This window comes from Corynebacterium sp. HMSC036D02 (genome assembly GCF_001836165.1).
GTDB lineage: Bacteria > Actinomycetota > Actinomycetes > Mycobacteriales > Mycobacteriaceae > Corynebacterium.
Genome location: NZ_KV827696.1, coordinates 1 through 57,671 on the forward strand (window position 1 = coordinate 1; position 57,671 = coordinate 57,671).

Here is a 57,671-nt window from a genome sequence, read left to right on the forward strand (position 1 = left end):
AGGTGTCTACCAAACAGGGGTCAGGTCCGTATGACCGATAGTGGGGTCGGGAACGTCAACCAGCCACCACCAGCTAAAACGGCGTTTCATTGTGGAGGCGCTGACACCATTTCGTTCGGCCACTGCTTCCAGTGAGGTTGTGGTGGTGCAGTGCTCAATGAACTGGGTAAAAGTAGCAGCTTTGGTGACATCTGGCCGGCGTTTGTTGACCGAGGCTCCGCAGGCTTTTGAAGCGTCCTGGGTTTGGTTCCGCTTCTTTTACGGCCCTGTGTTGATGGGCTCGGTGAGATAATACTCGGTTTCTACTTCCTGTGGGGTGGCGTAGTCCAACGCCTCGTGAAGACGTTTGGTGTTCCACCAGTGCACCCACCGCAGGGTGGCGAGCTCAACTTCTCCTACTGATGTCCACGGGCCTTGAGGATGGATAAGTTCAGCCTTGTAGAGACCGTTAACAGTCTCGGCCAGCGCGTTGTCATAGGAATCTCCGACTGTGCCGACACTCGGCCGGATCTCGGCTTCGGCCAAAGCGGTGGAGTACTTCAGTGACACGTACTGACTTCCCCGGTCACTGTGGTGTATCAGCTGGTCGCCATGGATTCGACCGGCAGTCGTTAATGCATGTTCCAGTGCCTCCATCGGCAGCGCATCAGTGCGCATCGTAGAGCCGGGTGGCAACACCAACTATTTTGCGGCTGTAGACATCAATGACAAACGCGGTGTACGCAAATCCTGACAGGGTGCGAACATAGGTAATGTCGGCAACCCAAAGCCGCCCGGGGGCTGTTGCCCGGAAGTTTCGCTGCACAAGATCCGGACGATGATCCGGAACTTTAGGACTGATCGTGGTGACCGGGGTGCGTCCACGTCTGCGGCCGGAAACACCAGCTAGCTTCATCAGTCGTGCAGTCTTGTCGCGGCCGATATGAAAGCCCTCACGGTTCATGGTGTGCCACATCTTACGAATGCCGTAGACCGAGAAGTTTTCCGCATGGACGCGCTGAATCTCTGGGATAAGCAGGCTATCGCTTAAAGCCCTGGCGCTCGGGGCGCGGGTGATGGCTTTACGGTAGCCGCGAGAGGTGATGAATCCACGATCTGCCTGTTTCAAAACACGGCAGATGGCCCAGGCCCCAAATTGCTCCTTGTGCTCGTCAATGTAGGAGATCATCTGGTCGTGGGGCGGTCGAGCTCCGCTGCGAAAAAAGCCGAGGCAGTCTTGAGGATTCCGTTGGCTCGCTTCAGCTCGCGGTTTTCCCGGCGTAGCCGTTTGAGCTCTTCTTCCATGGTTTCGCCACCTGTTGGTGCGGCCTGCTCATGGGCGACGCTGTCGCGATACCAGGCGCGCAACGTGTGGTGGGACACGCCAAGGAGCTCTCCGACTTCCTCGTACGCACGTTGCCGTGAGCAAGACTCCAGACGGACCATCTCTAGGACTTGATGGACCGCCTTCTCCTTGAATTCGGCGGAATACTTTCTGGGCATAGTGCCAATCCTTCCTTAGCAGAGGTAGGAACTAAACCCAGGACGCTTCAGTGTGAGGCTCTGATCTAGAAGGAGTTTCACCGATAATGGCTACGGTGTCACCGAAGAAAAACCATGACCCGGCGAGGGTCAACGAGATCAGCGAGAAGCTGATGGAAAATCCTGAGCTCGCCAGCCTGATCAGCGAGCTGTCGACCACTGCTGATGATGCCAGCGAGCTGGTCAAAGGCTTGTTGCAGGCATCGATCAACGCTGGTCTTAAGGCAGAGATGGATGCGCATTTGGGCTATAGCCATTCCGACCGCAAGGCCAAAGCCCAGGTGGAAACCGCGCAGGAGAGCAATCACCGCAACGGGTCGTACACCAAGACCGTCAATTCTGGCTACGGCGCGGTGGAAGTGACCGTGCCCAGGGATCGTGCCGGCACGTTTACTCCCCGGATGGTGCCCAAGGGCGCACGCCGGCTCACAGAACTCGACGACATAATTATCTCGCTCTACGCCGGCGGGATGACAGTGCGCGATATCCAGCATCACCTCGCGACCACCCTTGGGGTGGATATGAGCCCGGATACGATCAGCACCATTACCGATGCGGTGTTAGACGAGGTCATGATCTGACAAAACCGCCAGCTCGACGAGTTTTACCCGGTGATCTTCCTCGACGCGCTACGCGTGAAAATCCGTGACGGCCACCGCGTGGTCAACAAAGCCTGCTATATGGCGGTTGGTGTCGACATGGACGGCATCAAGCACATCCTGGGATTGTGGATCGCCGACAATGAAGGCGCTGCATTCTGGGCATCGGTGTGTGCGGATCTGGCTAACCGCGGTGTCCAGGACGTGTTCATTGTGTGCTGCGACGGGCTCAAAGGCTTGCCGGAAGCCGTGGAGGCAACCTGGCCGAATTCCATGGTGCAGACCTGTATTGTGCACCTGATTCGGGCTACGAACCGGTGGGTGTCGTATCAGGACCGCAAAGGTGTCTCCCGGGCGCTGCGTGAGGTCTACACGGCCGCAAACGAGGACACCGCCCGTGCCGCCTTGGATGCGTTCGAAGCCAGTGAACTGGGCCGGAAATACCCACAGTCGGTCAAAGTCTGGCGCGACGCTTGGGAGCGGTTCGTGCCGTTTCTGCAGTTTCCGCCGGCGGCACGCCGGGTGCTCTACACCACCAATTCAATCGAGTCGCTGAATGCTGAACTGCGTAAAGCTACCCGCAACAGGGGCCAATTCCCGAACGATACCGCGGCGCAGAAAACGCTGTGGCTGATGATCTGCAACATCGAACAAGCGTGCCGCCCAGCGGGCGAAGAAAGCAAAGTGCAACATTGAGTGCAACGGCTATATTGAAGGAGCGAAAGCCACCGGGTGGAAACAAGCCATCAACCAACTAGCCGTGGCTTACCCCGACCGATTCGCGGACTACTTGTAAACCACCCCCCGCACACAAACAATCGGACACCCTCTGCCCGGTATGCGCCTGCTCGCGCGCGCAAGCCGCACACTTGGCGAATACCTAGGCCGCGCCGGATGGCCGCCCTCGGACCGCGACGCTGCGGCTGGCGAGGGAGCGGACCAGGGTCAGACCGAGGAGAGCGCCCTTGCCTTGATCTGGTCGAACTCCTGCTGGGTAATCGCTCCCGAGTCGAGAAGGGCCTTCGCCGAGGCGATCTCATCGGCCGGGCTCGATCCGGCGGAGCCGCCGGCGACGGACTTGATGTACTCATCCTGCCGCTGCTGGAGCTCCTGATGCGCCTCGACCGCGCGGTCGGTCATCCCCCGACCTCGAACAAGCAGGTACGCGAGCATTCCGATGAACGGCAGCGCGAGGATGAACACCACCCACAGCGCCTTCGCGAAGCCGCCGAGGTCCTTGCTGCGGAAGAGATCTCCGAAGATCCACCACAGGGACATTAACCATGCGAAGAAGATGAAGAACTCGAACATGGCGAGTAGGAATGAGCCGTTGTCGTCGAACATTTGCTGACTGCCTCCTGACTGGATGGACGCTGGCCGAGCGGTCCACGCGGACCCCAGCGCACGACGGTTAGGAACAAGGACGTGCCCGGGCCGTCGCCGAACCATGTTAGCAGCTTTTCCTCACCAAGCGTGGTAGCCGGGTTGCGACGCGCTGACCGGGTTGGGCTGGTGAAGACGGGCCTGGGACTCCACGATTCGTAGCGACCAAGCAACGGATCGAGAGGAGTCCCAGGTGAGTGTTGAGGCTACCGTCCTGCCCGCTGCGATGCTCGGCATCTCGGGGTTGGTGGTGCTTGCCGTCGGTGAGTACGGCGGTGAGCTGGAGCTGTTGGTGGAGACCTCCGAGTCGGTGACCGGGTGCCCGCGGTGCGGGGTGGTCGCGGTGGCCCACGGCCGGCGTGAGCATCTGGTGCGTGACATCCCCTCGGCGGGGCGGCCGGTGCTGCTGGTGTGGCGCAAGCGGCTGTGGCGGTGCGCCGAACCGGCGTGCCCGCAACGTACCCGGTCAGTACACCTAATAAAGCGACGTACATCGCCATCGGGTGGTGCCTTTGCTGGTCGTTCCATTGCGTTTGGTATCGCCGCCGCAGTGACAGCGTGGTCGATTCTTTGGCATTGGGCCACCACACCACCGCCGACTACCACAGGTAGGCAGCCACACCGTGGATTTAGCGTCCCAGGACCAGATATATGCTCCCAAAGCGTATATTCTGCGAGAACCTAAAGGTCAGACCTTAGAAATCCCCGATTCCAGACACACTTTCTGACCCTTAACCCCAAAATGTGTGTCTGGCTCGGCGTGTCACCGGGGCTAGATTTGGCCACTTCCAGGCCGGCTGACTGGGCGTAGACGGTGTTAGTGAAGTCCTAGTCGTTGAGATAGCCGGTACGGCCGACGGTGCGCTAGGAAACGCCGGACAGGCAGCAACTACTACGCCACCGTCCCAACGTGCGCGACACTAGAGCCATTTCATTGAGCCAGTTCCGTTCAGGTTCTCGGCGCAGCGCAGCAGGCGATGGGCTGGGCAAATGGTGCTGCATTGGTGACATCGGCGGGAATCTTGTTGGCCGAGAATCACCTGGTTTATACCGCCATCGGTCGAAGCCTCAGCTGTTCGATTCGTTGCTTTTTGTATCGCCGCCGCAGTGCTAGTGTGGTCGATTTCTAGCATTGAATCACCACACCACCGCCGACTACCACAGGTAGGCAGCCACACCGTGGATTTAGCGTCCCAAAGCCAGATATATGCTCCCCAAACGTATATTCTGCGAGAACCTAAAGGTCAGAACCTAGAAATCCCCGATCCCAGACACACTTTCTGACTCTTAACCCGTGTTTTTCACCTAGGCTGGACCGCATGAATTCCAGCTCAAGAGGCTCCGCCATCCTGGACCTTCACTCCTGCGCCACCGCCCGCGCCATGGAGCTCCCCAGCGCCACGCTGACGCATCCTTTTGGACCAGACTGGGACGTGTTTAAGGTGCGCGGCAAGGTTTTCCTTCTCCTCACCGCAGTCACTGGCAAGCACCAAGCCATCCTTAAAGCCGAGCCTCTGGATGCCGAGGCGCTGCGTAGCGAGCACTCCTTCATCACGCCCGGCTACCACATGAATAAGCGGCATTGGGTGTCGGTGCACCCAGATCCCCAGCTGACCTCGGAACTTCTGGCCGAACTCGTGACGGATTCCTACCGCCTCGTAGTAGAAAAACTCCCCCGTTCGCAACGCCCCATCGATCCGTCCACTTTTGGCTAGGATTTCCGCTGTAAACATTTGCGGACACCAGCCCGGAGCTCTTAGGCTTGAGCATGTGACGGATTTTGACCTCATCGATGAGACCATCGCGGAATACCGCCGCTTCGAGCGTGCCCGCGCGCGATTCGATACCGAAGCACGCCGCGAATACGGTATCACCGGTTCACATCTTTCGCTCCTCCGGCTCATTGATAAGAAGAGCCCCATTCCCATCCTGCAACTGCGCAAGGAGCTGGGATGGCAGCCCGCCACCATCGGGCAGGCGGTCAAGCGCCTAGTGCGTGACGAGCTCATTTCCATCGATGACGATCCGGAGGACCTGCGCCGCCGCCTGTGCAGCATCACAGAGGAAGGCCGTCGCTTCCTGCTCCACGTCCCCCTCACTGGCCCGGCGCGCCTGCGCACCTATGAGTTCAGCGAGGAAGAGTTAACCACCATGAAACGTGGGTTCGAGACCGCGCTGAAGGCCTTCGGGTATGTGCCGTGGAGCGATGAGGACTAGCGCGCCGGCCGCGCTAGGTACCTAGTCCTCCCCGCAACCGTTTTCCACGAGGCTCTGCGCCACGTGCGTTAGCACGTCCAGTCCAGCCACGCAGTCTTCCTCCGTGGTGAACTCCTTTTCGTTGTGTGAGATGCCGTCGACGGACGGGACGAAGAGCATGACCGTCGGCACCACCTCCTTGAGGTTGGTCGAATCGTGGCCGGCCACCGTGTAGATCTCCTGGTGCGAGTAGCCCAGCTCCTCCACGACCTCGCGGGCCAGCGCCACGCCGGCTGCCGGGTAGGGGTTGAGCGCCCACTCGTGCGTCGGGGACAACTCAACCGAGGTGCGAGACTCCTCCTCTGCTTCGGCGATGATCTCCTGCAGGCGCGCTTGGGCCTTGTCCAGCACCTGAGTGGAGGGCGAGCGCACATCCACGTTGAAGCGCACCTCGCGGGCGATGGTCACTGGCGAGTTTGGCTCCAGTGTTAACTGCGAAACCGAGGCCTGCAGCTGCCCTTCATCGAATTCGTGGGTGAGGCGCTCTACTGAGGCAATAATGAGGGAGGCACCAAAAAGCGCGTCCTTCCTATCGGCCATCAGCGTGGAGCCGGTATGGCCCTGCTCACCGGAGACTACCGCTTGGAATTTCTTCGCGCCCCACGTGGCGGTGACCAGGCCAATCGTGTTGCCGGCGGCTTCAAGTTCCTTACCTTGCTCGACGTGAATCTCCGCATAGGCCGCGAGCCTCGGAGCTTCACCGCGCGGGGACCAGCCAGCTTCCTCCTGGGCCTGCGCGACGGTGATACCGGCAAGGTCGGTGGCGGAGAGGGCGCGGTCAAGCGCCAGCGTTCCCACAAACACGGAGCTGCCCATCATGGAGGGCGCAAAGCGCGAGCCCTCCTCGTTGAACCAGTTGATGACCGCCAGGTTATAGCGTGCCTTGACCCTCGACTGCGCCACCCGTCCGGCAGCATGGGCCGCGGCCAGCACACCATAAGCACCGTCGAAACGGCCGGCCAAGGGTTGTGAATCCAGGTGCGAGCCCAGGCCCACGTACTCGGCGCCGGGGGCGAGCTCAAAGAGACCGTACTGGTTGCCAATCTCGTCGTAAATAACGCGTGCCCCGAGGGACTCCAGGACCTCATGGAACCAGGCGCGGTTAAGGTTATCGCCGGCACTGGCAGCCTGGCGCTCCACGCCGCCGCCCGCAGTGGCGCCGTTGGCGGACATGGCCTGGAAATCGGACAGGAATTGTTCGTTGGTGGTTGCTCGCATGTCTACTCCTTAAAAGCTTCCGTAGCGCAGCTCGCCGCCCACGATGGTGGCGGCCACGTCGATGGTGGAAAGGTCATCAGTCTGCAGCGGGTCCTGGGAAAGCAGCACGAAATCCGCCAGCTGTCCCGGCATCACCTGCCCCTTGCGCCCGGCCCAGCCCGTCGCCGCGGCCGAGCCAGCGGTATAGGCGTAGAGAGCCTCGGCGGGGGTCAGACGATCCTTAGGCCCATAGTCCCGGCCCGAGGCGGTGCGCCGATCCACGAAGGCCTGCATGACCTCCAGCGGCACGCCGGGGGCTACGGGTTGATCGGAGCTGCCGGGGAGGATGAGGGAGGCGTCGAGAAGCCGCTTGCCCGGGTAGCTCCACGCGGTGCGCTCCGGGCCGAGGGCATCCGCCATCGCGTCGCCGAAGGCCTTGATGAACAGCGGCTGTGGCACCACCACGATGGGCTTGCCGCGCAGGCGCTCGATCTGGTCTGGGCGCACCACGCCGCCGTGTTCGATGCGGTGCGGCATGGCGGGCACACCATGCTTGGCGACGGCCTCCTCCAGCGTCTCTATCGCAAAATCCACCGCCGCATCTCCGATGGCATGGATGGCCAGTGACCAGCCAGAATTCGCTGCCTGCAGCGCGCGGATACGCATCTGTTCCGGGTCGCCCTGGAAATAGCCGTGATGGGAGCAGCAGGCGTAATTCTCGCTCAGCGCGGCGGTGGTCCCCAGCAGGGAGCCATCGCTGAAGATCTTGACCGGGCCGATCTGCAGCCACTCATCGCCGAATCCAGTGCGCAGGCCACCATCCAGGCCCCAACCAGGGCCGTCGGAGGCGTGTCCGGGAATCTCGTGGAGCACATCCATAGTCACCATCACCTGCATGCGGGTATGCAGGGTGGCGTTCTGGTAGGCGGCGATCTCGCGCGGGCTGTGCCCGATCCAGCCGCCGGCCACCCCGGCATCCGTGACGGAGGTCAGACCGCGCTCCAGGTACCGGCGCGTGGCCAATTCCAAGGCACGGGCGATCTCCTCCCCGGATTCCGGCAGGGTTACCTCCTGGATGGCGCGCATGGCGTTTTCATCGAGCAGGCCGGTGCAGTGCCCGTCGGCATCGCGGACGAACTCGCCGCCTTCCACCTCGGGCGGGTTGGCGGGATCGACGCCCGCCGCGCGCAGGGCCGCAGTGTTGACCGTGTAGGCGTGGCCCGAATTGTGCTTGATCAGCAGCGGAGCACCGCCGGTCGCGCGGTCAAGTTCTGCGATCTCCACTGGGGCATCCAGCCCGGAGGGGCGGAATCCTGCGGCCACCACCCAACCGTCGGGGTTCGGCTCGGCCTCGCGCAAGGCGGAATAGACCTCCCCGGGCGTTGTGGCCTGAGAGAGGTCGACTTCCAACAGCGTCTGGCCGAACCACACGGTGTGGGAATGCACATCATTAAAGCCAGGGGTGAGCGTGCGCCCACCGGCATCCCATGTCTGTTCAGCAGGCAGGGCGCGGGCTGCCTCCCCCACCGCCAGGATGCGGCCGTTGGCAAAGGCCACCGCATCCGTGACCGGCCGCGCGGGATCCTGGGTCAGGATGTGGGCGTTGTCGATGCGCGTGATCATGCGTCCTCCTGTGTTCTCCTGTTTCTCCGACGAACTGCACGCGGCGCGTGCTGTGCTTGCCCCCACAGGTTAAACCGAGTAGTGATATACCTCTCCGCGGTGAGGGCAATTCACCAGTAGTCACCGTGTAGCGTTGTGCATATGCACGAACAACGCTGGCATGACATCGTCGCGGAGGTCCACGGCACCATCCCCCGGTTGGTGGAGGATTTCCTCGCTGCTTTTACTCGCTCGGGGCGCTATGGCGACTCGCTGGTGAGCGAGGACGAACTGCGCCTGACCGCTTTCGAGGTTTTTGCACGCATCACCGACGTGCTGGTCGGCGCGATGGATGAGGAAGAGCTGCGCGCCCACGCGCAGAGCCTGGGTCGGCGGCGCGCACACCAAGGCGTGGAGCTCGGCACGCTCATCGACGCCATCCAGCTCGACTTCACGGTCCTCTGGGAGCACCTGCGCCAGGCCGCCGGCACGGACCAGGAAGTACTCATAGACCACGTAGCGCAGGTGCATTCTATTGTGACGATGTACAACCTGGTGGTGCGCGATGCCTACCGCCTAGAAGAAGCACGCGGGCAGTATGACGTGCACCGCGCTCACGCCCGGCACTTGGAAAGGCTCTTTGCAGCTGAATCCCTGGGCACGCTCGGCATCGCGGAAATCACCCGCGCGCTCAACCTGGATGCGGAGTGCCACTTCGACGTCGTGGTTGCCCACCCCACCGCAGCAGTGGAGTTGCGCACGCTTCTCGGCGAACCCATCTCCTCCGGCGAAGCCTTCGGCCACGGCGTGCGCGGGATGTTCGTGGCCTTCTGGCCCAAGGAGCAATGCTCCAGCGAGCATGCCGCCGGCCTCCCAACAACAGAACTAACAGAGATCCCCGGAGTCCTCTTTCGGAACGTCATCAGCCTAGCCGGAGTGCGCGCAGCAGCACAGCAAGCGCCGCGTATCTTCAACGCCACCGGGCCACTGAGCCAACTCGCCGAAGCAGCCGATGCACTCTGGGCCGTCGCAGGAGATGCTCTCGCAGACTTCAGCGCCAGTGGCATTACGGAGCTCACGCAGACAATCGCCGAGTTGCGCCTGAAGAACATGCCGCTCTACCGGACCATCACCACCTACCTGGATTGCGGCTCCATCAAGGACTCCGCCGAAGCGCTGCACTGCCACCGCAATACGGTACTCAACCGACTACGCCACCTCACGGAGCTCACCGGTCTTGACATCACTCGCCCCAAGGACGCCGCGCGCGTTTTGCTGGCGCTACACCGCACGAACCGATAGCACTTGTGCACAGACACAACCCCGGACACCGTGTAGTGGGTCGTTGCATAGGAAAACCTACAGGCCATTCACCCGAAGGTGACGTGCGCCTAATGTTCCATGGAAAGGTAATGCACTTCACATAAGGAGCATCTCGATATGACTACCCATGCAGCGTCGGCCGCCGCGACCCAATCCGACGCCGAGGAAATCAAGGTCGAGTCAAAGGACGTCTTCCGCATCGCCAGTTCCGCATTCGTCGGCACGGCCCTCGAATGGTATGACTTCTTCCTCTTCGGCACCGCCGCAGCGCTCGTCTTCAACGAACTCTTCTTCTCCGGAATGTCGGGTACCGGCGCCACCCTAGCCTCCTTCGCCACGTTCGGCGTGGGCTTCCTTGCCCGCCCGCTCGGCGCGGTTATTTTCGGCCAAATCGGCGATAAGATGGGGCGCCGACCAGCCCTGATCATCTCCATCGTCGTCATCGGCGTGGCCACCGGCATCATTGGCTTACTGCCCACCTTTGACAGCATTGGCATGTGGGCGCCCATCGCTCTCGTCATCCTGCGCTTGCTTCAAGGAGTCGCCGTTGGCGGCGAATGGGGTGGCGCCACAACCATGGCCATTGAACACGCACCGGCTGAAAAGCGCGGCCGCTACGCAGCCTTCGTGCAGATCGGCTCCCCCGCCGGTACGCTGCTCTCCTCCGGCGCCTTCGCGCTTGTGCTCATGCTCGATGATGACGCGGTGAGCTCCTGGGCCTGGCGAGTTCCCTTCCTCATCGCTTTCCCCTTCCTTGGAGTAGCACTGTGGATTCGCACAAAGGCTGAAGAATCTCCTGTCTACAAAGCCCTCGAAGAGGAAGCAGAAGCCGACGAAGCCGCACACCAGGGCTCCTTGAAGGAGCTTTTCACGCAGCACTTCCCACAACTATGCCTGGCTTCCGCGGCGGCCTTCCTAGGCATTGGCGGCTTCTTCGTCATGAGCACCTATGTCCTCTCCTACGCCACAACCACGCTGGACTTCGACCGCCAGACCGTCGTGAACGCCACCCTCCTCGGCGCTGTGTGCCAGATCTTCATCAACATCATCTTCGGCCGCATCGGCGAAAAGATCGGCCCCGGTCGCGTTATCGGATACGGCGCGCTGGCCACCGCCATCATGGCGTGGCCGCTGTGGACGATGATCGATACCGGCAATGCCGTACTCCTCACGCTTGCCGTCTGTATTGGGCTGTCCCTGGTCACCATCACCTATTCCGTGTCAGGCGTCCTACTCTCAGAGGTCTTCCCCGCCAACGTCCGCTATTCCGGCGTGGCCATCTCCGCCAATATCGCGTCAGCAGTATCGGGGCTGCTCCCCTTCTTTGCCACCGCGTTGAACGCTTCCAACGAGACCCCCAGTTCCACACCGGGAATCATCATCCTGGCCGCGACCGCCCTCATCACAGCCTTCGGCGGCTTCGCTGGCGAGAAACACCGCCGAGAAGACGACGTCGCCATCGTCGACTAATCCGAAACGGTTCATAAGAAAAACAAATTGGGACACGGCACCTCAGCCCACTAAGCTCAGGTGCCGTGTCGCATGATCTCTCCGCCTCCACACTGAACGCTCGCGCCCGGCGCATTGTCGCCTGGGTAGCCGCGCTGAACCTCCTCGGATTCTTCGGCGAGTTCATCATCGCCTGCATCATTGGCTCAGCCTCGCTCTTCGCTGATGCCGCCGACTTCCTCGAGGACTTCCTCATCAATGCGCTCGTGTTGTTAGCGCTGCGTTGGTCGGTGGAGGGGCGTCGCAAAGCAAGCTATGGGCTAGCCGGGCTCATCCTGATCCCCGCGGTGGCGTCCTATGGCATGGCGATTTGGAAGATCATCAACGGCGCTGTCCCTGAACCACTCACGCTATCGGGTACGGCCGTGGCCGCCATGCTCATCAATCTGCTCTGCGCAGTGCTGTTGCTGCAGCTTCGCCACGGCAGCGCACTCACACGCGGGGCATGGTTGGCTGCACGCAACGATGTCGCCGCCAATATCCTCATCCTTGGCGCTGGCCTGCTCATGCTGGCATGGGCAAGTCCATGGCCGGATATCGTCGTCGGCCTCATCATCGGCACGATCAACTTGCGCGCAGCGGCGGAGGTCTTCGAACAGGCACGTTCAGAGGACCCAGAAATCGAAGAAGACTAACCCGGCCTTTATAAGAAACCTTTAAGCCTGCGTCGCGTCGCCGCGCGCCCATTCCCCCGCCCCCTGGTGGCCAGAATTACCCACTGACACCCCACCCAACAACCCCTATACGCCCCTATATGGGGTCATTCTTTAGTTTGTGAACGAACGGTCAAAGAGACGTTTTCGCAGAATACGGTCTAATTGGACAAAACCAAGGTCTTCGCAAATTTCTTAGCAAAATGTTCACCCTAGGGTCACCCAATCGACACTTACTTTCATGGGCAAAAATATGGACAATTCTAAGGGTGCGTGATCCTGAAAAGCGTCTTATCGTTGCAACACGTCACGCACTGGGCACTACAGCTCACCTACAGCGCCACCACAGTGCGTCACCACATTGCCCCATAATTTTTCATCCAGGAGAACAATAATGACCAAGCGTCGTCGCTCCGCCGGCCTTATCGCTGGCCTCGCGATTGCGGGCTCCGCCCTCATCGCACCGGCTGCATCCGCAGCAACCCACACCGAGTCCTACCCGGAGACCCCGGCCGTGAACGCCAAGCTGCCGATCGTTCACACCACCCACGGCTCCGACCACAAGAAGGCCAACGTGCTCAACCCGCGCCCGGTCTGCAACCCGTGGGAGGACCACCGCACCGTGGTGTACAAGGTGACCGATAACTTCATGCCGGCCGGCACCATCTCCACCACCAACCAGACCAAGAAGGACATCCCGCTGCAGCAGGACCTGTCCAAGTCCCAGTCCATCTCCCTGTCCGTCAACGGTGACCGCACTGAGACCACCTCCATGAACGCAGGCGGCAAGGGCTCCGGCAAGAACTCCGAGGGCTCCTTCGGCATCTCCCACGAGATCGCCACCAAGCTCGGCGCTTCTGCGTCCTACTCCCTGTCCTGGGAGGCTGGCCAGTCCATCGGCCCATACGATGTTCCGCCGAACCACACCGGTGAGGCCACCTACGGCTTCCGCGTTCTGAACATGACCGGCACCCAGCAGTACTGCAAGCCGAACGGCACCTGGTCCACCCCGACCTTCTGGTCCGCAATGCAGCCGATGAAGAACGAGGTTCGCGTCAAGCTCTACGACGACATCGCTGATTCCTACGCTCCGAACAAGGACGCTCAGAACACCACCGACGTCAACGATCCGAAGGTTGTTGAGGAGGAGAAGTCCCCGGAGGCTGACGCTGAGGTCATCAAGGACAACGAGGTCGCTCCGGAGGAGAAGGCCGTGTCCGAGGCTGAGGGCAATAAGGAAGAGGAAGCCGACAAGAAGGTCCAGGAGGACGTCGAGAACGGCAAGACCGATGAGGCTAAGCAGAAGCTGGACCTGAAGCCCGTTCTGACCACCTCCGGCGCTAAGCACGCAGGTTTCGCTGGCACCGTTGCTCTCCGCCTGGAGAACGTCGGCACCGAGCGCTACTACGGCGACTTCCCGGCTGTTCAGTACCGCGTTGACGTCAAGACCGCCGAGGGCCCGAAGGGCGTTGACCGCCTCATCACCCCGCGTTCCTCCAACGGCGCGCACATCCGCGACCTGGGCTTCGACGAGAAGACCTCCACCCGCTCCTTCGAGGTCACCCTGGCCAACCCGATTAACGCTGGCGAGTCCGCTCGCGTTGCCAACCTGGACTTCGGCGACGGCAACACCAAGGAAGGCCGCCTGAAGAACTACATCGAGGTCACCCAGATTTCCCGCCTCGACGGTGACAAGTCCACCGACAACGACCAGAACGTTGACTCCCGCGAGATCACCGTGAAGGACACCGGCAAGAAGGCTGAGGGCCTGTTCTAAGCAACACCCCTCGCCCACTGCAGAGAGTGCACAGCCCGCCGGTGCTTCATCCGGCAATGAGAGAGTGAGAGGACCCCGACCGCCACGCGCGGTCGGGGTTTCTTTATGCCCAGAGACTCTTTCACGAGGCTCTCATAACGCAGACGGCATTTCGCGGTACACAATTAGTTGGCTATTGTGAACAAATGCATTTCTCTCGCACCGCACTCGCGGTCCTTCTTTCTGTGGGGCTGGTCCTTTCCCCCACTCACACGCAGCCGGCACACGCACAAACACCGGATACGATGAGCAGCGATATCGCCAACATCGATCAACACTCCAGTGCCCTCGATCCCATAGCACTGGGCCCACTAGCCCCAGTACTCTTTGCCGACAATATCTTCGCTGCCTGGGGGCAGTTGCTTCAGCAATTGAGAATCCCGACGGTAGCACCGGACGCTACGCGCCCACCGGCGACCACCGCACCGGCACAACTGCGCGAGCTGCGACATATCCAAGACAACGTGTGGGAACTTAAGGCCTATTCACCGGCCATGGACCGCGTCATCACCAACGACATCATTCTTCCTCCGGGAGGATTAGACAATACTCAGCCTCGCCCGACCTATTACCTCCTGGGCGGCGCTGGTGGAGGCGAGGACGCACTGTGGTGGGACGGTGGAGGAGCTTCCGAGTTCTTCCGCGACAAGCACGTGAATGTCGTATCACCCCGCGGTGCTTATGGCTCGATGATGTCCGACTGGTCGCAGCCCCATAACACCCACGGAAAATACAAGTGGGCTACCTACCTGACCAAGGAGCTCCCGCAGCTTATCGACGCCGAGTTTCACGGCAACGGCCGCGACGGCATCGCGGGCGTGAGCAACTCGGGTGGCCCAGCCCTGGAGCTCGCCACATATGATCCGCGCTTTAAGGTGGCTGGTTCCTTCTCCGGCTGCCCTTCGACCACAGGTATCCTTGCGCAGTCTTTCGCATGGGTAAGCGCGGCTTTCTACGGTACGGACCCAGCGCGTTCTTTCGGCGCACCATGGGATCCGGCATGGGCACAGCATTCGCCGGTTCTCAATCTCGAACAACAAAAGGGGCGGAAGACCTTTGTCATCGTCTCCCGCGGTGGCCCAGCAGACTTTGACGTCGATATTGAGGACTCACCACTCCCAGCCTTGGGCCTCAACGAACGCTTGGATTACTGGTGCAGTTCCTTTTACGCCAAGCGAGCCACCGCCGCTGGCGTTGATCTTGACTACTACGAGCTTCCGGCCGGGCGCCACACGTGGGGGCTGTTCCGCCGGGAGCTAGCCATCAGTTGGGCCACGGTGGGCCCGGCACTCGGAGTGAACTAGCACCGGCGATCCCGCACACAACTGAAGCGTGTGAGCTCTAGATCACCACGCAGCGCACACGTAAAATCAGCATTCATGAATGTCATGGATACTTGGGAGCCCACGCTGGGCACCGGACCTCTACTTGGAATTGCGGTGGCGGCCATTGCCGTCATCCTCATCCTCGTCATCCACTTCAAGGTGCACGCCTTCGTCACCCTTGTCACGGTCTCCGCGCTCACCGCTTTGGCAGCGGGAATCCCGCTGGATGGCGTGGTTCCCACCATGACGAGCGGCTTCGGTTCGACCCTCGGTTCCGTGGCCTTGTTGGTGGGCCTGGGCGCCATGATCGGGCGCTTGGCAGAGACCTCCGGTGGCGCCAAAACGCTTGCCGACGCCCTCGTGAAACTCTTCGGCGAAAACAAAGCGCCCCTGGCGTTGGGCGTGGCTTCCCTCATTATGGGCTTCCCAATCTTCTTCGACGCAGGCCTCATGGTGATGCTGCCGGTCATCTTTGCCGTTGCCAGGCGCTTGGATGGCCCAGTCCTGGCCTATGGTATTCCCGCGGCCGGTGCTTTCTCCGTCATGCACGTCTTCGTGCCACCTCACCCAGGCCCCGTCGCAGCAGGTGAGTTCTTCAGCGCGAACATCGGCCTGATCCTTATCTTCGGTCTCCTCGTGGCTTTGCCCACGTGGTATCTCTCCGGCTACCGCTTCGGGCTCCACCTGGGCAAGAAGTACCCCTACCGTCTTGAGGAGGCCATAACCGGCGCGCTGGTCAGCGATGCCGAATTGCCGGATCGCCCCGCCTCCCCGGCTTCAGTAATCAGTATCCTACTCATCCCTATGGTCCTCATCTTCGGCAATACCGGGTTGAGCACGCTGGGAACGGCTGGCGTTGTCGATCCTTCTGCTACATGGGTGCGCTTCCTCATCTTCCTGGGGCAAACGCCGATCGCGCTCATCATCACCGCGCTTGCAGCGATGGCCGTGCTGGGGTTGCGCCGCGGGGAAGACAAGAGCGTCATTGAGAAAACCATGGAGTCCTCGCTCGGACCGATTTGTTCCGTCATCCTCATCACCGGTGCCGGCGGCATGTTCGGCGGGGTGCTGCGTACCAGCGGCATTGGTGATGCGCTCGCGGATTCTATGTCCAACCTCGGTGTCCCCGTTATCTTGGCCTGCTACCTCATCGCGGTAGCCCTGCGCCTGGCACAAGGCTCAGCCACCGTTGCGCTCACCACTGCCGCCGCGCTCATGGCACCCGCCGTCGAAGCTGGTGGCTTCAGCGAAATCCAGCTGGTCCTCATCACACTGGCCACCGCGGCTGGCTCCGTCTTTGGTAGCCACGTCAATGACTCGGGCTTCTGGCTCGTCGGCCGGCTCATGGGCATGGATGTGTCGACCACGCTGCGAACGTGGACTGTAAACCAGGCGCTCATTTCCTCTATTGGCTTCGGCATTGTCCTTATCTTCTACGGTGCCGCCGCGCTGCTTTAGCTAGCTCTGAAGGTACTTTGCCGCCGCGGCGGCCAGCTCCTCCGGCCTAGCGCTGACATCGAGCACTACTCCTGCTTCCTCTGGGCGCAGTTCCTCCAGCGTTTCGAACTGCGAATCAAGCAGGGATACAGGCATAAAGTGCCCAGAACGCTTACTCATGCGTTCTTTGAGCAGATCATAAGAGCCGTGCAGGTGCACGAAAACCGTATCTGGCGCTGCGGCCCGAATGAGTTCACGGTAGGAATGCTTGAGCGCGGAGCAGCCGACGATGGCTCCATCTTCTTGGTCCGCGAGGAAGCGCCCGATGGATTCGAGCCAGGGTTTCCGGTCATCGTCGTCAAGCGCCTGCCCCGAGGCCATCTTCTCGATGTTCGCCGCCGGGTGCATGTCATCCCCGTCCTGAAAGGGGAGGCCGGTGTGCTGCGCCAGCAACTCCCCGACCGTAGACTTGCCGCAGCTTGAGACTCCCATGATCACGACATGTTTGCGCATCATTCCTCCTTCACACGCCACCAGATTTTAGGCGCTATGCACTACGTGACAGAGCACGGCTGAACACAGTTCGGCTTAGCCCAGTGGCCCGTAGCCAAAGTCGCCACGCTGGACCTCACCGCGGGATTGTGGGTCGAAGGTCGCACACAGGGCAGCCGCGACGTAGCGCACGCCGCCCGCCGGCGAGGAGGAGCCGACGCGCTCGGCGCAGTTCTGGAGTGTCGGCATGCCGATGCTCTGCCCCGGCTGCGTCACGGAGAAGAAGGAGGCGGCCATCATGGTGTTGCCGTCGGCACGCACATACTCCGAGGAGCCCTTGATGGCTTGCCAGGCAACTGCCCCGACGGGATCGGTGCGGAATTGATCCCGCTCGGTCTGGGTCAGCTCGGCGTTGGCGGCGGGTACGGTCAGTGTGGTGATGAACAGCGCTGCGGTTGCAGCGAGGAGTGGAAACTTTTTCATAGGAACACTCTATCCCCATACCACAGGATTGTCTCGGCATTAACCAGACGGCTTAGCTGATGGCCTTGCGCAACTGCCGAATCTCCGCAGGGCCAACGCGGCAACAGCCGCCCAGCACGTTGACTCCTGCGGCGCGAAGTTTCAACGCCGCTTCGGGCAAGCTCATTTCGCTAGCCGGAGCAGGCTGCCAGTCGTGGGCACTAAAATCCCAGACCTCACCACTGTTGGGGCAGGCCAGAAGCGGCTTATCGATAGCACCGCGCACGTGCGCCACCACCCCGCATGCCTGCGATGGGTTGACGCAATTTACGCCCAAGGCTCCCAGACGGGGTGACTGGTTGGCCAGCTCAATAACCTGCGAGAGCTTCGCCAGGCCCGCCGCGATGGCGCCGGTAATGCTTAGTGCAAAAGGCTTAGGCTGTGCTTCAAGGAGTTCGAGCAGTGCTGCGGCCTCCTCGACGTTGGGAATGGTTTCCGCAAGAAGGAAGTCGGCATCAGTATCCGCGAGTACCGCTACCCTGCGGGCATGCCAGCGCTGCAGCTCATCACGGCGCAGATCATAAGCGCCGTCATAGTCCGTCCCCTTCCCCGGACCGGCACCATAAGGACCGATGGATGCGGCGACAAGCAGTTCACCGTGGGCAGCGCGCTTGTCGACGGCCACTTGCGCCGCCCCACGAGCCACTCCGACGCTGCGACGCAGAAGCTTCTCCGCTTCTTCACCAAGCACATCAAAGGTGACTTGGTAGGAGGCCGTGGTGGCCACCTGAGCGCCGGCGGCGAAGAAGTCCACGTGCGCAGACTCAATGAGCGCGGGGTTCTCCCGCAACACCCGCGCCGACCACAGCGGGCCTGCGATGTCATGCCCCTGGGCTGCAAGGTGGGTTCCGAGGCCACCATCTAAGAGCAGCGGCCCATCAAAGAGTGCCATGGCGCATCAGCCTAGCAACGATTCAGCAACCACCAGGCACCGTCAGGATAGCCCGCCTTAATGGTTCGATTGATTTTCTTAATCCTCAATCTCCACTTCAAAGCACACACAGCCCTTCTGCCTGCTCTTCGCCGCGCTTGCCGACGCCTCCTCCGCCAACACCTCCCCACAGATGGATAAATGCAAACTATATTTTGCGCGAAGCAATATAAACGCACAGACAAAGCTTAAAACCACTGGTCAAACGGATTTTGCACCCGATTAGGAGCTTTAATTTTAGGTGAAAGTACCGCTCGGTACGCGGCCACAATGCCGCCACTTAGCCCCTGAAGTAGAAAGAGGTGCCCAGCCATGTTCCGCCTTTCATTCGGACATAAAGCCACAAAGATCGTCACCCCGATTGCTGCCGCCGCAGCACTCTTCGCCGGCTCCCTCAACGTTCCTGCTCAGGCCGTAAGTTCCTTCGGCTCTTCCACGCCAGCCGCGTTCATCAACGCCATGCCCTCTGCTGCCGGCCCGGCGGCTCCAGCTCCCCGCGCATCCGCCAGCGTTCAAGGCATCATTAAGCAAACCAATGCCCAACGCGTGGCCAATGGCCTCGCACCGCTGCGTGTTGACCCGAATCTGACCAACTTGGCACAAGATTGGGCCAACACCTTGAGCCGCGATGGCAAGACCCGACACCGCCGGAACTACTGGACCCACTACCCCGCCGGCCTGCCAGCCGGTGGTGAGAATGTTCTCCAGGCATGGAGCGACTACTCCGACGCCCGCGTTGTCCAACTGTGGATGGACTCCCCTGGCCACCGCACGAACCTGCTCGATCCCCGCGCCAAGTCCGTGGGCATCGGCATGGCCGTCGGTGCTGATGGCAAGCTGTATGCTGTGCAGAACTTTGGGCGGTAGGATTCAAGTACTTTGCTGCTAAAGAGCGCCTGTGAACTAAGGGTCATTCATCTTCACAGGCGCTCAGCCCGTTTTCGCTCTCCGAGTTAAGGGCAGGCCCCCTTTTGTGCCGCGGCCAAAACTTCAAATAAGTCTTACAACTAAGCAGGCTCAATCCCATACTGCACGTACTCGCAATTGGTCCTCTAAACTTGCCTTAACAGGCAACGAGTTGAACAGTACGCCACGATAGGAGGGGCTATGACCGTACGCGTCCCGATGTCCCCACCTGTCCTCGAATGGGCTGTTGAAAGAACGCAGCTTCCCATCAATGAGTTGGAGAAAAGATCTGACTTTCATTCCTTGCGTTCTTGGCTTGTAGGCGAAAGTGCACCCACATTTAGGCAAGCAAAGAAGTTGGCTAAGCTTGCTGGAATTCCTTTTGGCTACTTGCTTCTCGAAGAACCTCTCAAACGCGCCCCGCACCTTCCTGATTTCAGGACTCCTGGGAGCTTCCCATTATCCGCGTTCAGCCCAGCACTTGAGCAGACAATTTATGCCTGCGAGCGGCGCTTAGAGTGGTACGCAGAAGATGCCATCACCAATGGGATTGCAGCGCCTAGCTTTATCAGCCGCTTTTCTACGGATACACCTGTAAATCAAGCAACGGAGTGGGCATGCTCCCTGTTGGACTGGGCTCCTGGTAAGAGAGAACGAAGTCGAGACCGCGTGGCCACCCTGGCTGATGCTATCGAGCGCACCGGTATTTTGGTCATGCGCAGCTCCATCGTGGGCAACAACACCCACCACAAGCTCAATCCTAATGAATTCCGTGGTTTTACTTTGATCCGGAAATCTTATGGTCTGATCTTCATCAACAGCGCTGACTCCGGTGTAGGAAAACTGTTTAGCTTGGCCCACGAGTTCGGACATGTTCTTCTTGGCAAGCCGGGTGTTTCCGGCGGCCCACTCAATCAGCGGACCGTCGAACGTTGGTGTAATAAGTTCGCGGCGGAACTTCTTGTCTCCACGAAAGACTTGCTCGAACAATGGTCTAACGCCAAGGACTTAGAGGCAGTGTGCCAATGGGCATACAAGACTTTTGGCGTCAGCCGCGACGTCACTGTATGGCTCCTCGTAGATAGCAGGGCTCTCCCCCGGGAGGTTGGTCAGCGATTCCTCGACGAAACTCCTCGCCCCGCGGCAATGCACCAGTCCGGCGGTGGTGACTTCGCTCTTGGCCTTCGCTCCCGTTTGGGCGGGCTCTTTGTGGAAGCCGTCACTGGAGCCCTCACCGAAGGCAGAATCGGTGAACGCGAAGCATCCCGCCAGCTCGGTATTAAGAAGATCAGCACGATTGAGGCTCTGGTCAATCGCTATCAGGGGCTGTCATGACGCGCTACCTGATCGATTCCAACATCATTATCAATGCAGTTCGGATGTATCCTCGCGACGTGTTCCCGAGTTATTGGGACTCATTAGAAAGCTTTGTGACCACCAAATCGTTTTTCTTCCACGACACAGTTCAAGAAGAACTGGAACGAAGACAAGACTTTGTCTCAGCATGGTTCCAGGACTTCGTCCCTCATGACCAAATTTTGCATGTCGATAGCGCTGAAATTGAGTCATACCGGCGCCTTTCCACATGGGTAGCCTTCGATCGCAAGCCTCGGTTTGATGAAGCGGCAGTCCAAGAATTTCTCAATGACGCTGCCGATTCATGGCTAGTGGCCTCAGCTCACGCACGGAGTCTATCAATCATCACCGATGAGAAATCCCAACCGCGCAGAGTCAACAGAGTCAAGCTTCCCGACGCCGCTGCTGCATTAGGAGTTCACTGCTCCACCTACTTGGATTTCCTCCGGTCACGCGGAATCACGTATTAGATGGAGATACAGCCAAGGAAGCGAAACCCAAACGGCTCCCACCTCCATTAGCTCCAAGCCACTTATCCCGGCAACAACTCGGAAGCCTCCCCCACCACGCTCACCACGAGCACATCGCGGGCGCGGGAGGCCGCCACGTAGAGCAACGCCCGCTCGCGTTGCAGCGCTTCATCGGCCTCGGCCGGCGCTAGCCCCTTCATGAGGTAGCGCTGCGGCAGCGCCTCGCGGCTCACGTCGAGCAAGATGACGTGCGTGAACTCCAGGCCCTTGGCGTTGTGCATCGTCATCACCGCTACTGGGCGCTCCCGGGAGGTGCGCCGCCCAGTACTCACCGCCACGCCCAACTCACCCAGCTGAGTGGCAATCTCATCCTTACGAGGGTTGGTACGGGTCAGCACACCAATGGAGACATCTTCCTCCCCAGAGGTCCAGTCCCGGATATGCGCGGCCAAAGCCTCAGCTTCCTCCGCCTTGCTGGCAGAGCTCAGCACCACCGGCGCTGGGCCTTGGCGCACCGAGCGGTAGCCGTGCAGATCGTCGATATCCTCTTCCGAATCAATCCACTCAGTGCCCTCCAAAATCGCTGTGGCATAGCCCAGGTTCTGCCGGGTCGTACGGTAATTCACCCGCAGCTTCCTCGTGGCACGCCCTCGCGTTTCGATCCCGTAGTCACGCAACACCAAACGCTGGCCATAGATGCGCTGGTGCGAATCCTCCGCGATAAAAATGTCGTTCGGTCCACGCTTGGCCACCGCCCGCAGGAACTTCCAGTGGCCCGCGTGGAAGTCCTGGGCTTCGTCGATAAGCACGTGATCAAACATGCCCTCCGTGCCGGTGCGATGCTCCACGATGTGCGCGGCCACCACCGCTGCGGCCGCATAGGTCAGCTTCCCAATAGACGCGCACGCCGCGTGGAAGTACTCCACAATCGCCCACACTGCCTTGCGCTCAGCACGAGTCAGCGGCGTGCCGCGCCCGGTACGCCGCGCACGCAGGTAGGTCTTCTCATCCGTGATCCCCTGCGTAAGGATCACCGCTGAATACTCCTGTGCCAAGAACGTCGGGTGGGATTTCTCCCGCGGCAAGGAGCTGCCTTTCAGCTCCGCGGCCTCCTGCCACTGCCGCTTTTCCTCCACACCGTCCAAGCCGCGGGGTACAAAGTCCGCATCGATATTAAGTACCGCAGCCATCGCGGCAGCGCGCTCCGTTGCCTGTGCGTTCGCCAGCACGTCGAAGACGAGCGCATCAACGCCACTAATCCACAGCCCCGGCGCGCCATGCACGGAGGCCTCCGGGAAGGCCGGGTACAGCTCGTTCATCTGCGTCTTGAGCGCGTTGGCCAGCTCACGCGTATATGTGGTCAAAAAGACGCGCGCCTTCGGATTCTTCTGCAGAAGATGCTTCGTGCGGTGCACCACCACCACGGTCTTGCCGGTACCAGCACCACCAGTGATGCGCGCGGAGCCAGTGTGCTCCGCTTCCACCGCGCGGCGCTGGCTCGGGTGAAGGAAGACGCGCCACTCGGCAAAAGAGCCCTTGAGGATCGCTGCCAGCTCTTCCTCGCCTGGGTCGATGGCAAAGTCCATCCGGGCAGCCGGGGACTTGATACCTTCCACCAGTGCCTTGTCGGAACTGGCATCAGCCACCGCCGCGGGCTCCACCAGGTCCAAGCCCAGTTCCTCGCGCACCTCAGCAATGCTCATCCCTGACAGCAGGCCAACCACCGCATGGTGTTCCCAATCCGGCGCACTCTCCGACTTCTCCAGGGCCTCATCGATTGTGGCGGCCTGTTCCAGCACCGCTACGGTCTGCGGGGACAAGCCCAGGCCATCGGTGAGCTCATGCTTGGCGACGCCCACCACATCCCACGGCCGCAGGCCCTCACCGTCATCAGAGGTATCCGCCGAAGGCGTGCCCGACGGCTCCGCTTCCGAAGAAGCCAAAGCATCCCCCGCCGGCGCAGCCGGAGACTCTGCTGCAGAGCCCGCTGCAGAATCTGCCTCTGCAGCTGCTGCCTCGGCGGCGAGTTGCTCGGCCGCCAAGCGCTTGGCGCGTGATTCAATCTCCGCCTGCGACATCGCCACCGAAGCTTCCGGCGCGGTAGCATCCACCAGTGCCGGCACACCGGAGACCTCATTGACCACCAGCGTCTTCGACGTGGCGAGCGCATAGGCATCATCGTGGTTGAGGATGTCAATGAGCACGAACATGGTGTCGTTGCCATCGTGCAGCTCAAAGAGCACCGCGCGGTACTTGCGGTTCACCCGCGCGGTCCGCACGCGCTTATCCGCTGCGTCCTTAATGGGCTCCACGTGCAGCGAAGGGTTAGTGGGATCCTCCACCAACTTGTTGCAGAACTCAAAGATCTGGTTTCCCAGGTTGTAGCGGTCCTCAATGCGGCGGTAGAAGGACAGGCTCGTTGCCATTGCTTTCCTCTCTTTAAAAGTCAGCGGATCAGGAGGCGCTCAGCGCCGCGGTCAGGGAATTCGGAACGGAATCGAAGTCAGCGCCGAAGACTGCATAGCCCTCAGCCTCGAAGTCTTCGCGCAAGTCTTCAACATCCTCAGCAAAGAGCAACAACACCTTCTGCTGCGGCCACTGCGCCACCACCGGGATACCGGAGACCTCACCACCGACGGAATCAGCATCCGGCTCGGGCAAGCCTGCCGCCGCCATCGCCCGCAATGCTGCGTGCACCTCCGGCTCGTCGGCAAAGGCATCCAGTGCCTCGGCCCAGCCAGGCGTTACCGCAGATTCCACTCCAGAATCCGCAGGCTCATCCCCAGCCCGCAGCACACGCTCGTCTGTTTCTTCAGCAGACGGCGGGACAACCGGCGGCACGCCACGCGCCACCACTTCCTCCACCACGGACTCCTTCACCTCGACCTGTGCAAGATCAGGGTCCAGATAGGCCATGTTGCTCAAGCCCAAGAACAGCCGCCAGGCTTCCAAGTCTTCGGAGACATTGCTGGCATCGAACCGCACGCGACGGTGGGCATCCCCCACACCCGCGGTAACGGTTCCCAGGTAGTTCTTCTCAAATCCATCCGGGACCTGCCTACCGCCAAAGGATGCCTCGAGCAGCGCAGTCTTGCTCAGCGTGGCCCAATCGTTGACTGGCTCAGATAAGAGAGCAAGCAGCACCCCCATCGGATCCATGTCCACGCGATTCAACAGGTCTTGGGATGCGTTGTACTTCTTTGCCATGGGTGGTCGTAGGTCTGGCTTCACCCACACCGGCGGATCCACCGGCTCGTTGCGCACAGTTGCCTGATGGGCATCGATGTCCTGCCATGTCAGCGACCAAGGCAAGTATCCCAACTCGTACAAACCATTGCGCTTATCAAAATCGTCCTTCACGCGGTTGTGCACCGCACTGGCGTGGAAGGCAGCACCGTCCAGGTAAACAGCGACGTCACGGATAGCGCTATCGCGCGTGGAGAAGACAAAGTCCGGAATGGTGCCACCAATCTGCTTCTGCTCCTCCATGACCCAATCATGGCGCGAGCCTTCAAAGCTGATGTCCCACTGCGCATGGTTGCCCTTCATGGATTCCACCACCGTGGCGCCGCATTCCTTCAAGTCCGCGCGCAGCTGCTCCACAAAGCGCTGCTCCAGCTTTGACTGCTCGCTACGCTCCGGTCGCTCCTCCGTCAGGTGGCCTTCCCAGCTAAAGGAAGCCGGATCAGCATCAATGGAAACATGGAGGTCATCGGCCAGAATCTTGCGCAGCGCCACCACCGCGGCCTCGCGGGAGGTCTGCGGAATCTGGCTACTGCGTGCGAAAGGCAGCAGGCAGGACGGGCAGCATTGCCGCACCTCCTCAGCGCAATGGCAGGAGGCCAAGCGGCGATAGGCCACGAGCAGCATTTGGCGCACGTGCGCCGGTTCCGTGAACTGCGCTAGGTAACCAGTCCCACCCGGCACGGTGTCATGAATAAGCAACATGTCTACCGGGCTGCCATCGGAATCCACGCGCACCGGCTCCACGTCCAAGTGGTCCGGGTTGCCGCCGAGGTACTCCTTGAAGCCGAGCTTGAGCGCCGCAACCAGCGAAGGCAGCGTGGTGGACTCCACCATGCCCAGCAACGCCGGCAGGTGCACCAGGACCGCCTGCGTGCCCAGGCTGCGTCCCAGCGCAAAACTAATGGAGTGCTCTTCAGCGGCGTTGCGGTACTCGCACCATGGTGCGTGGTCCTGCCAGCGGTTAGCACCCACATCGGAATCCAAGTGCCCGCAGCGCTCGCACACGCGGAACAGCGGTGCCTCGCGCTCTATTGCCGCAAAGGTACGCCGGCTGCCGCCGCCTATGCGGCCGAGGTTCAGCCACCGCATCTCCACATGCGCCAAATACTCCATGCCGAAACCGGAATCAGACAGATACCAGGCCTTACCGCGCCCGCCCTCGGGCACGTCAAAACTCAGCTGGGTTTGGAAGCGCAGCGAGGTACGGTCATCGGTGATGTCATTGATAGCGGAGCGCGCCGCGTCCACGGTGGCGTAGACCTTGGTCATCTCCACCACATCAATGAGCTGGTTCCGATCCGCAAAGCCCTTGGACCCGCACTCCGGGCACGCACCGACGCGTGGGGCGGCCACGGCCACATCCTCATCGCTGGAGAGCACCGCACCGGTGGCTTCCGAGTAGGAGCACTCCGGGCACAGGCGCCATTGGGTGAGCGCCGAATGGTGCTCGCCCAGCTCCACCGAGTCCACCTTCGCGCCCACGCCCTGCACGTAGAAGGTATTGCCGGGGGCTAGCTCCGTGAGCGCCGAAGAGACACCACGGCTATAGCTATAGGTCTCCGTCTCAAATTTCTGCACTTCCTCGTTGAAGGAGGAGACAGCCAGGTTGAACTCCACGGCATCATCCAGCAACGTGAAGTTCGGCAGCAGCCCAAAGCGCTCCAAAGCGCTAATCCAATACTCATCGGCGTGGTCCTCCAGCTGCTTGCGCACAAACCTCTGGGAAGCCACCGTGGCGTCATACTGGTTCTTCAGCTCCTCATCCTCAACCGCGGAGGCCTCCACGCGTGCCTTCAACTCCGTCACGCGCTTGCTCAGCACTTCTCGGCGGGACAACAGCAGCTTCTGTGTTGCACCCCAGCGCTCACGCGCGGATTGCAGGTCCACCACCATGCCGGACGAAGCACCGTCCTCACCCGGCAGGCACCAGCCGCGCAGCTCTTCTAACACTTCCGCCGAAGCATGCTGCGCCACCGTGGAAGCAAAACTCTCATAGGACGCCGACACCACCGCCGGCGAGAGCTCAACCAGCGCATCCACCACGGAGTAGCTGGCATGCGTGAACACATCGCGCGCGCTACGCAGCTGCTCTACTGAGCTCGCCACATCAGTGCTATCCAGCAGGTAGGCCACGAACTGGCGATGCATGATATCGCGCGCGGACAGATACGCCGCAGGTGCTGTCACCGAACCAGCGATGGTCTCCAGCGGGTGCTCCAGCGTGGTCAGTGCGCGCCCGCGCCCGCGCACCAGCGCCACGATGAGCGAGTTACCCGTCAAACGCCCGGCACGTCCCACGCGCTGCACGTAACTTGCCACCGTGTGCGGCATGGAGGACAGCATCACCGTGGAGAGGTCACCGATGTCGATACCCATCTCCAGCGTCGGCGTAGCCACGAGCACGTTCGGCGCCGAGGCGGACTGCTCCGCAAAGGGCCGCTTGAACTCATCCTCCAGTTCCTTGCGCCGTGGCGTGGGCACCAGTCCCGTGTGTTCTTCTGCCACCACGGTGCGGGTATTCGTGGTGCGGTAGAGCTGCTGGTAGTAGTTATCCTCCACACCCACCGGACCGAAGTGCCCGGTACAGGACAACGTAAAGCACGCCACCGAAGACATCGCCTCACGCGCCGCAGCATCCACGCCCACGCGCAGGTGGCACACCGGGCACTCCAACAGCCCCGGCTCGGTTTCTTCGCGCACGATGATGTTCTCCGGGTCCAGCGCATACACGCGCCCGCCCGTGGCCGTCGGCACGGAGAACACCACCTCCTCGAACTCGAGCTGCTTGAACAACTCCGCCACCTGGTTAGCTGCATCAAACGCGCTGCTTGTCGAAGCACCCAGCGCCGCCTTCGTCCACCGTGCATACCAGCCCTTCTGGGAGTCCAGTGGCATCGTCGCGTTGTTATCGCGCTTGCCCAACGCCCCCTTGAGCGCTGCCCCCGCTCGCGGGAACTTCGGTGCACCACCGCGCACGAACGCAGGTATTCCCTTGGCACGCGCCTGACGGCGGTTCAGCAACCACGGGTTGCAGTCCTGGCGCAGGTATTCTTTGAGCCATGGGTGGGCAATGCCACCGGCAATGCGCATGTACTCCACCACGCCGCGCGCCCAAGCCAGCAGCTCCGCATCCGTGGCTAGCGTCCCCGCCACCGAGCGCGCCGCCGACAGCAGCACCGCATCATCAACGCCCACCGACACCGACAGCGTCCCCGTCGTCACCAACGAGCGCGGCAGATCCACCCTGTCACCGAACTGCAGCGCCAAGTCCAAGTCCAAGCGCGAATGCAGTGCCGACAACGCACGCCGCTGCTCCGCAGCACCAGCATCCTTCTCCCACACCGCCCGGTAGCGGGGTGACTCTTTCAACTGCGGCGGCAACAACTCATAGAGCGCCCGCGCCCTCACCGCCGGTTCCGACTCCGCACGCGCATGCTCCACCATGCGCGCGGCCACCGACGACAACGGCACGCCTGCGGACGAAGATGCCATCGTTTCAGACGACGAAGACGATTCAGAGGAATCAGCAAACGAGCGAACCGCGCGCCAAATTCGCGCGCGCAACGCGAAAGCGCGCGCACGGCTTTGCACGAAGCCAGCGCGGTGCGCGGCATCCTGCACAGAGTCCGCGAAGACCAGAGTCTTCTTCTCCGCAGAGTCCAAATCATCCATGCCGAAGAGGTTGCTCAGCGCCACCGAAAGCAACGTGGCCACCGAAGAACCCAAGAAGCGCATCGCGTCGTCTTCACCACAGGACGGGCACTGCTGCGCCTTCGCACGCTCCTCCGCATCTTCACCGGAATAAACCAGCACCGGCACCACGGGGGACTCCTCCATGGTCTCCTCATCCGGTGCTTGCGGCGTTAATCCCGGCAGGTCCAGATTCAACCACGCCACGCGGGAGCTCTCGCCCTCCGCGCGGGTAACGCCCTGTGCCACCTCACTCGTGGCATCAATGAGCGGGCGCTGGCGCTCCGGCGCGCTGATAGCAATGCGGCGAATCTCCTGCGGTGTGGTGACATACGTATCCCCACCAGGCTGCTCCGCCAGCATCCATCCGGAGCGCCCACAGTGGCGGCAGTAGATCGCCGGCAACCACGCCTTCGGCGCATCACCTGCAGCCTGCACCGTGTGCGCGCCCATGCCGCCATCATCGGACCACCTGAACACCGAAGAACGCGAGGTTGACGCCACTGCCCTATCGATGCGGGAGATCTCACGCACCCATAGGTGCAGCTCCACACCGGGGAATTTCTTCCCATCCCAGCCCAACGCGGCACCGAGCTCCGCGCGCACATAAGCAATGAAGGACAACGTCAGCGACAAGAACTCGACTGCCAACTCGCGGTGGCTGCGCAGCACGCTGGCCGGGAACACTCGCGATACCAGCGGTTCCACCGCAGCAATATCGGTACCCGGCACACCAGCTTCACCGTGTTCCAGCGGCACTGGCGTTGCCGCCTCCCGCAGAATCGCGCACACCAATTCATTACCGGCCATCGCTAGAACCGAGTCAGCCAAGTCCGGGCAAGAATTCAAGCCAGGCAAAGAACCGAAGGCGTGCCGGCTCATCGCCTCAAACACCGCCACATCAAATGACGATGCATCTTCAACAGAGCCTGAAGCAGCAACCGCAGCCGCCACCTCATCAACGACGTTCTGCATAACCTCAACCGAAGGCGTTGGCGTCACTGGCGGAAGCACGTCAGCAGAATCGGAGCTCGACGAGTCTTCGTCGTTTGAAACGACGGCACGCAACTTCGCCACCAATGGTCCGACCGTGGCTTGCCACTCCTCCACGGTCATGAGCGTCTCCCCGACCACAGCATCCGGCGGCATCTGCTCGCCAAAGACCGTGTAAGCAAACGACAACATGTCGCTATGCGGTGCCGCCGAATCTGGACCGGAGTCTTTGGTGGCTCCGGTGCTTGCGGTACCTTCGGCGCTTTCGCGGCTCTTGTCCCCCAACGTTGCGGAGGTCGCCACCGGCGTTACCTTACCCAAAGGACGCTTTTCATCCTCGGGAGTAAGGAAGCCTTCGGGCTGATACTTCTTCAGCATCAATCCGAGTCGGCGCAGCAACATCGCCACGTCTGTGCCTTGCGCTGCGTCATAAGTGTGAAACTCATCCAGCACCAAATACTGCAAAGACCGCGCAGACTTCTCCCACAGCTCACGATCCTGCTCACGCAGCAGCAACTGGTCCAGCATCTTGTAGTTCGTCAGCAAGATATCCGGCGGGGTATCCCGCAGCACCGAACGGTCAGAAATCAGACCATCATTCGATACCTTCCTGCGTCCGCCAGAAACCACCTCACCGGTGTAAATACCAGCTGTTACCCCGGTGAGCTCAGCCTCTGCATGCAGCAGCTTGGCCAAACGGCGTTCCTGATCGGATGCCAGCGCGTTCATCGGGTACAGAATCAACGCTTTGATGCCGCTGCCATTAGAACGGCGGCAATGATCCAGAATCGGATAAAGGAAGGACTCGGTCTTACCGGAACCCGTACCCGTCACCACCAACGTCGGTGAAGGTCGCCGCTTCGACCCCGTCGAGTAATCAAACGAGGACAGCCGCTCGAATGCCTCAGCCTGGTGGCGATAAGGCTTGAAGCCGGACGGCAGCCAGCCCAGAATCCCATCCCATGACTTCGCCGGTGCATACGGCAAGCGCGTGCGCACGTAAGGCCCGTAGAACATACCGCCCTGCGGATCGTTGAGGAACTCCCGTAGCTGCTGGGAGGTCAGGTCCTCAGCCAGCGAGAAGGTCGTGGTGAGGTACTCCGATAACCCATCAACAATGTGGGTGGAGGCGTAAGTAGGGATAAGACTCGACATAAGGTGCTACTTCAATACTTTCGGTCTTCGCTTCGCTTCTGGCTTCCGGAACTATTGCTGGTTCATCATCGCAGCATACTTTTCATACGCCGCCGCCAAGTCCGCTTCACGGTCCAATGGCGCAAATGGATACTCAAAGACGTATTCCACGCCAGACTGCGGATGCGTCCACGTGCGTTCATCTTCCGAGAGTTGCTGCCCATCCTTGAGCTTCTTCTCCAGCTTCAGAACATCACGAGGCACCTTGCGACCGTTCGCGTCATACAAATCTTCCTGGTCATAACGCCTCATCACCGGGAACTGCGTCCGGTAAATCATCAACAACTCATCCAGCGTCACGCCCAGTGACAGCGCCACCATGGCATCGATTTCGTTCTGAGCGTGAAAACGGTCGCGGGCGTTGCGCTTCGCAGAATCAACGCTCCAGGAATTTTCAAGAGTTGCCTCCCAAAGCGGAGCATATGCTTTTGTCAAGCAATTCAACTCCAAATATCTTCTTTCAATCAAACGAGCAAACCTGGAACCATCCTGAACAGCCGTGTTTTGAACGACCGACGGCCATAGGTTGGAGCCAATGCTTCTTACTAGAAAGTCACTCAGCAAAGATGAAAAATAAGCACCGGCGAGAGGTACTTTCACTGATACCGGCGACTCCAAATGTCCAGCGGAAATTGCTCCATTGACGTGCGTTGCACCTGGAGGGATCAGGGCCGGATATAACGTTCTGAAACCAGTTAACGCAGCCATTTGCCTCCAAGCAACGCGGAAGTGCTCCCGAACAGCCGAAGTTTGAATTCCATCAGACCATGCACCGTAATCACCGTCATAATCACGGTTAATACGATCAGGTTCATACGCAGTCGCTGGAATGAAGTCTTCTGCGATAGCTTCAAGATCGATTTCAGACCAGTCTTGGTTATTCTTCATCGTGGGATTCGGTTGTTTAATCATAGGAGTCGAGACGCCAAGGTGTGGCCCCTGAAGGATTACGTCATCCCAAGACTTTGGATGCTGCCACGACGTCTCAAAGTATCCTGCTTTCTTAGCAGTCGTTTCATTCCATCCACCCGAATACTGCAAACCTAGGGATTTAATGCGTGGTGCCGCAGCAAGCTTTGCCAATACTTGTGCTGCTTCGCTATTCACTGAATAAACAGTGCGAGTTTCAAGCAATGGAGTTCCCGGCTCTTCAATGATCGATCTCCACACTCTGAGTGTGTCTTCGTCGACCGTAATGATGCGGTCGCGGTGTGGACGCAGATCCCATTTACCGTCATCGTCTTTGAAACCAGGAAGGTTTCCGGTGCCATCATGGTTGAAGGAATCGATGACGGTACGTGGATGATATAGCGATGCGGCTGAGAGAAAGTTTGTGTGTTCCTCGCGCTGCCCATAGATATGAATGCCGTACGGATTATGGTGATCAATATCAAACAGCACAAGCTCATTGATGAACTGCCAGTGCCGACGAAGCCGTCGATAAGCACCAGCCCTCAGCGTTGCAGCCTTCTTCTCCGTGAAGTGCGACTCGGGATGAATGAGTGAGATGATGCCGTTCTCGGCGGCGTTAGCCCACGTGCGTTCCATAAAACCACGGTAAAGATCCGGGCGCTGGTCCTTGAGGTGCGGGTAGCGGGTGACGTCGCGAAGCACTGCTGCAGTCGTTACTGCTTCGCCCGCGCCCTTGGATAGGGATTCGAGGATTCCGGGGGCGTCGGCAAGCGCTTCCCGGCGTGCCTTCTTTTCCGTTTGCGTTGGTTTGTTCGCCAGGCTGAACCACGGATCGAACTCGGAGAGGAGGTCATCGAAGTTGACGTCAGGACGCACCCACGGCGGGTTACCCACCTGGAAGTCGAAGCCGCCCTTGGCCATGACGGTGGCGAAGTCCAGGTCCCAGTGGAAGAAGGCTTGTTCCTGGGCAATGGTGTTGGCGGTTGTCAGCCAGGGGTGGGCTTCAAGGACGTCCTCGTAGCGCAGGCGGCCGGAGGTGGAGCGGTCGAGTGATTCAACGTAGTCCAGCTCATCCCAGGACATGTCGAAGCCGAAGGCGTACTGGTTGTCCTTGCGGTAACGCTTCTGGCCCTCGTTGGGGATGCCGAGGAGGTCCTGCATGGTGGCGAGATACTCGGTGATATCGGGAAGCTCTTCCGTGGCGGTGACCGGCCAGTACCAGAGAGCGTTCCAGGCGTTCATCGCGGTGCGCAGGCGCAGGTAGGCGCCCTCGTTGTTGTGGAGGAGTTCTTCCTCCACTTGGGCGCGGGTGACCACGTCAGTGCGCTTGTCAGTATTGAGTTCCTGTCCCCACAGATCCAGGTCACGGCGGACTTGGTCCTCGGCGATGCGCAGGCGGATAAGGGAGAGTTCCCAGAGTCGCTCAACCTGGTTGGACAGTGCGGTGGCGAGCTTGGTCTGCGTTTTATTCAGCGGTTTGCAGATGGATTTTTGCCAGGCCTTCATGGCCTTGATTTCCTCCGCCGCAAGGTTCTTGAGGTCCTTGGCGTCCACCGCACTTCCCCAGCCGTGGCTAGGAACAAGGAAGTGGTGGATGCGCCCGGTGGGGTGCTGGTCCGTCTCGTTGGCATCGATGGCATCGGCCAGTTCCTTTAGCGGGTGGTGCTGCGGGGTGAGCGTGAGGTAGTTCTGCGTGCCCTTTGCCTTCGAGGCGGTGGAGGAGACTTCCTTGGCACTGAAGGTGGAGCGGGTGGCACCCACCAGCGAGTTGCCGTGGCGAAGGTGCAGGCCGAACCAGGGGGCCTTGAGCTCCTTGGTCATGGTGTTGAGCCACAGGGAGATTTCGGCGAGCTCCACCGCGGTCTTGTTGAGGTCCACGCCGTAGACCTGGTGCAGGGCGATGGAGGCCTTGACCTTTTGCAGCTCCTGGGTGCGGTCCTCACCGGGTATTTCCTTGCCCAGTTCGGCTTGCTTCTTGTTCAGGTAGAGCTCGGCAAGCTGGTTGACGGCTTCCACGGCGAAGGCGCCGGAGCCCATGGCGGGCTCGCAGATGGTGAGGGTGAGGATGTCATCGGCGTTGTCGATGCGGCCGGTTGCTTTGAGCTCCTCGATGGCCTGGCCCACGGTGAACTCGGTGATGACGGGTGGTGAGTAGAAGGACGCAGAGCGCTCGCGGTCGCGAGAGGATTGGCGGTAGACAAAGCTGCCGCGGGCGTGGGTGCGCTGGACGCGTTCCACGCCGCCGTGTTCGGTTTCGCGGTCTTCGTAGACGATGGAATCCTGCGGGAGGGTGCGTGCTTGTGGCTCGGGGACCACCCAGGAGCCCTTGGAAGGATCACCGTGCTTGGCTACTTCCACGAGGTCTTCTTGAGCGATGAAGCCGGTGTAGGACATCAGGCCCTCGTAGACCTGGCCCAGCTCAGTCACGCCGAGGGTGGCGTAGGAGATGAAGCCGCGGTCACTGCCCCGCTTTTCTTTTGTGAGAAGGAGGTTCTGCAGGACCTTGTGCAGTGCCAGGTTAGAGAGCTTGACCTCATCGATGTAGGAGGTGGCTTCAGACTTGAACAGGTCCGCGTCGAGGTTGCGGAATTCCAGGCCGTCTTCGGTGGCGTTGGCGTCGTAAAGCTCGGCGCTTTCATCGTGTGGATCGTGGCCGCGGTTGACGCGCTCGAAGAGCAGCTGGAGGCTTTCGTAGAGGTGCGTGCCGTTCTGGGTGCGGTGCGTGGTGGGCTCGGTCAGGATGAGGTCACGCAGGCGGGAGAGGCCATAGCCTTCGTCATAGTCGTTGTCCCCGGTGGGCAAGATTTGAAGTTCCGGGGAGGATTCGGCGAAGAGGAGGAAAAGGATGCGGTAGAGGTAGCGCAGGGCTTGGTTGGCCAGTTCGTTGCCGTCGATGTCGGTGGTGATGTGTGTTTCATTGTTGGTGTGCTGCTGCGCTCTGCGCTGCAACACGTCGTTGCCGATGATCTCAATCGAGGCCTTGATGGCACCACGCAGTTCCTCGGAGACTTTGACGGAGTGCTCGCGGGCTTGGGCTAGGGTGTCGAGCCACCAGGTGGTGCCGTCGGCGCCGCGCATGGTGTGCTCGGCGGCGAGGATGGAAACAACTCGGGGAAGCTCACCTTTGGTTTTCTGGTCGTTGCGCTCAACGGCCAGGCCTAGGTCCACGGCGAGGTAGCGGCCCAGCGGCCAGGTTTCGCGCTCCGCTAGGACTGCCCAGCGGCCGGCGAGGACCAGGATGAGGTCGGGGGCTTGCTCGGTGAGGAAGAGCTCACCAACCAGCTTGGCGGCGGTGATGTCGAGGGCCTTGGCCTCACCGCTGGAGTTCTGGTGGCCTAGTTCCGGGTCGACTCCGAGAAGCGGCACGGTGGTGAGATCCTCCACGGAGTCCATCTGCCCGGCGCGCAGGATGACCAGGGAGTGGTTCTTATCCGCGGCGGCAGTCAGCGTGAGAGGCTGGCCGTTGCGGGAGAATTCCAGGCGCTGTGGCTGCGGGTAGCCAAAGGCCGCGGAGACGAGGTCATAGACCTCGTGCAGTGCGTCTTCGGTTGCCTCCATGGAGAGCGCGGAGAGCTTGGTATGCAGTGCTTCCCTGCGGGAGGTCAGGCGCAACAGCGGGGATTGGGTGTGCTCGTGGCCGGCGCTCTTGGCATCCTTATCCGTTGCCTTCCACTCTTTGACGGCCTCCTCCACGCGCTTGCCAAAGGAGCTGCCTTTGTCATCGGTGGTGAGGTAGTAATCCGAGATCCATTCCTCGACGTTGATGATGGAATCGAAGTCTGCCATTAGCGTGCCTCTGCTTCGTTGGGATTGGAGTGGTCAGTGTCTGGGAGGATGAGTGCGAGTGGGCGCACGAGGGAGCGCTCCGGAGCCATGGATTTCAACAGTTCCTCGTCCTGGTGGATAAGGCGCTTGGTGTCTTTGATCCTGACTGTCTGCTGTCCATCGTTGGCCTGTTGCCAGTGATCGGCGCGCTGTTGCCAGCCGGCGATGCGGTCCTGCGCGTGGTCCAAGTTGGTGTTCTTGACCACCGTGAGGTGGCTGTGGGCGGCTTCTACTGCAGCAGCGATGAGCTGTGCTGCGGTATCAGGAACGGCGAACTCGCCGGGGTTGATGGCGTTGTCACTAAGCCCAATGCGGTTGAGCCAGGCATAAACATCTTCATGGATTTCAATGTCCACGGCCTGCATGCCGGCGGGGACGTTGAAGCCGAAGGGGCCTTCCGTGGCGGTGAGGAAAGTGCGGGAAAGCACTTGGCCGCGGGAGTTGGTCAGGGTTCCCATGAGCAGCAGCGTGGGCGTATCCACCGCACCGAGTACGGCGGGGATTTCGCTTTGTGCCATGTTCGTCAGAGCGCGGTCCGCGGCCCACTCGGAGACCGGGTGCAGTGGGCTGAGGAAGTGGGCGCGCGGCCAGGACTTCTCCGAATCGCCTTCGCGCGCGGCTTTGAGGTGTTGGTTGCCGCGGCGCGCGGAGGTGGCCAGCATGAGGCGCTCGGTGACCTTGCGGTAGGACACATAGTCCTGCGGCAGGTAATCGAAGCGCCGGCAGAGATCGCGCGGAGGAGTCAGCTCCACGATGTCATTATCGTGCTGTACGTAGTCCACGCCACCAGCGCTCAGAGATTTGTCTGCGGAGTCTTGGTAGGCCTCCGCCAGAGCGTCGCCGAGGTAGTCCTTCTCCGCGCGGTAGAGGCTGTGGCGCGCTGTGCGGCGTGACGGCGCGGGGGTGACAGCGCCAAGCGTTGAGGATTCTCTGTTCTCGTCGTCGTTGGTGCTCTCGGGGTTATCGGCGCTCTCGGCGTCATCGGCGCCGTTGGTGGCAGCGGCGGCGAGTAGTGCCCAGATGTCATCGCCCAGGCCGGAGGGGGCAGCGGCCTCCTCGGGTTCGGTGGCACGCGCGGGCTTGGCGTGCGCGCCGGTGAGGATCTCCTCCGGGGAGGCCACGACCTCATCGAAGTCGCGCTCATGCATGAGAACCGCGCGGATCTCATCCTCCTCCGCCTTGGGGTTGTGCTTGCCCATGAGTGGGGCGGCGTCGCCGAGGAGCTGGTTGGCGGAATACTCGCGGTCAATGAGGCGAGTGAGAACGCGCAGCTCGCCGATGGAATCGGCAACGTCGGCATCCTTCGGGTCCAGCAGCAGGGAGGTAATCTCCGGCTCGTGTTCCTGGCCGTAGCGGTCGATGCGGCCGTTGCGCTGCTGGATGCGAATGAGCGACCACGGGATGTCATAGTGCACCAGGTGGTGGCATTGGGCGTGCAGGTTCACGCCTTCGGAGGCGACGTCACCAGTAATGAGCACACGAAGAGGGGTGTCGGTGCGCTTGAATTCGTCGATAAGCGCCAGCTGATCCGAATCTGACAGGCCACCGTGCATGACTTTCACCGCGCCCTGCGGGAGCTTGAGATGTTTGGCGACGTTCTCCTGCAACCACCGCAGCGTAGCCACCCTCTCCGAGAAGATGACCACGCGGCGATCGGAGCCCTTCTTGACGCCTATCTCCATGAGATAGTCAATGAGCGCGGCAAACTTGTTGGAGTTTTCCTCGGTGACCTTGTTGTTGAGCTCCTTAAGGCGCGCCAGGTTGGCTTGCTCTTTGGGCTTGTCGAGCTTCTGGCGCGCGGCGATGGATTCCGCGAGTGCCGCCGGGGAGGACAGGAAAGCCTTGACCAAGGTCCAGGGGAAGAGGCGATCATTCGCCGTGGTGGCTGGGCCGTTCACCCAATCCTCGGCGATGGCGCGCGCCACGGCGTTTTCCTCCGGGGAGGCATCCACCAGGATGTTGCGGGGCTCGCCGCGCTTGGCCCACTTCTCCCCCACCACGGAGGCGACTTCCGGTGAATTGCGGTGGCGGCGGATGATGAGCTTCTTCGCGGCCTCCATGTCGATGGAGCCGTCTGGGAGGACGGAGAGAGGGTCGAGCAAGCGCAGGATTTCCTTGAAGGATTCCTCGCGGCCGTTGTGCGGGGTGGCCGACGCCAAGATGAGGGACTCGGTGGTCGGCGCCAGCGTGCGGGCCAGCTCATTGTTCTGGGAGCCGGCGTTGGTGGCGTTGTGGATCTCATCGATCACCACGGCATCCCAGCGGACCTTCTCCAGCTGCGCGCGGTACTTTGGCGCCTTGAGCGTATCCATGGAGACGATGACGCGCGGGAAGTAGGTAAAGGGGTTCTTCGACGCCGGCAGCTTCTGGCGGACCTTTTGGATGCCCTGGCTGTCCAGGCGCACCAGCGGGATGGCGAAGCGCGTCCACAGCTCCTGCTGGAACTGCTCCATGACGTGCTTGGGCGTGACGACAAGGATGCGCTCTCCCCTGCCGCGGCGGATGAGCTCCGCGAGGATCATGCCGATCTCCAGAGTCTTGCCCAGGCCGACAGCATCCGCGAGCAGCACGCGCGGGCGGATGCGCTCATCTGACAGCGCCGACTTCACAGCGGAGAGCTGATAATCCAGCGGGTCCGCCAGCATCTGCGTGGCTACCTCCAACTGCTTTTGGTACAGCGGCACCGGTGTGCGGCGCAGCGTGGACTCCAACCACAGGCGGGTGTGGCGAAACTGCGGTGACTCATCCGGGCGAACGGTGACATTGGCGGGGTCGAAGACCTCGATGTCATCGAGCGCGGTAAAGAAGGTGGCGGTGGTATCGCGCACGTAGTCGCTCACGCCGCGGGCGCGGATGCGGAAGCCGTCGGTGGTGCGCGCGACGCTGCTGACCAGCCAGTGCTCGTCACGACAGGAGATGGTCACGCCGGGGGCGAGCTGGGAGTAGTCGGAAAGGCTCATGGAGTCCAAGGTATCAGCGGGGATGGACCTTATTGGGCAGATTGTGGCTCAGGAGTTCGAGAACACTTCACCTAGCTAAGCCCAACACCGAACACAGCTTTTAGCCGAAATAAATCTCCCGAGTTCTCCTCCCCCTTTGTCCCTTTTAAGGCATGCTGGAAAGGACTGTTTTCGCCACAGAGGAGGCTCCGGTGGGTTTCAACACCAACATGCACCAACTATCGGCGCTGATGCGCAATACCGAGAACGGAGAGATTCAGCTCCCCGATTTTCAGCGAAAATACAAGTGGGAGGACGAGCGCGTTCGCCAGCTCCTCATCACCATTTTCCGTGGGCATCCACTGGGCATCATCATGCTATTGGAAACTGGCAACTCCTCTGTCAGGTTCAAGCCACGGCCCATCGAAAGCACCGAGGCTACTGCCACTTCCGAGCCCAAGTTCTTGCTTCTCGACGGTCAGCAACGACTGACATCGCTTACCCAAGCCCTCAAGGGTGATGGCGTGGTTCATACCAAAGACTCACGCGGCAAGCGCCTCGACCGCAGGTACTTCATCAATATCCAGAAGTCTATTGAGGATCCCTTCGAGCTGGATGAGGCAGTGATCTCCGTGCCAGCTGATGGGGTAATTCGAACCAACTTCAACCGCGATATCGTGCTTGATCTCAGCAGCATGGAGAAGCAACACGAAGCGGGTTATATCCCCGTTTCGCTACTGCTTGATCAGATGGGGCTTTTCGAATGGTTCGGCAAGTTGGGCGATACCGAGCTCATGACCGCATTCAGCGATGGGATCATCCGTCAGGTCAACGAATACAAGATTCCTGCGATTGAGTTGGACAAGCAGACGGACAAGGCAGCGGTGGCCACTGTCTTCGAAAAGGTCAATGTTGGTGGACTCCCACTCAACGTTTTTGAGCTCCTCACGGCGGTGTTTGCCGGCGATGCAGAGTACTACGACAAGTACCAGCGCGATTTCCGCCTCAACGATGACTGGGTGGAGACCAAGGAGCTGTGGAAAGAACATGATGTCCTCCACAAGGTGGAAAACACTGACTTCCTCCAAGCAATCACCATGCTGACGACTCTTGAGCGAAGCAAGCATTCCTCGGTAAGCCGCAAAGTCGGCCTGTCTGCCAAGAGGGAAGACGTTTTAAGGCTTGAGCTGAACGACTACCTCACCTGGCGCGACGCCCTGCGCCAAGGATTCATCTGGGCGGCAGGCTTCCTCGCAGACCTGCACATCTATCGATTCAGGGATGTCCCCTACCCGAAGCAATTAGTGCCGCTAGCTGCCATCGCCGTTGTCCTTGGCAAGGAAGCAGACAAGCACCACGTGAAAGAAAAAATCACGCAGTGGTTCTGGAGCGGAGTCTTGGGCGAGCTTTATGGCGCTGCCATTGAGACACGCTTCGTGCGTGACCTCGAAGGGGTGCCCGCTTGGGCGATGGGTGAAGAAACTACCGCCCCGCGCACCGTGCAGGACGCTACTTTTGCTGAATCCCGCCTTCATTCCTTGCGCACCCGCAATGCCGCTGCATATAAAGGCATTGCCGCGCTCATCATGGCACAGGGCTCAACGGACTGGGTCGAAGGAAAACAATTCGGTGCTTTCCAGTACAGGGACATGGCTGTGGATATTCACCATATTTTCCCGAAGGACTGGTGCAAGAAGAACGGAATTGATGACGAGCGCCGCGAATCTATCGTCAACAAGACGACGCTGAGCGCACGCACCAACCGTGTCATCGGTGGCGTCGCACCGTCGGCATACTTGTCCAAGGTTGAGAGCGAATCAGGCTTCGATGCCGACGGCGTGGACGACGTTCTCCGCGGACACCTCATTTCACCCGAAGCACTGCGCAGCGACAACTTTGATGCGTTCTTTGGACTTCGAAGGGAATCACTCTGCACGCTCATCGAAGGTGCCCTGAAGAAGACGGTCCAACGCGATGTCAGCGAAGGAAACGCTGTGGAAGACTCGTCGTTCTTCGAGGAAGAAGCCCTTGAAGAACCAGGCCAATTGGTAGAGGGACCCGTATCAGAGGTCTGAGGCAACATCGTTTTCTCACCGACCAGCGCAGCAACGCAACCTTCGATCAAGAACGCCTGCACTACACATGTCCAGATTGGGTAGCCTTGACAGACCGTAGCTTTCAATCTTAGGAGTCGCAATGAATGATGCTCACGCCCTCCGCACCCCGCGGCTCAGCTTGTCAACACCAATAGATGCCGACATTGATGCCATCTTCGCCATTCACTCGGATGCTCGCACCTACGAGCACCGCCCCGAACTGGCTATGAAGTCCAGGGAGGAAGCCGTGGAGCTGGCACGCGCATGGCAAGCTAATTGGTGCGAGAAGCAGCTGGGCTACTACGTGGTGTCCACGCTTGATGGCACCACTATTGGCTTCACCGGTGTGCGCCATAGCAAGGAAGCCGGTGAGGAAGTGCTCAACCTCTACTACCGCTTCGCACCCGAATCGCAAGGCCAGGGCTATGCCAAGGAGGCCGCAGCCGCTGCGATTGCCAGTGCGCGCGAGCGTTTCCCGCAGCTCCCTGTGGTAGCCATCATCGATCCCACTAATGAGGCGTCGATTGCCCTAGCCCTAAAGCTCGGACTTCAGCATGTCCCCGGCGCAGGAGTTCCGGGCGACTACGAGGTGTACCAACTCTCCTAGGTTTCGGCGTTCCACGGCTCTAAGTCCCTGGTTGGGTACCGCGAGTCGATGGTGAAACGCTGGCACACCACCTGGGTGTCATTGTTGATGTCTAACTGCCCGATATATTCAACGAACTCGGGTGAGCGCCAGAACTCTTCATGCCCGGCGCGCCATTCACTGGCATCGGCGTAGCCCTCGCCCTCGGCGATGGCGTGCTCGTCGCTGACGTCCGCGAGCCGGCAGACCTGGACCTCGGTAGTACGGATGACGCACACCACGTTGTCGTGTGAGTCGAGGACCGCTTCAAGGGTGCCCACATCCTCGCGTGGGTTATGGCCACGCGGGTGCTCAACCAGTAAGGATGTCGTGGTGGTTTTCGTGCCGTCCAGGATGGCGGTGACGAGGGCGTCGCGAAGCGGGCTCGGGAAGGCGAACTCGCCACGGGGTAGTTCCGTTAACGGGACTATTGGGTCCTGAGTCATACAAACACCTTAATCCGCTATTTGGTCAGTGCGAATATGCAAGACACTAGGCGTCCGCCTCACTTCCCCTATCGCTCTGAGGCCGCGCCGCCTCTTCCTATTAACAGCAGCGCGGCACTCGGTGATTCGCGTATGTTCTTTAGCCTAGACCCGGCTTAGGAGATCCGTGCAGGCGGAACCGGTGCGCCGTCAGGCGGCAGAACCTTGGGGTACTTCTTGGAGGCTGCAGTCTGGCCGGCAGCGAGTGGTTCTACATCACTCTCGGTGGTGGCTCCCGATCCTTCACCCGGCGTGGGGCGCCAAGGGGTGGGGTCCCAGTGCCCGTCGACAAGCTTGCGCTGCGATACCCAGCCCAGCGCGAAGACAGCCGCACCGCACAGCGCAACGAAGACGAGGCCAAGGGCACCGTCGGCACGCGTGGACCAGCCCAAAAGGAGGCCGAACCAGCCGAAGTCGGCATCACCAAAGGTGGTGTTGGCAGAACCGAAGGAACCGAGCACGCCCAACAGGAACGCAGGCAAGAAGGTAATCAGCAAACCGTTAGCGAAAGCACCGAAGATCGCTCCGCGGCGCCCACCCGTCGCATTGCCATAAACGCCAGCCGCGCCACCAGTGAAGAAGTGCGGAACCAGGCCAGGGAGAATCAGAGCAACGCCAAAGGCGGGGTTGAGCCACAGGGAAAGAACCGCCAAGCCAATGAGGCCGCCAACGAAAGAAGAAATGAAGCCCACCAACACGGCATTCTGGGCATACGGGAAGACGATAGGTGCATCCAGAGCTGGGATAGCACCGGGAACCACCTTGGCAGCAATGCCTTGGAAGGCCGGAACAAGCTCACCCAGAATTGTGCGCACACCAAACAGAATCACTGCCACGGCAACACCGAATTGAAGGCCCTGGGTAAAGGACTGCATGAGATAGTTACCTACGTTGGTGGCACCGCCCTCAAAAGCAGTAAATGCTTCTTCAGTACCCGCGCGTGCAATAAACAGCACGGCCAAGACGATGTACATCAGCGCCATGGATAGCGCGGTGGCCACCATGGAATCACGGAGGAAGCGGAGTCCCTCAGGGAGCTTGAGTTCTTCAGTCGACGGCGACATCTTCTTGCCCTTGCCACCAACGACCTTGCCCACCGCACCCGCGGCGAGGTAGCCGGCAGTGCCGAAGTGGCCGATGGCAATCGAGTCATCACCAGTAATGCGGCGAGTCCACGGATGCGCAATCGCCGGCAAGGCAACCATCAGGACACCGAGCAAAACGGCGCCGAAGAGGACGACGATCCATGAAGAGTAGCCAGCCGGGGCCAGCACCATGGTGAGCATGGTGGCCATAAACAACACGTGGTGGCCGGTGAGGAAGACATAGCTCATCGGTGTAAAGCGCGCGAGAAGCAGCGAGACCACAAAGCCTAGAATCATGACCCAGGCAACCTGGCTACCAAACTGGTCCTGCGCAATACCGACGATTGCCTCGTTGGTGGGTACGACACCTTGTGCGCCAGTTGCACCGGCAATCATGGTTCCGAGCGGTTCAAGGGAAGCAGTGACGAGACCAGCACCGGCGCCGATGAGCAGGAAGCCCAACGTCGCCTTGATAGCTCCGCCCAGCACTTGGCCCACGCCGCGGCCCATGGCTGCAAGGCCGACCGCGGTGATGAGACCGATCAGGAATGCCGGAACGGAGAGAATTTCATTAACAACAAAGTTTGCAATTGATAGTAGGAAGTCCATTTTCGGTCACCTTAAACGTCGTAAAGCTCGCGCAGAGCCCCATCAATTTCGGACATGTTGGTGAAGTCTTCGATGACGTGGACGGGAACGCCGACATCCCCCAGCGTGGCAGCAATCTCACCCGATGTCAGGAGGAAATCTGCTTCCTTTGCGCGCCCCTTCGCAGAGATAGTGTCCGTTGCTTCAACGTCAAGGTAAGAGCCCCAACCCCAGGCGTCGAGGACCTGTTCCAACGTGTTCTTGAGGAACAGCGAGGTGCCTAATCCATTTCCACAAACGGTGAGAATCTTGCCTTTTGACGGCACCGAATCGCTGCTCTTTTCAGACCGCGCAGCCTGCGATGCCGCCGGAGTGCTCGTAGCAGCGGCCTTTTGTTCTGGGGTTTTCTTTACACCCGCAGAGTCAAGGACTTCACGCAGTTCCTCTTCTGTGGATACATTGTCCAAGGCGCTGCGGGTAGCGGAGTTACCCAGCAGCCCTGCCAATTCCTTCATGGCCGAAAGATGTTCTGATGCGTCACGTGCTGCAAGCGCCACCACGAGAGTGACCGGATCGTTCGACTTATGGCCAAACTCCACTGGTTCAGCCAACCTCACCCACGACAACGCTGTGTTCTTTACTGCCTCCGATGGGCGGGCATGAGCGAAAGCGAAACCGGGGGCAACCACGATATACGGACCATTGTCTTCGACAGATTTCACCATCGCTTCCGTGTATGCCTGCGTGGCATCACCGGAGCGTTCCAGTAGTTTTCCGGCGAGGCGAATGGCCCCGCGCCAATCACTCGCGTGGCCGTTAAGCTCAACAGCTCCGGGTGCAAGGAGCTTATTTATTGTGGACATTTCTCTAGTCCTTCTTGTAGCAGGTACCGGTTCTCTCTTGATAACCGGCCTTAATTACTAGTTATTACCAGTTCACCTGTGTGAGTCAAGGCTCTCCCCGGCCACGGTTTGCTCCGCATCTCTGCAGATGCGTTAAGTGACCGCACGCAGAGTTCAAGCTACGCCGCACTAGATCGCGGGCGCAGGCTTTGAACCCGCCGAGTCTAGGACTGATGGCTTTGACGCTTAGGAGCTGGACAATCCGCTCCTATAATTCTTGAATCAGATCAGCAATATCGTCCTGGCGGCGATGGCGGAATCTAGCAACGGTCCGGCGGCGTGGTGCCTTAGGACTCAACCCGAGGACTTCATTGACTCGTGCCAGCGAATCCTCCACTGCTTCAGAAGGCTCGATTAGTTGCGGGTCAAGGCCTACAAAGTTGTAGAGCAGCTCGAACCCGCTAAGGCCCAGTTGCTCATCGGGCGCGCGGGTGACGTCAAAGGACTTGTCCGAGCCCAGCTTCAACCACACTCGTTGCCCCTCATCAACGCCGAGTTGCTCCAGGAAGCGCCGCATCGTCGAGATAGTCGCTTGCTTCAAACGGTTGACGCGTACAAATTGCTCACCGAGCCTGCTCCTCAGGGCGACAGTTCCGTTGACCTCCATGCCATAATAAGCAGCTACTCCTAGCGGGACGGGGAAGCCACTGCCACGTAGATGGTCCTTGTTCACGGTAAGCAAAAGCTGCCACGAGCCATCCCGCCAGTACACATCCCGGGTTTCTTCAATGTCACCTTCAACGACGTTGGCGGAGTCATCGATGCGTCTGAACACCATCCCGCCGCGGGTTTCGAATTCTCCCAGTGATGCATACTGGCGGATTGATGCCTCCGCAATGCGGAGGCGCTCTTTCTCCGCGAGGAGTTCATCCAACGGGACAGCTGGTACCTCCTCTGCAGAGCCGCCCTCGCCGATTGAGTAGGTGTGCTCGCTGGCATCAAGTCTCTCCCCTATCCAGCTAGCGATGTTCCGGAACTCTTCGCCACCCCAGTCCCGAAGAGCCCACTGATCTGCTGACACCCTGATAAGGCGCGGATCAATGGAGAATTGATTCGAGGCCGATCGGAAGTTTCCGCCACCCAAGGAATCCATAATCTCCTCAGCGGTCATCGGCTCACCATTAATAGCAAGCACACTAACTGCACGGTCTTGATAGCTTCCTGCCTTTGTCAACACTTTGTCATCGAGAATTAGGACCCGAAGCTTGTCATTAGTCACGATGAATTCTTCAATGAGCTCATGCGAGGTCCCAAGCGAGTCAGCCAACTCATCCAAGCTCACCACGCCGTAATCATCGGCTAAATCGCTGAGCTTCTGGGCCACATCTTCATCGAAGCTAGGCTCCAGAACCCAGCCGTCACGAACCGTCCACTTCTTTCCCACTGCGGTAAAAAGCTCACCGAAAGTACAATCAAATTCTTTCGCAGGCATGAGCAGAGCAGGGAACTCGCGTCGAACCTCTTCCACCGAGCGAACCGGTGCGAGGTGTGTGAAAAGCTCGGCAGTGATCGCCTGGAAAAGCTCATTGTGCGAGTTAAAGTTCTTGCGCCACTGGTTTTCCAATTGACGCACGCGTTCCCGGGTCACCCCAAATTCTGTACCTATTTCCTCGAGAGTTGCCTCACCAACCCAGCGCTTCTTCACAATCTCGATCTTCCGGGCATCACCTTCCGCGGCGGCAGTAACCTCATCCGTGGCGCGTTGAAAAAGCGTTGCTAAAGGTGCAGCCTTTTCCATCTGGCTCAACAGCTCGGGAATCTCTGATTTCACGCTATCCGGTAGATCGGTTAGGGCAGCATCGGGATGAACCAGTTGTAGCCACCCGACGTATAGAGCAAGGTCAGTTGGGTTAATGCTAGGGGCTTCCGGAAGGCCCAAGAATTCTTCGGTGGCCTCGCCCAACTCTTCATCCACGTACACATCATTAAGCCTGTCAATATCCACCAGCATTTCCGCGCTGGAATTATCAATGGCGGCGAGAATGACGGCTTCGACCATAGCGGTCAATTTGTGTTGCCCCACACCGGGCAAATCCTGCAAGTCTTGAACAGTTGCGGTCAGCGGTTCGGGAAAGCGCGCGAACCATTGGGAGTAGCTCCTCTTTAGCGAACCCTGGGCCTCGATGGGCGTCGTCGAGGTAAGCTGCGGGGAAATCTCTTTGAGCGGACGAGTCGGGTATTCCACGCACCACTGCCGTGCCAATTGCTGAGTCTTAGTCATTTCCGCGTCGGTTGCATCTGCATCGACGGTGCTCCACGCGAAGATATGTGAGAACCCCGTCGACTCGACTCCGGGCTCCCCCAATGACAAATCCTGCGATTCCGCTTCCGTTGCACCACCCAAGGATTGAAGTAGCTGCGCAAAGGTTTTCTCTCCCACGATGGGAATGCTGTACTCCCGAGCTTTCCGTGCTTTACCGCTCATGGAGTCTGGGTTGGCGGCGACCAACAGAGCTGATTTTTTCGTTACTCCTCCGACGTTTAAGCCGACTGCGGTAGCTCTCTTCTCCCACTCTTCGCGGGGCAGATCAAGCTGGCCGGTAAACGTCACTCGATCACCGGCAGAAAGCTGCAAGCCCAAATCATAAACACCTTGCTGCGGCGTGGTGAGAAGCTCCGTCGCGAGCTCCGATGGCAGACCCAGCTGTTCATTGAGCTCAGTAATCGTCTCCCGCTCTTCATCAGTGATCTGGCCATCAAGCCACGCTTCGATCGCTAGCTGGCGGATAAATTCCTCATGGATACTGAGCAAATCTTCTGCGCTGAGGCCATCCGCCTGCGCTTGGCTGCTAAGTTGTGCAATCTCTGATTTAGACAACTGCTTATCCGCCAAAGCCGAAGTCAGTGTCTTCCGGTAGTTCCCCGCGCCGCCAGCCGCGGTCCGTGGCACCGATTCAGAAAGTCGGGCTAGCCACTCGCCCTTGCTTGTTGCTGCCTGTGCCGGAACGTTCGCACGAGGCAGCGGATTTCGGCCCGCAGGATAGTCAAAAGGCGGCAGCTTAAGTGGAGCCGCGCTCATCAACAAGTTGGAGCCTTCTGAAGCCAATGTGGCAAAGAGCTGTGCGGTCGCTTCGGCATCGGCAAGTGCGGAATGCGGACGCCGATTAGTAATTCCCACCCGCTCCAAAGCATGAGCCAGGGTTGTCGATTCATCTGGATACTTCTGCCGGAATAAACGTTGGGTATCGACGATCCAGGCACCAAAGTGTGGCCACTCTAGCCCCAAACGCATAAATTCCTTTTGAAGGAAACGAGCCTCAAAGGCAGCGTTATGGGCCACGAGCGTATGCCCTTCGAGGATAGTTGCCAGCTCCCCTGCCACCTCTTCAAAGATCGGAGCGTCCACGAGGTCTGACGGGCTAATACGGTGGACAAAGCTGTTGGGAATCTCTCGCTGCGGCTGAACGAGAGATTCCCACTTTCCCGTAGCTTCGTGATTCTGATTGAGAAGCACCACTCCGATTTCTAGGATGCGGTCAGTAGACCCAAAACCTGTAGTTTCAAAATCGATGACAGCGTAATTCCTGTGCGTAGTCATGTAGCGTTCCTTAAAGTGAGCCTTTGGAAAGACGGAGCTTCCATTCCGGGATACCTGTCGAATGCTACCGGGCGTCGAAGACATCCTCGCGAGAAATCGAAACTCCGTGCGCAATCGGCAGCTACGCCCTCCAGGCACTCGGAGTTTCGTCTTCAACGTTGCCGCAGTGGTGGAGGGGTGGACGTCGGCAAGCGCTGCAAGGAACCGCACCACGTGCGCGCCAGGACCGTGTGAATAAACGCAGATAATAGTATGCATACAGTGGCAAAACCTGCACCTACGTGGACTTTTCCTCACTGTCGGGACCTTGAAAAGTTCAAACTTATCTTAGAATTGTCATCTAGTTCACAACTATCTCCTGTGGTGCCACCTCTCACTACATAAGTTGCTGACACGGTTCACCGCGTGCAAAGAAAGGTTCACGCAGATGACAACTCCCCCGCTGGGCGTGTGGTCCGAGGTTGGCAAGCTCCACCAGGTCATGGTGTGCGCACCCGGGCTCGCACACGAAAGGCTGACTCCGAGCAACTGTGCGGAGCTGCTTTTCGACGATGTCCTCTGGGTCGACGAAGCCAAGAAGCATCACGCGGAGTTCGTCGCCCAGCTGCGCAGCTACGGCGTCGAGGTGCTGGAGATGCACAAGCTTTTGGAGGAGACCCTGGCCACCCCTGGCGGGCGTGACTTCATCTTGGACTTCAAGCTGCTGGATAAGAACGTTGGTGTGGGCATCGGCGGCGAGCTGCGCCACTGGTTCAACGAGATGCCCAACGCGCGCCTAGCCGAGCTCCTCATTGGCGGGCTGCCGTTCGCCGAAATCCCGAAGGGTCTCGGCCACGGCACCATCGACGCCATGCGTGAGGTCTATGGACCTGATGCTTTTGCGCTACGCCCGCTGCCCAATACGCAGTACGCGCGCGATAACTCGGCATGGATTTATGGCGGGGTCTCCCTCAACCCCATGCGTATGCCCGCGCGCCACCAGGAAACGCTGCTGACCCGGGCTATTTACAACTATCACCCGCGGTTTGCGCAGGCGGATTTCAAATTCTGGTTTGGCAATACCGATGAGGAACCGGGGCTGGCAGCGCTAGAAGGCGGTGACATCATGCCGATTGGCAAGGGCATTGTTCTCGTCGGCATGGGTGAGCGCACCACATGGCAGGGCGTGAGCCAGCTGGCCATGCGGCTCTTCGAGGAAGGCGCGGCCGAGAAGATCATCATCGCGGCGATGGCTGCCGACCGCGCCTCGATGCACCTAGATACCGTCCTGACCTTCCTGGATGCGGACAAGGTCACCGTCTATCCCAAGGTCGTGGACACCATTCGGCCCATCGTTCTGCACCCCTCTACGAGCACGGCGCCTTTCGACGTCGAACTGCCCACCGACTCCTTCCTCGATGTCGTTGCCCAGGCACTCGACATTGGAAGCTTCGAGGTCATCGAAACCGGCGGGGATGTTTATACCGCCGCCCGTGAGCAATGGGACGACGCCAATAATGTCGTGGCCATTGAGCCCGGCGTGGTGGTGACCTATGACCGCAATAAGCACACCAATAAGAAGCTGCGGACTGCCGGCATCGAGGTCGTCGAGATTGGGTCGGCTGAACTAGGCCGCGGCCGCGGTGGCGGGCACTGCATGACCTGCCCAATCGTTCGCGATGCGGTGGATTACTAATCCGGACGCCCAAAGGACCGCCAGAAGGAACTATCACAGCCTTATTCGAGACCCCAGTTGTACACATATTCTATACGGGAACGCTCCAGCAGTACTGGTACATCGCGCGAAGCACCTGCTAAAACCCGAAGGGGCCTGCTTCCCTCACTACATATACTCGAAAGCTAGCCGCCGCGCTCAAGGGTCAGATGAATAACTTTCATTCCCCCCTCCCGGAATCCGCAGACCACAGGGCGTCGAGACTGTGGACTGTGACATCGATGCGCTGATTTTCAGCGTGTTCAAGATGCATAATCACCGAGCAGGCTACGTTATTGAAGAGCGCGCTGGGGATGGACGCGGATGTCCTGCCTAGCGGTCTCGGTGACCTTGAAAAATGCGTCTATGGGAGGAAGATTCAGTTCTGAAAGAAAACGCGCTGCCATCGGTGAAGGCACATACCACGTTCCTCTCGCCGGAGTACGCGGCGATGATCCTTACGCTCGAGATAAAACGAAAAGTCCTGTCCCCTTACCTGACGGACCGGACGCGGTACGCCCCTGACCCGCGCTGAGTGCAAGGCCATACAGGAAGTAATGAAGTACTCCTCCGCCAAGTGCACTTCTCCTTTGAAACTGCCCTATCCTGCTGTGACAGCAGTTGCGATACACGTTGTAGAGCATCGCACCGGCACGGAGGGTGCATTTGTTCACGCGCTCGTCGACGAAGCTCAGGTTTCCACGCCGGCCACTGGAAATTCCTCCGCGTATTGGCGAAGCGCAATCCAAATGAAATCTTTATCACTAGAGACTCTCACCAGCGGAATTTCAGTCAACGTCCGGTACTACAAAACTTCGGAATCGAATCCCGCGAACGAGCTCCTCAAAGCAGCCCGTTAAGTACCGCACTACAGTCCAGAGCCTGGGCTATGCCAAAGCCATCCCAGAAGGCACTTGGTGGTCGAACTCCGAAGAGAGGGTGGATAAGCTCACCGGCTACCACTCCGCGTGTCAGAGCAGGTCGTTCCCATCGATATGTTGACCCGCGCCGACCGGTGCAAGGAGGAGATTGCTCTGCAGCTAGATGAACACGGCGTAGCGGTCAGCGCCATTTCATCGGAGAGTCCAGTCGCTGTCATAACCATGCACAATGCCATGGGATGAAATTCACGCAGGTTATACTCCCCTCCTCAACGCAACCGCAAGAGCCCTTCCACAGCGATATCTGCTCAAGGGACTTGCTCCTGCTAAGCCCGACGAGGCATTCCAGTACACAATCAAGCACTCCCCCCCACGTAGCGAGCTCACGCACCCGCTACGCGCCCCTTATCAGTGTTGTGGGGCTGCGTTGAAACTGCTTGATTGCAGAAGCGAGAAGTAGACGGAGGAAAGAAGATCGGCTCTTCAAATCAGGGAGTGCCCGAATCTTCAGTAAGCAAGAAAAATCTAACCCCTGTATGGGGGTGATTCTACGGCTCATCGGTTGATTTTTAAAAGTTAGCAAAAATGGAAAAGTGACCAAAACTTTCCTGCGACCACTATTTTCTCGCAGAATCGACGATCTACATCTTTAACACCCCGCAACCTTAACGTAACTTACCGCACATTCACACTATGACGTGACCATAATCCTAATAACCGATTTGTTGGGATGAGAATTACAGAAAGGTCCTTCTTCGTAATGGAAGTTCTAGGTGCAATAAGTGGAGTGCTTTGGTCACCGGCACTAGTTGTATTACTGCTTGGTGCAGGTTTGTATTTTACGATTGCGACGAAGGGGGTACAGATTCGATGCATTCCCGACATGCTAAGGCAGATTCGGAGCTCAGAGAAGTCATCTTCCGGAATCTCGTCACTTGAATCGCTCATGGTGTCCCTAGCCGGCAGTGTAGGCATTGGAAACATGGCTGGCGTAGCGACAGCAATCGCTTTTGGTGGTCCGGGGGCAGTTTTTTGGATGTGGGCCGTTGCAATCATGGGTGCCGCTTCATCCTTCATTGAATGCACATTAGGGCAAATCTATAAGGAGAAGGACCGCGATACTGGTGAGTATCGCGGTGGTCCGGCTTACTATATTGAAAAAGCGTATCGCGGGACGAAGTTTGCACCCTTCATGAAGGCTCTAGCGGCCATCTTTGCGCTGGTGGTCACTCTTTCTACGGGATTCTTCTTGCCGGGGATTCAGTCGAATAGTGTAGCTGCAGCACTAGATAACGCTTGGGGGATTAATGTTACGGTCTCAGCAGTGGTTCTTACCACTGCGATTGCAATCATCATCATTGGTGGAATTAAGAGGATTGCGAACTTCGCTTCTCTTGTCGTTCCACCGATGGCAGGGTTGTATATCGTTTTCGCAATAGTCATCCTGTGCGTTAACTTCGAACAAATTCCAGAGGTCTTTGGGCTAATTTTTAGATCTGCTTTCGGGCAGGAGCAATTGTTCGCTGGACTCTTGGGCTCCGCGATTATGTGGGGCGTCAAACGAGGTGCCTACTCCAACGAAGCTGGGCAGGGAACTACTCCTCAGTCAGCGGCTGCAGCAGAAGTTTCACATCCTGCAAAGCAGGGATTTGTGCAGTCTTTCGCGGTCTACGTCGATACATTGTTTGTTTGCTCCGCGACGGCATTCATCATCATTTCGACAGGGATGTTTAAAGTTTTCGAACAACCCTCAGAAGAGAGTCCCGTCCGCTACCGCGGAAATCTTCCTGAGGATGTAGCTGTTGGTCCAGGTTTCATTCAGAACGGGCTTGATACCGTCCTGCATGGTTTTGGATCGTCCTTTGTGGCGATTGCGATTGGGTTCTTTGCCTTTACTACCGTTCTTGGTTCCTATTACTCGGCAGAAGTGAACCTTAGCTATTTCAATCGATGGGTAAGCAGTCTGAAGGCCCGACGGGGACTCATATGGACATTAAGGATTCTATTGCTGACATCTGTCTTCGTAGGGGCAGTTTCTACTCCGACAGTCGCTTGGGCACTTGGAGACATTGGCATGGGTGCTACGGCTTGGATGAACATTCTCGTCATTCTTGCTCTTCAAGCACCGGCGATCACCTGTTTGAAAGACTATGTGGAACAGAAAAAGCGTGGAGTGGACCCAGAATTTGATCCTAAACGTGTCGGTATCAAAAATGCTGACTTTTGGGAGGAGAGAAGCCAAAATCTTGGTTCGGTGGAGCGCATTCACTCAGAATCTGTTGTAAGACAAAACTCGCAGGAAGACGATCCAGGAATAACAGTTACACCGTAAGTGGAACAGAAAGGGAGAATTATGATTACTGTCATTCAACCAGACCCCATCGTAGGTTTGGATAGGTTTGAAAATTGGCTAGACGATGAGTACGAAATTGTCCCTCCAACACCTTCGCTTGAGGACTGCGGCGATCGAATCATCGTGCTTGGTGGAAGGATGAATGCCATTGATGGTGATTGGTTGGAAGATCTGCGCCAGCTATTGATTGAAGCCGTATCCCAAGGGGTTCCGGTTCTGGGGATTTGCCTAGGACATCAAATCCTTGCGACAGCGTTTGGCGGGGACGTCAGTTTGAACTCGGGTGTAGAGGACGGACCATTCAAAATTGAACTAACCGAAGAAGGTCTCTCTGACCCGATGTTTTCGGAAATTAAAGGTGAGTTTTTGGCAGCAGAATCGCACTACGACTCTGTCACCAAAATCCCCGAAGGAGCAGTGCTGCTGGCATCCAGCGAAAACGCAATTCAAGCATTTCGGATCGGTTCAGCGGTTGGAGTTCAATTCCATCCTGAGGCGTCGCCGAAAACTATGGCCTTCTGGGCTACGCTTTCCGACCAAAGCGAAGAGGAAATGCTCACCAAGATGTCCGCTGTAGACGATCGGATTGTCGCAGTTGGGCAAAGCATTGCTAAAAACTTTAGAGACCTGTAAGGCCCGTATTGACTACTTAGTTGGATGGCATCTCAAAGTGGTGATGAGTCCATTTCTAACTCTTGAAGTTGTTTGTCCACCTTGCATTGCCCGAAAGTCACGAGGGTTGGCAAGCAGCTAAAGCGGCTTTCAATCAAAGAACACACCTATCTATTCGGGTGTAAACTTAGCCGGTGTCAACGGCCAAAGACCCAGCTTTCCATACACTGACGGTGGAGAGGCTGGGTCTTAGACTACCGCAGCACCTGCATGACACACTTAGCAGTCGAAGTTCCACACGGCGTAAAACTTGCCTTCAGTCAAGCGGGGCCGACCACTGTAGTATTTGCTTTCCGGAAGCCAGGCCCGCCTAGAAAGTACTCGGGCGAATTCAGGGAGGAAGCGGCCCATCAGACTATCGAAAAGGTCCGCTTGGAGTCTTGCTCATTTCAACTCCCTGCACGGAGGTCGGCGAGCTCCTTTGCAGTATCTCATCACATGTCACGGGCTTGATACCATGACAGAGCCATTGGTCGTGACAAGACCGCACGTGAAGCGCCCTAGGATTAGTTCCGCTTCTTTTACAGCCCTGTGTTGATGGGCTGGGTGAGATAGTACTCGGTTTCTACTTCCTGTGGGGTGGCGTAGTCCAAAGCTTCATGAAGCCGGTTGATGTTCCACCAATGCACCCACCGCAAGGTGGCCAGTTCAACTTCCCCCACCGATGTCCACGGTCCTTGGGCATGAATCAGTTCCACCTTGTAGAGACCATTGACTGTTTCGGGTAGAGCATTGTCATAAGAATCGCCGACTGTTCCCACACTCGGCCGGATTCCGGAATCCGCGAGAGCGGTGGAATACTTCAGTGACACGTATTGGCCGCCCCGATCGCTATGGTGAATCAGCTGGTTTCCATGGATTCGCCCAGCAGTCGTTAACGCATGCTCCAAAGCCTCCATGGGCAGCGCATCGGTACGCATCGTCGAGCGTGTAGCAACACCAACAATCTTTCGGCTGTAGACATCCACGACAAACGCGGTGTAGGCGAATCCTGACAGGGTGCGAACGTAAGTAATGTCGGCAACCCACAACCTTCCTGGTGCTTGTGCACGAAACTCTCGCTGCACCAGGTCCGGGCGATGATCCGGCGTCTTCGGGCTAATCGTTGTCACGGGCGTTCGTCCACGCCTACGGCCGCAAACACCTGCTAGCTTCATCAGATGATCCCCTAGACACAACGCAGTGGGACTTTTACGTGGTCAATACTAACAACCTCGACAAGGCGTTGGGACATCAACAATCGATGACAATAAGCACCCTCAACACTGCGGTCTAACATTCACAAGTTTCTTCCTCCGGACTTAGCACTGCGATCCAGAATTCTCTCACTGGGGCGAAATTGTTTCCGCCCAGGCAAGAATCCCCACACCGAGCTTATCCCTAGCGGCCGTGGTGGCGGGCACTGAATGACCTGCCCGATGTTCGCGAGGCGGTGGATTACTAACAGCCCGATGGGAATATACTTTCGCATCGTTCAACACGCACCCCGCCCCGCATGAGGGGAGTGCAGGCGGCGGGGTGAGGGGGACGTCGCCAAGCGCAGCGCCAAATGCACCATAGTGCCTCCGCGCGTTTCTCACCCCGGGGTGAGAGATTCGGACATAGCAGGACCTTAAGTCCCCTCAACCTCACGGTAGAAAACGGGCAGAGTGAAGCCCACTGCCAGCGGATTTGATCGAAACCGTAGGATTTCTCCAACCCCGTATGGGGTCGACCAAATTATTGTGCACGAAAGGTCAAAACACTGGCAGTCATCATATTGGCATCGCTAACCTGCCCACCGCCCTAAGAAATATCATTCCCACTTTTCCTAGGAGTGCGCTTCCGGCACCTAAGATTGTTTCAGGATTAAATTAGTTCCACATCATTCTTTGAGTTTCTTTAAGGACGGTATCCAGGTGCACATCAAGGGATTGCGTGCGCTCGCGCCGCTGACCGCTACTGCCGCGATGGCAACCGCGGCCTTCATTGCGCCCGTGGCACAGGCGGCCAATATTCCGCCTATGCCACAGGCCTACCCCATCACGAACCTCTACAAGAGCTGCAGCGCAGCAGGCGAAGATAACCCCACGCCGGAATGGCACTTCGCAGAAACCGGCCGCCGTTACTTGAGCGACGGCACCCTGCAGTTTAAGAACACCACTGACCAAGAGGTGCCCTATACCGCTTCGGTGGAAACCGGCACCAACCACAAGATTGAGGCCAACTCCAAGGCCGCGATGCCCTCCGGGTGGGACACCACCGCCAAGTCCGATATCGGCCTGAAGTTGAGCAACGGTTGGCAGGAGAAGGAAACCTTCGGCCCCATCACGCTCAAGCCGGGCGAATCCTTCCGCGTGGAATATGGCGTGGTGGAAAAGGACTTCATCTCCATGTTCGTCGGCTGCAACGACGACCGTCTGGAGAACCTCCCCGGCGCCAACGTCATCCGCGGCAAAGGCCCGGCCGAGCGTTATGCCTTTGCCTACATCATCAAGGCGGATGGTTCGATTTCGGACCTGGCCATGGAGATTCCTTCCCGCTCCCCGGGCGCGAACTCCAAGCCCATCGAAGGCAACTACACCTCCGTATCCGGCCCCAGCCTGGAGAAAATCGCAGACCCGAAGAAGGATGAAATCATGCAGCCTTCCGAGGACCTGCAGCGCGACCCATCCTGGCCCAAGGAGGGCGAGACCTGCGAGGGCCGCGATAGCTCCTGGTACCCGCTGGATATCACTGCCGTGACGCCGACCTTCCGCAAGCCGGGCTACTCCACGGACTTCCTCAACTGGTCCAAGGGTGACTACGAGTATGCACCGGTCACTGACTTCGTCGTCGGTGCGGAGCACTCGCCCTACACCAACTGGCAGGACAACCGCGGGGATATCCCGAAGGGCTGGCTGGAATCCGTCGGTGCAGTCAAGCGTGCCTACATGCCGGTGGGAACTGAGCTCGAGCACGTCGACTTGGCCCCTGGTGAGCGCGTTCGCGTGGAGTACGGCACCACCATGACCCGCATCAACTACCGCGAAATCCACTGCGGCAAGGACGGAAAGTACAGTCTGACCTCCAACTACAAGCAGACCACCGCACCCAGCGGCTTCTGGGCGGAGGCCACCATCACAAGCAAGGACGGCTCCACCCGCACCGAGGACGTCACCCCGGAGGAGTACCACAACCTCCCAGTCCCGACCCAGACCATCTACTAATCCCCCTTCTTACTTTCCAAGGAGAATTCACCATGTTCAAGACCAAGATTGCTTCCACCACCGCTGCCGTGGCCATCGCCTGCGGCCTGATCGCTACCCCGGCCGCCAACGCCCTCCCGGCACGTGACCTGGGCCCGGCCAACCCGACCAACATTGGCGAGCACTGCGCCAACCCGGGCGATACCGGCCAGACCGTAAAGATCAAGCGCACCTACTTCGACGGCTCCGCTGGTTCCTGGACCATCTCCAACTACAACGACGAGCCGCTGCCGGTTACCCGCTCTATCAAGGAAACCAAGACCAAGACCTGGAACGTCTCCGCCGGCGTTGACTTCAAGCTGCTGGATCTGATCAACTTCACCTTCTCCTCCAGCTACACCGACTCCCAGTCCTATGAGGTCGGCGAGCAGGTCGGCCCGTACAACATCGCCCCGGGCAAGACCGCCGTCATGCGCGCCGGCTGGGTGGTCTCCGACTTCGAGGGACAGAAGACCATTTGCGGCTCCGATAACACCTGGCAGGCCAACGGCGAGACCTTCACCGCTACCCTGCCGAAGGAGCGCCACGTGGAGGTCTCCACCCGCGACAACAACGATTGGGGCTAAGACGTGCTGAAGAAGTCCATCGCGAGTGCCTTCGCTAGCGCCTTCGCCGCGCTCAGCCTGCTGGCGGCCGCTCCCGTGGCCTACGCCGCGGACTTCGGTGGGGACTTCGAGCTGCCCCAGCGCTGGAATAATGATTTCAAGCCGGGCACGCACTGCGCAACACCCGGTGAGAACGGCACCTATGTCACCGCCACCCGCCGCTGGTTCAAGCAGACCGATGCCACCAGCGTGGCCAACCGCAACGATGAGCCCGTGCCGGTCAGCCACACCGTAACCCAGGCCCGCACGCAGACCATTGAGGTCTCCGGTTCCATCAAGGGCGAGGGCGAGCTGGCCAAGGTGCTGACCCAGACCTATGGTTTCAACTACGTGCACGAGCAGCACTGGAAGCTGAACCAGGAGGTTGGCCCGTACACGCTGCCGGCAAACTCCCAGGGCAAGCTGGTGTGGGGCTTTACCATGCTCGACACCGACGGCCAGGACGTGCGTTGCAACACCGACCAAGAATGGGAGGCCGTGGGCAAGCCCTACTCCGCCACCGTTCCGGAGGCGCGCTACTCTGAGCTGCAGCTTGGTAGCGCCCCCGTCTGGGACTAGCTCACCTCCCCAGGCCGCACAGAAGAGGGCACCCCAAGCCGTTTCACGACGGCTGCGGGTGCCCTCTTTTGACGTTCCACAGCGTGATCAAACGGCAGCGGGAGCATTGCAGAACCGCAATTAACACCTTGCAGAACCGCAACGAGAGCATTGCAGAACCGCAATGAGACCCTTGCAGAACCGCAACACCGCAGGTAGATTGACTTCCATGACTGATTCTTTTCTACATAGAAACGCACAAGATCTGGCGGAAGAAATCCTGTCAG

Annotated in this window: 34 protein-coding genes and 5 pseudogenes (1 of these 39 running past the window's edge); 22 read left to right on the plus strand and 17 right to left on the minus strand. The window is 59.3% G+C overall.

The features are described from left to right. Positions 1–30: 30 nt before the first annotated feature. Both HMPREF2743_RS12500 and HMPREF2743_RS09570 read right to left on the minus strand, forming a co-directional pair. Positions 31–228 (minus strand): annotated as a pseudogene (locus HMPREF2743_RS12500) (IS256 family transposase); the annotation flags it as partial. Positions 229–258: 30 nt separating this feature from the next. After that, a pseudogene (locus HMPREF2743_RS09570) lies at positions 259–1,482 on the minus strand (IS3 family transposase). An 86-nt stretch (positions 1,483–1,568) separates the two neighbouring features. On the opposite strand from HMPREF2743_RS09570, the pseudogene HMPREF2743_RS09580 reads away from it, so the two are divergent. Beyond that, a pseudogene (locus HMPREF2743_RS09580) lies at positions 1,569–2,916 on the plus strand (IS256 family transposase). Between the two features lie 149 nt (positions 2,917–3,065). Here the strand turns inward: HMPREF2743_RS09580 and HMPREF2743_RS09585 are convergent. Beyond that, the gene (locus tag HMPREF2743_RS09585) at positions 3,066–3,464 is read right to left on the minus strand and encodes an SHOCT domain-containing protein (RefSeq protein ID WP_070818687.1); all 399 of its coding nucleotides are present in this window, start codon (positions 3,462–3,464) and stop codon (positions 3,066–3,068) included. A 265-nt stretch (positions 3,465–3,729) separates the two neighbouring features. Here HMPREF2743_RS09585 and HMPREF2743_RS12965 point away from each other — a divergent pair. The 3 genes and pseudogenes from HMPREF2743_RS12965 to HMPREF2743_RS09595 form a co-directional block, all read left to right on the plus strand. Continuing rightward, positions 3,730–3,885: pseudogene (locus HMPREF2743_RS12965) on the plus strand (transposase family protein); the annotation flags it as partial. A 937-nt stretch (positions 3,886–4,822) separates the two neighbouring features. Further along, the gene (locus tag HMPREF2743_RS09590; protein WP_070818688.1) at positions 4,823–5,218 is read left to right on the plus strand and encodes an MmcQ/YjbR family DNA-binding protein; all 396 of its coding nucleotides are present in this window, start codon (positions 4,823–4,825) and stop codon (positions 5,216–5,218) included. A 55-nt stretch (positions 5,219–5,273) separates the two neighbouring features. Continuing rightward, complete coding sequence (locus HMPREF2743_RS09595) at positions 5,274–5,720, plus strand: MarR family winged helix-turn-helix transcriptional regulator (protein ID WP_010189258.1); 447 nt, start codon at positions 5,274–5,276, stop codon at positions 5,718–5,720. Between the two features lie 21 nt (positions 5,721–5,741). Here HMPREF2743_RS09595 and HMPREF2743_RS09600 read toward each other — a convergent pair whose 3' ends face one another. Beyond that, the gene (locus tag HMPREF2743_RS09600; RefSeq protein ID WP_070818689.1) at positions 5,742–6,977 is read right to left on the minus strand and encodes a M20 family metallo-hydrolase; all 1,236 of its coding nucleotides are present in this window, start codon (positions 6,975–6,977) and stop codon (positions 5,742–5,744) included. A gap of 9 nt (positions 6,978–6,986) precedes the next feature. Further along, entirely contained in the window at positions 6,987–8,579 is a 1,593-nt protein-coding gene (locus tag HMPREF2743_RS09605) for an amidohydrolase (protein WP_070818690.1), read from the minus strand. 141 nt (positions 8,580–8,720) lie between these two features. Here HMPREF2743_RS09605 and HMPREF2743_RS09610 point away from each other — a divergent pair, with 141 nt between their 5' ends. From HMPREF2743_RS09610 to HMPREF2743_RS09635, 6 genes are all read left to right on the plus strand, one after another. Continuing rightward, the gene (locus HMPREF2743_RS09610; protein WP_070818691.1) at positions 8,721–9,860 is read left to right on the plus strand and encodes a helix-turn-helix domain-containing protein; all 1,140 of its coding nucleotides are present in this window, start codon (positions 8,721–8,723) and stop codon (positions 9,858–9,860) included. Positions 9,861–9,998: 138 nt separating this feature from the next. Beyond that, a complete protein-coding gene (locus tag HMPREF2743_RS09615) occupies positions 9,999–11,351 on the plus strand; it encodes an MFS transporter (protein ID WP_070818692.1) in 1,353 nt (450 codons plus the stop codon). 65 nt (positions 11,352–11,416) lie between these two features. After that, positions 11,417–12,025: a cation efflux transmembrane domain-containing protein gene (locus tag HMPREF2743_RS09620; protein WP_070743815.1), complete on the plus strand. Its 609-nt coding sequence runs from the start codon at positions 11,417–11,419 to the stop codon at positions 12,023–12,025. Positions 12,026–12,437: 412 nt separating this feature from the next. After that, positions 12,438–13,820 carry a hypothetical protein gene (locus HMPREF2743_RS09625; RefSeq protein WP_070743813.1) on the plus strand — a complete coding sequence of 461 codons (1,383 nt, stop codon included), beginning with the start codon at positions 12,438–12,440 and terminating at the stop codon, positions 13,818–13,820. Between the two features lie 185 nt (positions 13,821–14,005). Beyond that, positions 14,006–15,163: an alpha/beta hydrolase gene (locus HMPREF2743_RS09630; RefSeq protein WP_070818693.1), complete on the plus strand. Its 1,158-nt coding sequence runs from the start codon at positions 14,006–14,008 to the stop codon at positions 15,161–15,163. An 84-nt stretch (positions 15,164–15,247) separates the two neighbouring features. After that, the gene (locus tag HMPREF2743_RS09635; protein WP_070526477.1) at positions 15,248–16,642 is read left to right on the plus strand and encodes a GntP family permease; all 1,395 of its coding nucleotides are present in this window, start codon (positions 15,248–15,250) and stop codon (positions 16,640–16,642) included. On the opposite strand, the gene HMPREF2743_RS09640 is transcribed toward HMPREF2743_RS09635, so the two are convergent. The 3 genes from HMPREF2743_RS09640 to mmuM all read right to left on the minus strand — a co-directional run bounded on the left by HMPREF2743_RS09640 (position 16,643) and on the right by mmuM (position 18,527). Continuing rightward, positions 16,643–17,134 (minus strand): gluconokinase, encoded by a 492-nt coding sequence (locus HMPREF2743_RS09640; protein ID WP_371326355.1) that lies wholly within the window; start codon positions 17,132–17,134, stop codon positions 16,643–16,645. Between the two features lie 75 nt (positions 17,135–17,209). Next, complete coding sequence (locus tag HMPREF2743_RS09645; protein ID WP_070818694.1) at positions 17,210–17,596, minus strand: hypothetical protein; 387 nt, start codon at positions 17,594–17,596, stop codon at positions 17,210–17,212. A gap of 52 nt (positions 17,597–17,648) precedes the next feature. After that, entirely contained in the window at positions 17,649–18,527 is an 879-nt protein-coding gene (gene mmuM, locus HMPREF2743_RS09650; protein WP_070526405.1) for a homocysteine S-methyltransferase, read from the minus strand. A gap of 351 nt (positions 18,528–18,878) precedes the next feature. Between mmuM and HMPREF2743_RS09655 the strand changes: the two genes are divergently transcribed. From HMPREF2743_RS09655 to HMPREF2743_RS09665, 3 genes are all read left to right on the plus strand, one after another. Further along, entirely contained in the window at positions 18,879–19,433 is a 555-nt protein-coding gene (locus tag HMPREF2743_RS09655; protein WP_070818695.1) for a CAP domain-containing protein, read from the plus strand. Positions 19,434–19,673: 240 nt separating this feature from the next. Beyond that, positions 19,674–20,807: an ImmA/IrrE family metallo-endopeptidase gene (locus tag HMPREF2743_RS09660; RefSeq protein WP_070818696.1), complete on the plus strand. Its 1,134-nt coding sequence runs from the start codon at positions 19,674–19,676 to the stop codon at positions 20,805–20,807. Then, a complete protein-coding gene (locus HMPREF2743_RS09665; RefSeq protein ID WP_070818697.1) occupies positions 20,804–21,298 on the plus strand; it encodes a DUF4411 family protein in 495 nt (164 codons plus the stop codon). The genes HMPREF2743_RS09660 and HMPREF2743_RS09665 overlap by 4 nt, the downstream gene beginning before the upstream one ends. A 62-nt stretch (positions 21,299–21,360) precedes the next feature. On the opposite strand, the gene HMPREF2743_RS09670 is transcribed toward HMPREF2743_RS09665, so the two are convergent. Genes HMPREF2743_RS09670 through HMPREF2743_RS09685 form a run of 4 tightly spaced genes read right to left on the minus strand, consistent with a single transcriptional unit; the run spans position 21,361 to position 38,118 of the window. Continuing rightward, positions 21,361–23,724, minus strand: coding sequence for a 3'-5' exonuclease (locus tag HMPREF2743_RS09670; RefSeq protein WP_070818698.1), 2,364 nt, complete (start codon positions 23,722–23,724; stop codon positions 21,361–21,363). Positions 23,725–23,752: 28 nt separating this feature from the next. After that, the gene (locus HMPREF2743_RS09675) at positions 23,753–30,382 is read right to left on the minus strand and encodes a DEAD/DEAH box helicase (protein WP_070818699.1); all 6,630 of its coding nucleotides are present in this window, start codon (positions 30,380–30,382) and stop codon (positions 23,753–23,755) included. Positions 30,383–30,433: 51 nt separating this feature from the next. Continuing rightward, positions 30,434–35,119: an Eco57I restriction-modification methylase domain-containing protein gene (locus HMPREF2743_RS09680; RefSeq protein WP_070818700.1), complete on the minus strand. Its 4,686-nt coding sequence runs from the start codon at positions 35,117–35,119 to the stop codon at positions 30,434–30,436. Beyond that, a complete protein-coding gene (locus tag HMPREF2743_RS09685; RefSeq protein ID WP_070818701.1) occupies positions 35,119–38,118 on the minus strand; it encodes a DEAD/DEAH box helicase in 3,000 nt (999 codons plus the stop codon). Before HMPREF2743_RS09685 ends, HMPREF2743_RS09680 begins: the two co-directional genes overlap by 1 nt. Positions 38,119–38,270: 152 nt before the next feature. On the opposite strand from HMPREF2743_RS09685, the gene HMPREF2743_RS09690 reads away from it, so the two are divergent. Next, positions 38,271–40,172, plus strand: a complete 1,902-nt coding sequence (locus HMPREF2743_RS09690) for a GmrSD restriction endonuclease domain-containing protein (protein WP_246824495.1) — start codon at positions 38,271–38,273, stop codon at positions 40,170–40,172. Positions 40,173–40,293: 121 nt separating this feature from the next. Beyond that, positions 40,294–40,800, plus strand: coding sequence for a GNAT family N-acetyltransferase (locus HMPREF2743_RS09695; RefSeq protein ID WP_070818703.1), 507 nt, complete (start codon positions 40,294–40,296; stop codon positions 40,798–40,800). Here the strand turns inward: HMPREF2743_RS09695 and HMPREF2743_RS09700 are convergent. From HMPREF2743_RS09700 to HMPREF2743_RS09715, 4 genes are all read right to left on the minus strand, one after another. Further along, complete coding sequence (locus HMPREF2743_RS09700) at positions 40,797–41,264, minus strand: ASCH domain-containing protein (RefSeq protein WP_070818704.1); 468 nt, start codon at positions 41,262–41,264, stop codon at positions 40,797–40,799. The two genes, HMPREF2743_RS09695 and HMPREF2743_RS09700, sit on opposite strands and share 4 nt — an antisense overlap. Before the next feature lie 155 nt (positions 41,265–41,419). After that, positions 41,420–42,997 (minus strand): PTS ascorbate transporter subunit IIC, encoded by a 1,578-nt coding sequence (locus HMPREF2743_RS09705; RefSeq protein WP_070818705.1) that lies wholly within the window; start codon positions 42,995–42,997, stop codon positions 41,420–41,422. Positions 42,998–43,008: 11 nt separating this feature from the next. After that, positions 43,009–43,839, minus strand: a complete 831-nt coding sequence (locus tag HMPREF2743_RS09710) for a PTS sugar transporter subunit IIAB (protein WP_070818706.1) — start codon at positions 43,837–43,839, stop codon at positions 43,009–43,011. Positions 43,840–44,086: 247 nt separating this feature from the next. Beyond that, on the minus strand, positions 44,087–47,416 hold the full coding sequence (locus tag HMPREF2743_RS09715) for an exonuclease domain-containing protein (protein WP_070818707.1): 3,330 nt from the start codon (positions 47,414–47,416) through the stop codon (positions 44,087–44,089). 427 nt (positions 47,417–47,843) lie between these two features. On the opposite strand from HMPREF2743_RS09715, the gene HMPREF2743_RS09720 reads away from it, so the two are divergent. The 3 genes from HMPREF2743_RS09720 to HMPREF2743_RS09730 all read left to right on the plus strand — a co-directional run bounded on the left by HMPREF2743_RS09720 (position 47,844) and on the right by HMPREF2743_RS09730 (position 52,976). Further along, positions 47,844–49,091, plus strand: a complete 1,248-nt coding sequence (locus HMPREF2743_RS09720) for an arginine deiminase (RefSeq protein WP_070818708.1) — start codon at positions 47,844–47,846, stop codon at positions 49,089–49,091. 1,659 nt (positions 49,092–50,750) lie between these two features. Beyond that, positions 50,751–52,322, plus strand: coding sequence for an alanine/glycine:cation symporter family protein (locus HMPREF2743_RS09725; protein WP_070818709.1), 1,572 nt, complete (start codon positions 50,751–50,753; stop codon positions 52,320–52,322). A 21-nt stretch (positions 52,323–52,343) separates the two neighbouring features. Beyond that, complete coding sequence (locus HMPREF2743_RS09730) at positions 52,344–52,976, plus strand: type 1 glutamine amidotransferase (RefSeq protein WP_070818725.1); 633 nt, start codon at positions 52,344–52,346, stop codon at positions 52,974–52,976. 560 nt (positions 52,977–53,536) lie between these two features. On the opposite strand, the pseudogene HMPREF2743_RS09735 reads toward HMPREF2743_RS09730, so the two are convergent. Beyond that, a pseudogene (locus HMPREF2743_RS09735) lies at positions 53,537–54,175 on the minus strand (IS3 family transposase); the annotation flags it as partial. A 789-nt stretch (positions 54,176–54,964) separates the two neighbouring features. Between HMPREF2743_RS09735 and HMPREF2743_RS09740 the strand changes: the two are divergent. The 4 genes from HMPREF2743_RS09740 to HMPREF2743_RS09755 all read left to right on the plus strand — a co-directional run. Beyond that, entirely contained in the window at positions 54,965–56,203 is a 1,239-nt protein-coding gene (locus tag HMPREF2743_RS09740; RefSeq protein WP_210400263.1) for a hypothetical protein, read from the plus strand. Positions 56,204–56,235: 32 nt separating this feature from the next. After that, the gene (locus HMPREF2743_RS09745; RefSeq protein ID WP_070818712.1) at positions 56,236–56,808 is read left to right on the plus strand and encodes a hypothetical protein; all 573 of its coding nucleotides are present in this window, start codon (positions 56,236–56,238) and stop codon (positions 56,806–56,808) included. Positions 56,809–56,811: 3 nt separating this feature from the next. Next, positions 56,812–57,405, plus strand: coding sequence for a hypothetical protein (locus HMPREF2743_RS09750; RefSeq protein ID WP_070818713.1), 594 nt, complete (start codon positions 56,812–56,814; stop codon positions 57,403–57,405). Between the two features lie 208 nt (positions 57,406–57,613). Then, positions 57,614–57,671, plus strand: partial view of an ATP-binding protein gene (locus tag HMPREF2743_RS09755; protein WP_070818714.1) — the start only. The gene runs 1,196 nt beyond the window's last position; 58 of the gene's 1,254 nt are visible here — the first part of the coding sequence; it begins with the start codon at positions 57,614–57,616; its stop codon lies beyond the right edge, outside the window.

Coding starts and splice junctions, on each gene's coding strand:
- HMPREF2743_RS09695 (WP_070818703.1), top strand. CDS start 40,294: ATGAATGATGCTCACGCCCTCCGCACCCCGCGGCTCAGCTTGTCAACA.
- HMPREF2743_RS09635 (WP_070526477.1), top strand. CDS start 15,248: ATGGATACTTGGGAGCCCACGCTGGGCACCGGACCTCTACTTGGAATT.
- HMPREF2743_RS09705 (WP_070818705.1), bottom strand. CDS start 42,997: ATGGACTTCCTACTATCAATTGCAAACTTTGTTGTTAATGAAATTCTC.
- HMPREF2743_RS09670 (WP_070818698.1), bottom strand. CDS start 23,724: ATGGCAACGAGCCTGTCCTTCTACCGCCGCATTGAGGACCGCTACAAC.
- HMPREF2743_RS09625 (WP_070743813.1), top strand. CDS start 12,438: ATGACCAAGCGTCGTCGCTCCGCCGGCCTTATCGCTGGCCTCGCGATT.
- HMPREF2743_RS09665 (WP_070818697.1), top strand. CDS start 20,804: ATGACGCGCTACCTGATCGATTCCAACATCATTATCAATGCAGTTCGG.
- HMPREF2743_RS09745 (WP_070818712.1), top strand. CDS start 56,236: ATGTTCAAGACCAAGATTGCTTCCACCACCGCTGCCGTGGCCATCGCC.
- HMPREF2743_RS09700 (WP_070818704.1), bottom strand. CDS start 41,264: ATGACTCAGGACCCAATAGTCCCGTTAACGGAACTACCCCGTGGCGAG.
- HMPREF2743_RS09720 (WP_070818708.1), top strand. CDS start 47,844: ATGACAACTCCCCCGCTGGGCGTGTGGTCCGAGGTTGGCAAGCTCCAC.
- HMPREF2743_RS09685 (WP_070818701.1), bottom strand. CDS start 38,118: ATGAGCCTTTCCGACTACTCCCAGCTCGCCCCCGGCGTGACCATCTCC.
- HMPREF2743_RS09710 (WP_070818706.1), bottom strand. CDS start 43,839: ATGTCCACAATAAATAAGCTCCTTGCACCCGGAGCTGTTGAGCTTAAC.
- HMPREF2743_RS09730 (WP_070818725.1), top strand. CDS start 52,344: ATGATTACTGTCATTCAACCAGACCCCATCGTAGGTTTGGATAGGTTT.
- HMPREF2743_RS09680 (WP_070818700.1), bottom strand. CDS start 35,119: ATGGCAGACTTCGATTCCATCATCAACGTCGAGGAATGGATCTCGGAT.
- HMPREF2743_RS09690 (WP_246824495.1), top strand. CDS start 38,271: ATGCTGGAAAGGACTGTTTTCGCCACAGAGGAGGCTCCGGTGGGTTTC.
- HMPREF2743_RS09585 (WP_070818687.1), bottom strand. CDS start 3,464: ATGTTCGACGACAACGGCTCATTCCTACTCGCCATGTTCGAGTTCTTC.
- HMPREF2743_RS09675 (WP_070818699.1), bottom strand. CDS start 30,382: ATGTCGAGTCTTATCCCTACTTACGCCTCCACCCACATTGTTGATGGG.
- HMPREF2743_RS09660 (WP_070818696.1), top strand. CDS start 19,674: ATGACCGTACGCGTCCCGATGTCCCCACCTGTCCTCGAATGGGCTGTT.
- HMPREF2743_RS09600 (WP_070818689.1), bottom strand. CDS start 6,977: ATGCGAGCAACCACCAACGAACAATTCCTGTCCGATTTCCAGGCCATG.
- HMPREF2743_RS09645 (WP_070818694.1), bottom strand. CDS start 17,596: ATGAAAAAGTTTCCACTCCTCGCTGCAACCGCAGCGCTGTTCATCACC.
- HMPREF2743_RS09605 (WP_070818690.1), bottom strand. CDS start 8,579: ATGATCACGCGCATCGACAACGCCCACATCCTGACCCAGGATCCCGCG.
- HMPREF2743_RS09715 (WP_070818707.1), bottom strand. CDS start 47,416: ATGACTACGCACAGGAATTACGCTGTCATCGATTTTGAAACTACAGGT.
- HMPREF2743_RS09610 (WP_070818691.1), top strand. CDS start 8,721: ATGCACGAACAACGCTGGCATGACATCGTCGCGGAGGTCCACGGCACC.
- HMPREF2743_RS09630 (WP_070818693.1), top strand. CDS start 14,006: ATGCATTTCTCTCGCACCGCACTCGCGGTCCTTCTTTCTGTGGGGCTG.
- HMPREF2743_RS09590 (WP_070818688.1), top strand. CDS start 4,823: ATGAATTCCAGCTCAAGAGGCTCCGCCATCCTGGACCTTCACTCCTGC.
- mmuM (WP_070526405.1), bottom strand. CDS start 18,527: ATGGCACTCTTTGATGGGCCGCTGCTCTTAGATGGTGGCCTCGGAACC.
- HMPREF2743_RS09615 (WP_070818692.1), top strand. CDS start 9,999: ATGACTACCCATGCAGCGTCGGCCGCCGCGACCCAATCCGACGCCGAG.
- HMPREF2743_RS09740 (WP_210400263.1), top strand. CDS start 54,965: ATGGCAACCGCGGCCTTCATTGCGCCCGTGGCACAGGCGGCCAATATT.
- HMPREF2743_RS09640 (WP_371326355.1), bottom strand. CDS start 17,134: ATGCGCAAACATGTCGTGATCATGGGAGTCTCAAGCTGCGGCAAGTCT.
- HMPREF2743_RS09655 (WP_070818695.1), top strand. CDS start 18,879: ATGTTCCGCCTTTCATTCGGACATAAAGCCACAAAGATCGTCACCCCG.
- HMPREF2743_RS09725 (WP_070818709.1), top strand. CDS start 50,751: ATGGAAGTTCTAGGTGCAATAAGTGGAGTGCTTTGGTCACCGGCACTA.